57 protein-coding genes and 1 riboswitch (1 of these 58 running past the window's edge) are annotated in these 57,671 nt (G+C 40.9%); of the genes, 34 read left to right on the top strand and 23 right to left on the bottom strand.

Annotated elements, in window-relative coordinates; translation table 11 throughout:
* The 7 genes from R1T16_RS11340 to tsf all read left to right on the top strand — a co-directional run.
* Positions 1 to 1,015, top strand: partial view of an alpha-amylase family glycosyl hydrolase gene (locus tag R1T16_RS11340; RefSeq protein ID WP_317501223.1) — the 3' end only. It extends 1,847 nt beyond the left edge of the window; 1,015 of the gene's 2,862 nt are visible here — the last part of the coding sequence; its start codon lies beyond the left edge, outside the window; its stop codon occupies positions 1,013 to 1,015.
* A 158-nt stretch (positions 1,016 to 1,173) separates the two neighbouring features.
* Positions 1,174 to 1,641: a hypothetical protein gene (locus tag R1T16_RS11335; protein ID WP_317501222.1), complete on the top strand. Its 468-nt coding sequence runs from the start codon at positions 1,174 to 1,176 to the stop codon at positions 1,639 to 1,641.
* A 42-nt stretch (positions 1,642 to 1,683) separates the two neighbouring features.
* Positions 1,684 to 2,139, top strand: coding sequence for a hypothetical protein (locus tag R1T16_RS11330; RefSeq protein WP_317501221.1), 456 nt, complete (start codon positions 1,684 to 1,686; stop codon positions 2,137 to 2,139).
* 202 nt (positions 2,140 to 2,341) lie between these two features.
* Positions 2,342 to 2,797 (top strand): 50S ribosomal protein L13, encoded by a 456-nt coding sequence (gene rplM, locus R1T16_RS11325; protein WP_317501220.1) that lies wholly within the window; start codon positions 2,342 to 2,344, stop codon positions 2,795 to 2,797.
* A 3-nt stretch (positions 2,798 to 2,800) separates the two neighbouring features.
* Positions 2,801 to 3,187: a 30S ribosomal protein S9 gene (rpsI, locus tag R1T16_RS11320; protein WP_317501219.1), complete on the top strand. Its 387-nt coding sequence runs from the start codon at positions 2,801 to 2,803 to the stop codon at positions 3,185 to 3,187.
* Between the two features lie 175 nt (positions 3,188 to 3,362).
* Entirely contained in the window at positions 3,363 to 4,175 is an 813-nt protein-coding gene (gene rpsB, locus R1T16_RS11315) for a 30S ribosomal protein S2 (protein ID WP_317501218.1), read from the top strand.
* Positions 4,176 to 4,276: 101 nt separating this feature from the next.
* Positions 4,277 to 5,101 carry a translation elongation factor Ts gene (gene tsf, locus R1T16_RS11310; protein ID WP_317501217.1) on the top strand — a complete coding sequence of 275 codons (825 nt, stop codon included), beginning with the start codon at positions 4,277 to 4,279 and terminating at the stop codon, positions 5,099 to 5,101.
* Positions 5,102 to 5,252: 151 nt separating this feature from the next.
* Here the strand turns inward: tsf and ald are convergent, their stop codons facing one another.
* Positions 5,253 to 6,356, bottom strand: coding sequence for an alanine dehydrogenase (ald, locus tag R1T16_RS11305; RefSeq protein WP_317501216.1), 1,104 nt, complete (start codon positions 6,354 to 6,356; stop codon positions 5,253 to 5,255).
* A gap of 189 nt (positions 6,357 to 6,545) precedes the next feature.
* On the opposite strand from ald, the gene R1T16_RS11300 reads away from it, so the two are divergent.
* From R1T16_RS11300 to R1T16_RS11290, 3 genes are read left to right on the top strand one after another with little or no spacing between them, the layout of a single operon-like run.
* On the top strand, positions 6,546 to 7,133 hold the full coding sequence (locus tag R1T16_RS11300) for a hypothetical protein (RefSeq protein ID WP_317501215.1): 588 nt from the start codon (positions 6,546 to 6,548) through the stop codon (positions 7,131 to 7,133).
* A 46-nt stretch (positions 7,134 to 7,179) separates the two neighbouring features.
* Positions 7,180 to 7,863 (top strand): queuosine precursor transporter, encoded by a 684-nt coding sequence (locus R1T16_RS11295; protein WP_317501214.1) that lies wholly within the window; start codon positions 7,180 to 7,182, stop codon positions 7,861 to 7,863.
* Positions 7,841 to 8,398 carry a DNA-3-methyladenine glycosylase I gene (locus R1T16_RS11290; RefSeq protein ID WP_317501213.1) on the top strand — a complete coding sequence of 186 codons (558 nt, stop codon included), beginning with the start codon at positions 7,841 to 7,843 and terminating at the stop codon, positions 8,396 to 8,398. Before R1T16_RS11295 ends, R1T16_RS11290 begins: the two co-directional genes overlap by 23 nt.
* Positions 8,399 to 8,548: 150 nt before the next feature.
* On the opposite strand, the gene ahcY is transcribed toward R1T16_RS11290, so the two are convergent.
* Positions 8,549 to 9,865 (bottom strand): adenosylhomocysteinase, encoded by a 1,317-nt coding sequence (gene ahcY / locus R1T16_RS11285; protein WP_317501212.1) that lies wholly within the window; start codon positions 9,863 to 9,865, stop codon positions 8,549 to 8,551.
* A gap of 152 nt (positions 9,866 to 10,017) precedes the next feature.
* Between ahcY and R1T16_RS11280 the strand changes: the two genes are divergently transcribed.
* The 6 genes from R1T16_RS11280 (at position 10,018) to R1T16_RS11255 (ending at position 18,415) form a co-directional block, all read left to right on the top strand.
* Positions 10,018 to 10,662, top strand: a complete 645-nt coding sequence (locus R1T16_RS11280) for a 4'-phosphopantetheinyl transferase family protein (RefSeq protein ID WP_317501211.1) — start codon at positions 10,018 to 10,020, stop codon at positions 10,660 to 10,662.
* Positions 10,662 to 11,294 carry a nicotinamide riboside transporter PnuC gene (gene pnuC, locus R1T16_RS11275; protein ID WP_317501210.1) on the top strand — a complete coding sequence of 211 codons (633 nt, stop codon included), beginning with the start codon at positions 10,662 to 10,664 and terminating at the stop codon, positions 11,292 to 11,294. The genes R1T16_RS11280 and pnuC overlap by 1 nt, the downstream gene beginning before the upstream one ends.
* On the top strand, positions 11,258 to 13,162 hold the full coding sequence (locus R1T16_RS11270; RefSeq protein ID WP_317501209.1) for a DUF4301 family protein: 1,905 nt from the start codon (positions 11,258 to 11,260) through the stop codon (positions 13,160 to 13,162). Before pnuC ends, R1T16_RS11270 begins: the two co-directional genes overlap by 37 nt.
* A 4-nt stretch (positions 13,163 to 13,166) precedes the next feature.
* Positions 13,167 to 13,568: an alternative ribosome rescue aminoacyl-tRNA hydrolase ArfB gene (arfB, locus tag R1T16_RS11265; RefSeq protein ID WP_317501208.1), complete on the top strand. Its 402-nt coding sequence runs from the start codon at positions 13,167 to 13,169 to the stop codon at positions 13,566 to 13,568.
* 99 nt (positions 13,569 to 13,667) lie between these two features.
* Positions 13,668 to 13,761, top strand: a riboswitch (TPP riboswitch).
* 83 nt (positions 13,762 to 13,844) lie between these two features.
* On the top strand, positions 13,845 to 16,010 hold the full coding sequence (locus R1T16_RS11260) for a TonB-dependent receptor (protein WP_317501207.1): 2,166 nt from the start codon (positions 13,845 to 13,847) through the stop codon (positions 16,008 to 16,010).
* A gap of 110 nt (positions 16,011 to 16,120) precedes the next feature.
* A complete protein-coding gene (locus tag R1T16_RS11255; protein ID WP_317501206.1) occupies positions 16,121 to 18,415 on the top strand; it encodes a GH92 family glycosyl hydrolase in 2,295 nt (764 codons plus the stop codon).
* A 38-nt stretch (positions 18,416 to 18,453) separates the two neighbouring features.
* Here R1T16_RS11255 and R1T16_RS11250 read toward each other — a convergent pair whose 3' ends face one another.
* Complete coding sequence (locus tag R1T16_RS11250) at positions 18,454 to 18,927, bottom strand: SRPBCC family protein (protein ID WP_317501205.1); 474 nt, start codon at positions 18,925 to 18,927, stop codon at positions 18,454 to 18,456.
* On the bottom strand, positions 18,927 to 19,355 hold the full coding sequence (locus R1T16_RS11245) for a hypothetical protein (RefSeq protein WP_317501204.1): 429 nt from the start codon (positions 19,353 to 19,355) through the stop codon (positions 18,927 to 18,929). The genes R1T16_RS11250 and R1T16_RS11245 overlap by 1 nt, the downstream gene beginning before the upstream one ends.
* Before the next feature lie 164 nt (positions 19,356 to 19,519).
* Between R1T16_RS11245 and greA the strand changes: the two genes are divergently transcribed.
* The 4 genes from greA (at position 19,520) to R1T16_RS11225 (ending at position 21,375) form a co-directional block, all read left to right on the top strand.
* Positions 19,520 to 19,996, top strand: coding sequence for a transcription elongation factor GreA (greA, locus tag R1T16_RS11240; protein ID WP_317501203.1), 477 nt, complete (start codon positions 19,520 to 19,522; stop codon positions 19,994 to 19,996).
* A gap of 2 nt (positions 19,997 to 19,998) precedes the next feature.
* Positions 19,999 to 20,388: an HIT family protein gene (locus R1T16_RS11235; protein WP_317501202.1), complete on the top strand. Its 390-nt coding sequence runs from the start codon at positions 19,999 to 20,001 to the stop codon at positions 20,386 to 20,388.
* A 110-nt stretch (positions 20,389 to 20,498) separates the two neighbouring features.
* Positions 20,499 to 20,918, top strand: a complete 420-nt coding sequence (locus tag R1T16_RS11230) for a lipocalin family protein (protein ID WP_317501201.1) — start codon at positions 20,499 to 20,501, stop codon at positions 20,916 to 20,918.
* A gap of 46 nt (positions 20,919 to 20,964) precedes the next feature.
* Positions 20,965 to 21,375: a hypothetical protein gene (locus R1T16_RS11225; protein ID WP_317501200.1), complete on the top strand. Its 411-nt coding sequence runs from the start codon at positions 20,965 to 20,967 to the stop codon at positions 21,373 to 21,375.
* 165 nt (positions 21,376 to 21,540) lie between these two features.
* Here R1T16_RS11225 and folK read toward each other — a convergent pair whose 3' ends face one another.
* Complete coding sequence (gene folK, locus R1T16_RS11220; RefSeq protein WP_317501199.1) at positions 21,541 to 22,686, bottom strand: 2-amino-4-hydroxy-6-hydroxymethyldihydropteridine diphosphokinase; 1,146 nt, start codon at positions 22,684 to 22,686, stop codon at positions 21,541 to 21,543.
* 153 nt (positions 22,687 to 22,839) lie between these two features.
* Between folK and sppA the strand changes: the two genes are divergently transcribed.
* Positions 22,840 to 24,666, top strand: coding sequence for a signal peptide peptidase SppA (sppA, locus tag R1T16_RS11215; protein WP_317501198.1), 1,827 nt, complete (start codon positions 22,840 to 22,842; stop codon positions 24,664 to 24,666).
* Between the two features lie 50 nt (positions 24,667 to 24,716).
* Positions 24,717 to 27,383 carry an AsmA-like C-terminal region-containing protein gene (locus R1T16_RS11210; protein ID WP_317501197.1) on the top strand — a complete coding sequence of 889 codons (2,667 nt, stop codon included), beginning with the start codon at positions 24,717 to 24,719 and terminating at the stop codon, positions 27,381 to 27,383.
* Positions 27,384 to 27,623: 240 nt separating this feature from the next.
* On the opposite strand, the gene R1T16_RS11205 is transcribed toward R1T16_RS11210, so the two are convergent.
* Positions 27,624 to 28,421, bottom strand: a complete 798-nt coding sequence (locus tag R1T16_RS11205) for a DUF2797 domain-containing protein (RefSeq protein ID WP_317501196.1) — start codon at positions 28,419 to 28,421, stop codon at positions 27,624 to 27,626.
* A gap of 40 nt (positions 28,422 to 28,461) precedes the next feature.
* Between R1T16_RS11205 and R1T16_RS11200 the strand changes: the two genes are divergently transcribed.
* Complete coding sequence (locus tag R1T16_RS11200) at positions 28,462 to 29,997, top strand: GH3 auxin-responsive promoter family protein (protein ID WP_317501195.1); 1,536 nt, start codon at positions 28,462 to 28,464, stop codon at positions 29,995 to 29,997.
* Between the two features lie 74 nt (positions 29,998 to 30,071).
* Positions 30,072 to 30,248 carry a hypothetical protein gene (locus R1T16_RS11195; protein ID WP_317501194.1) on the top strand — a complete coding sequence of 59 codons (177 nt, stop codon included), beginning with the start codon at positions 30,072 to 30,074 and terminating at the stop codon, positions 30,246 to 30,248.
* Positions 30,249 to 30,531: 283 nt separating this feature from the next.
* Here R1T16_RS11195 and R1T16_RS11190 read toward each other — a convergent pair whose 3' ends face one another.
* The 4 genes from R1T16_RS11190 to R1T16_RS11175 form a co-directional block, all read right to left on the bottom strand.
* Positions 30,532 to 30,822 carry a hypothetical protein gene (locus R1T16_RS11190; protein ID WP_317501193.1) on the bottom strand — a complete coding sequence of 97 codons (291 nt, stop codon included), beginning with the start codon at positions 30,820 to 30,822 and terminating at the stop codon, positions 30,532 to 30,534.
* Positions 30,823 to 30,907: 85 nt separating this feature from the next.
* Positions 30,908 to 31,495, bottom strand: a complete 588-nt coding sequence (locus R1T16_RS11185; RefSeq protein ID WP_317501192.1) for a hypothetical protein — start codon at positions 31,493 to 31,495, stop codon at positions 30,908 to 30,910.
* A gap of 25 nt (positions 31,496 to 31,520) precedes the next feature.
* Complete coding sequence (locus tag R1T16_RS11180) at positions 31,521 to 31,916, bottom strand: hypothetical protein (RefSeq protein WP_317501191.1); 396 nt, start codon at positions 31,914 to 31,916, stop codon at positions 31,521 to 31,523.
* A 48-nt stretch (positions 31,917 to 31,964) separates the two neighbouring features.
* Positions 31,965 to 32,804: a DUF5694 domain-containing protein gene (locus R1T16_RS11175; RefSeq protein ID WP_317501190.1), complete on the bottom strand. Its 840-nt coding sequence runs from the start codon at positions 32,802 to 32,804 to the stop codon at positions 31,965 to 31,967.
* A 160-nt stretch (positions 32,805 to 32,964) separates the two neighbouring features.
* On the opposite strand from R1T16_RS11175, the gene R1T16_RS11170 reads away from it, so the two are divergent.
* A complete protein-coding gene (locus R1T16_RS11170; RefSeq protein WP_317501189.1) occupies positions 32,965 to 33,330 on the top strand; it encodes a hypothetical protein in 366 nt (121 codons plus the stop codon).
* 66 nt (positions 33,331 to 33,396) lie between these two features.
* On the opposite strand, the gene R1T16_RS11165 is transcribed toward R1T16_RS11170, so the two are convergent.
* From R1T16_RS11165 to R1T16_RS11125, 9 genes are all read right to left on the bottom strand, one after another.
* Positions 33,397 to 33,537 carry a hypothetical protein gene (locus tag R1T16_RS11165; protein ID WP_317501188.1) on the bottom strand — a complete coding sequence of 47 codons (141 nt, stop codon included), beginning with the start codon at positions 33,535 to 33,537 and terminating at the stop codon, positions 33,397 to 33,399.
* A 5-nt stretch (positions 33,538 to 33,542) separates the two neighbouring features.
* On the bottom strand, positions 33,543 to 34,208 hold the full coding sequence (locus tag R1T16_RS11160; protein ID WP_317501187.1) for a hypothetical protein: 666 nt from the start codon (positions 34,206 to 34,208) through the stop codon (positions 33,543 to 33,545).
* Positions 34,209 to 34,351: 143 nt separating this feature from the next.
* Entirely contained in the window at positions 34,352 to 36,463 is a 2,112-nt protein-coding gene (locus tag R1T16_RS11155) for a glycoside hydrolase family 97 protein (RefSeq protein WP_317501186.1), read from the bottom strand.
* Positions 36,464 to 36,920: 457 nt separating this feature from the next.
* Positions 36,921 to 38,153 carry an ATP-dependent Clp protease ATP-binding subunit ClpX gene (gene clpX, locus R1T16_RS11150; RefSeq protein ID WP_317501185.1) on the bottom strand — a complete coding sequence of 411 codons (1,233 nt, stop codon included), beginning with the start codon at positions 38,151 to 38,153 and terminating at the stop codon, positions 36,921 to 36,923.
* Between the two features lie 73 nt (positions 38,154 to 38,226).
* Entirely contained in the window at positions 38,227 to 38,901 is a 675-nt protein-coding gene (clpP, locus tag R1T16_RS11145; protein ID WP_317501184.1) for an ATP-dependent Clp endopeptidase proteolytic subunit ClpP, read from the bottom strand.
* Positions 38,902 to 38,993: 92 nt separating this feature from the next.
* Positions 38,994 to 40,319, bottom strand: a complete 1,326-nt coding sequence (gene tig / locus R1T16_RS11140; RefSeq protein ID WP_317501183.1) for a trigger factor — start codon at positions 40,317 to 40,319, stop codon at positions 38,994 to 38,996.
* 121 nt (positions 40,320 to 40,440) lie between these two features.
* Positions 40,441 to 40,785, bottom strand: coding sequence for a phage holin family protein (locus tag R1T16_RS11135; RefSeq protein WP_317501182.1), 345 nt, complete (start codon positions 40,783 to 40,785; stop codon positions 40,441 to 40,443).
* A 76-nt stretch (positions 40,786 to 40,861) separates the two neighbouring features.
* Positions 40,862 to 42,442, bottom strand: coding sequence for a G-D-S-L family lipolytic protein (locus tag R1T16_RS11130; RefSeq protein ID WP_317501181.1), 1,581 nt, complete (start codon positions 42,440 to 42,442; stop codon positions 40,862 to 40,864).
* Positions 42,443 to 42,454: 12 nt separating this feature from the next.
* Positions 42,455 to 43,738, bottom strand: a complete 1,284-nt coding sequence (locus tag R1T16_RS11125) for an OmpP1/FadL family transporter (protein WP_317501180.1) — start codon at positions 43,736 to 43,738, stop codon at positions 42,455 to 42,457.
* Positions 43,739 to 44,052: 314 nt separating this feature from the next.
* On the opposite strand from R1T16_RS11125, the gene R1T16_RS11120 reads away from it, so the two are divergent.
* A complete protein-coding gene (locus R1T16_RS11120; RefSeq protein WP_317501179.1) occupies positions 44,053 to 45,702 on the top strand; it encodes a hypothetical protein in 1,650 nt (549 codons plus the stop codon).
* 85 nt (positions 45,703 to 45,787) lie between these two features.
* Here the strand turns inward: R1T16_RS11120 and R1T16_RS11115 are convergent, their stop codons facing one another.
* Together R1T16_RS11115 and R1T16_RS11110 are read right to left on the bottom strand one after the other, a co-directional pair.
* The gene (locus tag R1T16_RS11115; protein ID WP_317501364.1) at positions 45,788 to 46,555 is read right to left on the bottom strand and encodes an alpha/beta fold hydrolase; all 768 of its coding nucleotides are present in this window, start codon (positions 46,553 to 46,555) and stop codon (positions 45,788 to 45,790) included.
* A gap of 4 nt (positions 46,556 to 46,559) precedes the next feature.
* Positions 46,560 to 47,273 carry a pyridoxine 5'-phosphate synthase gene (locus R1T16_RS11110; protein ID WP_317501178.1) on the bottom strand — a complete coding sequence of 238 codons (714 nt, stop codon included), beginning with the start codon at positions 47,271 to 47,273 and terminating at the stop codon, positions 46,560 to 46,562.
* Between the two features lie 98 nt (positions 47,274 to 47,371).
* Here R1T16_RS11110 and R1T16_RS11105 point away from each other — a divergent pair, with 98 nt between their 5' ends.
* The 8 genes from R1T16_RS11105 (at position 47,372) to murI (ending at position 55,772) form a co-directional block, all read left to right on the top strand.
* Positions 47,372 to 48,031, top strand: a complete 660-nt coding sequence (locus tag R1T16_RS11105) for a CBS domain-containing protein (protein WP_317501177.1) — start codon at positions 47,372 to 47,374, stop codon at positions 48,029 to 48,031.
* A gap of 15 nt (positions 48,032 to 48,046) precedes the next feature.
* On the top strand, positions 48,047 to 48,931 hold the full coding sequence (locus R1T16_RS11100) for an NAD kinase (protein WP_317501176.1): 885 nt from the start codon (positions 48,047 to 48,049) through the stop codon (positions 48,929 to 48,931).
* Between the two features lie 155 nt (positions 48,932 to 49,086).
* On the top strand, positions 49,087 to 49,764 hold the full coding sequence (locus tag R1T16_RS11095) for a DUF6089 family protein (protein WP_317501175.1): 678 nt from the start codon (positions 49,087 to 49,089) through the stop codon (positions 49,762 to 49,764).
* Complete coding sequence (locus tag R1T16_RS11090) at positions 49,765 to 50,505, top strand: isoprenyl transferase (RefSeq protein WP_317501174.1); 741 nt, start codon at positions 49,765 to 49,767, stop codon at positions 50,503 to 50,505.
* Positions 50,438 to 53,188, top strand: coding sequence for an outer membrane protein assembly factor (locus R1T16_RS11085; protein WP_317501173.1), 2,751 nt, complete (start codon positions 50,438 to 50,440; stop codon positions 53,186 to 53,188). The genes R1T16_RS11090 and R1T16_RS11085 overlap by 68 nt, the downstream gene beginning before the upstream one ends.
* Before the next feature lie 37 nt (positions 53,189 to 53,225).
* Positions 53,226 to 54,374: an OmpH family outer membrane protein gene (locus tag R1T16_RS11080; protein WP_317501172.1), complete on the top strand. Its 1,149-nt coding sequence runs from the start codon at positions 53,226 to 53,228 to the stop codon at positions 54,372 to 54,374.
* A gap of 43 nt (positions 54,375 to 54,417) precedes the next feature.
* Complete coding sequence (locus R1T16_RS11075) at positions 54,418 to 54,930, top strand: OmpH family outer membrane protein (protein ID WP_317501363.1); 513 nt, start codon at positions 54,418 to 54,420, stop codon at positions 54,928 to 54,930.
* A gap of 59 nt (positions 54,931 to 54,989) precedes the next feature.
* Complete coding sequence (gene murI, locus R1T16_RS11070) at positions 54,990 to 55,772, top strand: glutamate racemase (RefSeq protein WP_317501171.1); 783 nt, start codon at positions 54,990 to 54,992, stop codon at positions 55,770 to 55,772.
* Positions 55,773 to 55,784: 12 nt separating this feature from the next.
* Here murI and R1T16_RS11065 read toward each other — a convergent pair whose 3' ends face one another.
* Entirely contained in the window at positions 55,785 to 56,303 is a 519-nt protein-coding gene (locus R1T16_RS11065; protein ID WP_317501170.1) for a gamma carbonic anhydrase family protein, read from the bottom strand.
* A gap of 64 nt (positions 56,304 to 56,367) precedes the next feature.
* Entirely contained in the window at positions 56,368 to 57,360 is a 993-nt protein-coding gene (locus tag R1T16_RS11060) for a type IX secretion system membrane protein PorP/SprF (RefSeq protein ID WP_317501169.1), read from the bottom strand.
* Between the last annotated feature and the right edge of the window lie 311 nt (positions 57,361 to 57,671).

Below are 57,671 nucleotides of genomic sequence, written 5' to 3'. Positions count from 1 at the left end.
TAAGGGCGTTATGCTTTGGGGCAACATCAACAATGCTTATAACCAGCTTACAATGGGTTATGCCGACCAGTCTAATATTGCACGTGTGGGCCACAAAGCACACGCTGATTTCTTAGGAAAAAGGGTGGTAGGCTACGCAGAAAGCCATGATGAAGAAAGGCTGATGTACAAGAATCTTCAGTACGGCAGCGGCTCAAACCCTGCGCATGACGTAAAGAACCTCAATGTAGCACTTTCAAGAATGAGTGCACAGGGAGCGGTATTCTTTATGGTACCAGGGCCTAAAATGATATGGCAATTTGGCGAGCTTGGATGGGATCTTTCTATATTTACCTGCAACAACGGCACTGTAAACCCAACAGGAGGTACAGATGGCGATTGTAAACTTGACACTAAGCCACAGCCGCAATGGGCAGACAACTGGCTTACAACTGCACAGCGTGCTAAAATATACTACGACTGGAAAAGGATGATACAGCTTAAGAAAGATGAAGCCGTATTTGAAGGAGACTACACAATGGCGTCGGCTAGCACGCTGACTCCAAAGGTATACATATCTGACGCTACGCTTCCTGCAACATCACTAAACAGCGTTGTAGTATTAAGCAACTTTAATGTGACTGCACAAAACATAACGCCGGATTTCCCATCGACAGGAACATGGTATAACCTTATGGACAACTCTCCGCTTGAAGTAACAAGCACTGCTGCACCAATAAGCCTTGCAGCGGGAGAATTCAGGATCTATGGTAACCAGACTGTTGTTTTAGGAACAGATGAGCAGGCTATAGAAAAAGCAGCGCTTTACCCTAACCCTACAACTGATGTATTTGCACTGAATGTAGCAGCAGCTAAAATTGAAGTGTATGCATTAACAGGCCAGCTTGTAAAAACGTTTGGCGCATCGGCAGCGTTTACTATATATGATGTGAGCAGCCTTAACACAGGTTTGTACCTTGTAAATGTTACAGATTCTGATAACCGCCAGAGCACATTAAAGCTTATAAGAAATTAAGTTGAGTTAGTTTTTTACATATTTAAATTTCGCGAAGGCCCCTGTTTAATAACGGGGGTCTTTTGTTATATATATCTTAAAGGGTTATGTGTAAATGCCCTTAAATCCTAAATTTATAAATCTGCTTACGCCTAATGCAGGAAAATTAAACCAGATTTATGAAAAAAGCCATCATTATTATATGCTCAGCATTATTGTTTACCATGTGCAGCACTTCTAAAACAGGAAAGACTAATGCAAAACCAACCGTCCAGTATAAAGATGACTTTAGGTCGGCAGAGAACAAAGAAAAAACCGCACTGCTAAAAAAGCTGAATGCATCGGGCAAAGGATTTTCGGTACTCATATTTACCAAGAATTATAAGGGTGAAGAGATAACGGCTTCAAACGAAAAAAAGACCTTATATAAAGGATACCCAATTTCCAACTTAAAATCGGGCATAGCCGAAGAGATACGCATAGATAATACGGTAGACACTAAAGTATATGACAACCTTACTAAAAAAGAAGCCATCATCTCTGCCAAAGAAGCCCAAAAGCATAAATATATTTACGTAATGAAAGAACCGGGGGCAGAAAATCCTTTTGTGATAACGTATAGCAATACGCTAAGGCCGTTGGAGTAAAACTAAAATTTTACTCTATATTAGCTTCTATAAATCAATTCAATGTCTGTAACCGAAGAATTAGCCAGTTTATTTACAATCTTCCACGATGGTTGTATTGAAAATTACAAAAAAGAAGGTGTCAAACTAATATTAATAATTAGCTGTAAATATTTAGCAGAACTAATAGATCCGGAGTTTGAGTATTTTTATCTTGAGCTCACAGAAATAACTTTAATAGAATTAGAGACATTTAAAAACATTCCCAACTCTGAAAAAACACCAATAATCCTAACTGAACCAACTGAAATTTTCAGAGAAGAAATTGACATCTATAGAGCAGCAATTAACAATGGAAATATCGAGGTAAATTGTTGGCAGGTAAATGAAGGATTAAATTATATAGCAAATTGTCTTCGCTTAAATTGTAAAACATATACAATATGTGACCATAATACCAATGTAATCGATTTAGAATTACTTGAAAATCTAAGCGCGAAATACTGGAGCAGATTTTAGGCAATACTTTTGGCGCATCACTCTCGTTCTTGACGCACTAACTCAATTGATACATTAAATAATTGCCTTATCTTTACCGTCTTCACTATCAAAAAATTAGTCTTAAAAGAATAATTTTTCTATCTATTTGAATTTCTAAGAAATAATTGTACTTTTGCATCCCCTTTATTGGGGATGGAATGTTTAATTAAAATAATTTATTGTGAACACATTAAGCTACAAGACAGTATCGGCTAACAAAGCTACTGCTCAGAAAGAGTGGATCGTTGTTGACGCTGAGGGTCATAATTTGGGCCGATTTGCTTCTAAAGTTGCGATGCTTTTAAGAGGTAAATACAAAACAAATTACACACCGCACGTGGACTGTGGAGATAACGTAATCGTTATCAATGCAGAAAAGATCAACCTAACAGGTAACAAACTGGATGACAAGACTTACATCCGTCACACAGGTTACCCAGGTGGACAAAGAATTTTAACTGCTAAAGTATTACAGGCTAAGAACCCTGCAATCTTAGTAGAGAAAGCAGTAAAAGGTATGCTTCCTAAAAACAAATTAGGCGCAGAACTTTTCCGCAACCTGAATGTATATGTAGGCGCTGAGCACAAACATGATGCACAGACTCCTAAAACCGTTAATTTAAACGATTTAAAGTAAAAAATGGCAACAATTCACAAAATTGGCAGGAGAAAAACTGCTGTTGCCCGTATTTACCTTTCTGAAGGAACAGGTAAAATCACGGTTAACAAAAGAGAATTTGCAACGTATTTCCCAACTCCAACTTTACAGTACAAAGTACTACAGCCTCTTACCCTAACAGGTACTGCTGATAACTTTGACGTAAAAGTAAATGTTTATGGCGGTGGTTCAACTGGCCAGGCAGAAGCTGTGAGAATGGCAATTGCAAGAGCTATGTGCGAAGTTGATGCTGAAAACAGAAGCATCCTTAAACCAGAAGGACTATTAACAAGGGATCCAAGAATGGTAGAGCGTAAGAAATTCGGTCAGAAGAAAGCTCGTAAAAGATTCCAGTTCTCTAAACGTTAATATGTCACTATTGGATTTTATTATCCAATACTGTTCATTTTTATTATTGAATTTAAAAACAAATGTTGTTGTTGCCCCACTGAGGTGAAGGGTTAGTTTAGCATCTAAATGGTTAAGGCCGAAAAAATCGCCACTTAATCATTGCTTACTCAACAGAACGTAAACTATTACAAAAATGGCAAATAAAGTAGAAGTTAAAGACTTACTGGAAGCAGGTGTACACTTTGGACACATGACCAGAAAATGGGATCCAAACATGGCTCCTTACATATACATGGAGCGTAATGGTATACACATTATCAACCTGTATAAAACTGCAGCTAAAATTGAAGAGGCTAATGAAGCCCTTAAAAAAATTGCTGCATCAGGCAGAAAAATCCTTTTTGTTGCTACAAAAAAACAAGCTAAGGACATCGTTGCTGAAAAAGCAGCTGCTGCAAACATGCCGTACATCACTGAAAGGTGGCCTGGTGGTATGCTAACAAACTTCGTTACTATCCGTAAAGCTGTTAAAAAAATGGCTTCTATTGATAAAATGAAGAAAGACGGTACATTCATGACACTTTCTAAGAAAGAGCGTCTGCAAGTTGATCGTCTACGTGCAAAACTTGAGAAAAACTTAGGTTCTATAGCTGACATGACAAGGCTTCCTGCTGCGTTATTCGTTGTAGATATCAAAGCTGAACACATCGCAGTAAAAGAAGCTCAAAAATTAAACATTCCGGTTTTCGCAATGGTAGATACTAACTCTGACCCACGTCAGGTTGAGTACGTTATCCCTGCAAATGATGATGCTTCTAAATCTATAGACAAAATCTTATCTCTTGTAACAGGCGCTGTTATCGAAGGTCTTTCTGATAGAAAATCAGACAAAGATGACTTCCAGGATGACGCTGCTCCGGCTACAGAAGCTGCACCAGTTGCTGCTGCACCGGTTGCTACTGAAGCTCCTGCTCAGACAGAAGCTCCAACTGCTACTGAAGAGTAAAGATAACATTACAATAAAGCCGTTGTGCTGGTAGATGTTTACTTTTGTAGCATATTATCATCATAACGGCTTATTTTTTTAACTAAAAACAATTATTCAAAATGGCAAATATAACTGCTGCAGACGTAAATAAACTAAGAACAATTACAGGTGCAGGTATGATGGACTGCAAAAAAGCACTTGTTGAAGCTGATGGAGATTTTGACAAAGCAATTGAAAACCTTCGTAAGAAAGGTCAGAAAGTAGCCGCTAACAGAGCTGACCGTGAGTCTACTGAAGGTGCTGTTATTGCTGTTGTTAACGCTGACAAAACTGCTGGTGTTGTTATCTCTCTTAACTGTGAGACTGACTTCGTTGCTAAAAACGAAACTTTCGTTAAGCTTGCTAACGACCTTGCTGCACTTGCACTTAACTTTACATCTAAAGAAGATTTCCTTGCTGCTGACTTTAACGGTATCACTGTTGAAGAAAAACTTATCGAGCAAACTGGTGTTATTGGTGAAAAAATCGAGATCGGTTCTTTCGAAACACTTACAGGTGCATTCGTAGGTTCTTACATCCACGCTGGTAACAGGATCGCTACTCTTGTTAGTTTTTCTGGTAATGTTGCGGGTGGCGAAGAAGCTGCACGTAACGTTGCTATGCAGGCTGCTGCTATGGCACCTATTGCTCTTAACGAGGAAGGTGTTGATGCTGCAACTGTTGAGAAAGAAATCGAGATCGCTAAAGATCTTCTACGTCAGGAAGGTAAACCGGAAGCTATGCTTGAAAACATCGCTAAAGGTAAACTTGGCCGTTTCTTTAAAGACAACACTCTTGTCAACCAGGATTACATTAAAGACAGCAAACTTAGCGTAAGCGAGTATGTGAAGTCTGTTGATGCTTCTCTTGTTGTTACAGGTTTCAAAAGGGTTGCGCTTGCATAAGTTCAAAACCTTATAAATACAAAGAACCCCGAACTCTCATTCGGGGTTTTTTTATGGCCGGACTCCTCCAGCCGCAAACAACAAACAAACAATAACGAAAACTATTTTCTTATGATAAGACCTGGTGAAAGCCGGTAACCTATAACCGAAATTACCGAACAACCAGATCCACTTCTTTGAACGCTTTTTTAATTTCTTCAATCACAACCTCGCCTTTTACAATATTCAGTCCGCGGCCTAGGTCGGGATACTTAGAGCAGGCTTCTTCCCACCCCAGATTAGCCAGTTTTAAAACATACGGCAGTGTTACATTAGTAAGCGCCAGTGTAGACGTATATGGCACCGCTCCCGGCATATTAGCCACACAGTAATGCACAATATCATCAATAATAAAAGTAGGCTCTTCGTGTGTCGTAGGACGGGTAGTTTCGAAACAGCCTCCCTGGTCTACTGCTACATCTACCAATACCGTCCCCGGACGCATCTCTTTAAGCATTTCGCGGGTAATAAGATTCGGTGCTTTAGCACCCGGTATAAGTACTGCACCTATTATAAGATCGTGGTCTTTTATATGTTTCTTTATATTGTAAACACTGCTAAACTCAGTCACCACATGAGGTGGCATTACATCGTTCACATAGCGAAGGCGCTTCATATTTATATCAAGGATGGTAACGTGTGCTCCCAGCCCTGCAGCCATCTTAGCCGCCTGGATACCTACAACTCCCGCCCCAAGCACAAGCACCCTGCCCGGAGGAACACCCGGCACACCGCCAAGCAATACACCCCTGCCTTTAATAGGCTTCTCAAGATATTTAGCACCCTGCTGAATTGCCATACGCCCGGCAACTTCGCTCATAGGCGTTAGTAGTGGCAGGAAACCATCGTCATCACTTACGGTTTCATACGCGATGCAAACCGCTTTACTTGCCATCATAGCTTTAGTAAGCACTTCACTTGATGCAAAATGGAAATAGGTAAATATTACCTGGTTCCTTTTGATCAGCGGATACTCCGACGCTACAGGCTCCTTAACTTTAACGATCATATCTGCCATGGCATAAACAGCCTCGGCAGTAGGCATAAGCACAGCTCCCGCATCGCGATAGTCTTCATCAGAAAAACCGCTGCTTTCGCCTGCACTTTCCTGCACGTAAACCTGATGTCTGTACGTGGCCAATTCAAACACCCCCGCCGGTGTAAGGGCTACCCGGCTTTCATTATTCTTTATTTCCTTTGGCACCCCTATCTTCATGGCGTATGATTTAATAATTAATACAAATATAAACGCATACCCCCTTAAAATATTGCACAAATCGAATTTATTTTGAAATTTTTAACCTACACCCCTATAAAAAGCATACACCAAACCCAAAAAAACATTACAAATAACCCTACACCCCTGAAAAAGCTTTTTCTTATATTTACTAATCAAAAAGATTTTATGAGAAAAATATTTTGCTTTTGCCTGTTCACGCTTTTTGCCTGCAAAAAAGAAAACACGACAGGAACGGTTAAGCCGACACCAAAGGATTCTACGCAAACAGTAATAGAAGATATACAGCCGGAGAAAACTATTCCCAATAATAGCGCTGATTATAATGGGGATGAAACAGAAGAGACAGCCAATATAATATTGACCAAAAAAGGAAAAAGTAATCCTATAGAAGATGGAACACCTGACGAATACTCGGTAAAATTTTCAGGTGAAAAATTACCTGATCTGCCGATAGAATGCTGCGAGGCGATCATAATAAATGAAGGTGACCTCGACGGTGACGGTGCAGATGAATTCTCGGTATTTCAGGCACCCATGAATGGATGCGTTTACCACTTCACTACCTATGCTTTTAAAAAAGGCAAGTGGATAAAACTGATAGAGCCCTCTCTTATCCCGACAGCCTGTGAAGAAATCACGATTACAGAATTAGAGGACAGGGTCTTTAACGATGGCGGAAAAATCTACATTATGGAAACCGACGTGAACGATGAAAACTTTGCCACAATACGAAAAGAAGCTAAAATGCTGTAACATCCCGTAAAACATAATTCTTTACCTTTACGGTTTACTCTTTTTTATGTTCAAGACCCGTAAAGACACCATTTATGTAATCCTGGCAGGGATTTTTATTACCAATGCCGTTGTAGCCGAACTTATTGGCGGAAAACTAATCAATGTAGCATCCGTACCCATGAGCGTAGGCATATTGCCATGGCCTGTCGTATTTATAACAACCGACCTTATCAACGAATATTTTGGCGAAAAGGGCGTTCGCCGACTGTCTTACATAACCGCAGGGTTGATAGCCTACTGTTTTTTTATGCTTTGGCTGGCGCTAAGCATTCCGGCAGTTAAGGGCATAGGCGTTCAGGATACGCAGTTTGATGCTGTGTTTGGCCAGGGAATGTGGATCATCGTAGGCAGCATTACTGCATTTTTGGTATCGCAGCTTATAGATGTGACGCTGTTCCATTGGGTAAAGCGCAAAACCGGTAACAAATACATCTGGCTGCGCAGTACGGGTTCTACGGTCATATCGCAGTTTTTTGACAGTTTCATAGTGCTGGGCATCGCTTTTTGGGCAACAGGCCAAATGGATACTAAAACCTACATTGCTTCGGGCTTTACAGGATATTTTGTGAAACTGATCATTGCAATAGTATTGACCCCGCTTATTTATCTCGGCCATTTATTAATTGATAAATACATTCATAACGACAAGTCAAACACTTTACCCCATGAGCAACAAGACACGCTGTAAATGGTGCGTAGGCGACGCACTTTATGAAGACTACCACGATAATGAATGGGGCAAACCCGTTTATGACGACCATAAACTCTTTGAGTTCCTGCTACTGGAAACTTTTCAGGCTGGACTGAGCTGGATTACCATTCTGCGCAAGCGCGAAAACTTCCGAAACGCATTTGATAATTTTGACTACCTAAAGATTGCTAAATATGATGACGCAAAGATTGAGGGACTATTACAGGACGCCGGAATCATCCGTAACAGGTTAAAAGTACTGGCCGCAGTAAGCAACGCACAGGCTTTCATTAAAATTCAGGAAGAGTTTGGCAGCTTCTCCGATTACTACTGGGCATTCAGCAGCAACCAGCCTGTAGACAACAAATTTGAATCTATGGCACAGGTTCCTGCCATTACGCCACTGTCTGACAAGATAAGCAAAGACATGAAAAAGAGAGGGTTTAAGTTTGTGGGCTCAACAGTTATTTACGCTAATATGCAGGCAACAGGAATGGTTAATGACCATATATTGGAATGCGATTTTAGATAATAGTATTGAGATGCGAGTATTTAGAAAGCTTCACTCAACCATATATAAAGATAAACCCCGCAGTTGCGGGGTTTGTCTTTATATCTAAGTGACATTAAAATTTCAAACTAAAAATCTAAAATCCCAATACTCACTTCTCAACACTACATATTAGTATCTGTAGTACTCAGGTTTAAATGGCCCCTGAACCTCAACACCAATGTAAGCAGCCTGCTCATCGTTAAGTGTTTCAAGCTCTACACCAAGTTTAGCAAGGTGAAGTGAAGCCACTTTTTCGTCAAGGTGCTTAGGCAGCATATACACTTCGTTTCCATAAGCAGCACTGTTTGTCCAAAGTTCAATTTGGGCGAGTGTCTGGTTTGTGAACGAGTTACTCATTACAAAACTTGGGTGGCCTGTAGCACAACCAAGGTTAACAAGGCGGCCTTCTGCAAGAATGATGACATCTTTACCTGCAATAGTATATTTATCTACTTGTGGTTTGATCTCAATTTTAGACGCACCGTGGTTTTTGTTTAACCATGCCATGTCGATTTCGTTATCAAAGTGTCCGATGTTACAAACAACAGTCTTATCTTTCATTTGCTCAAAGTGGCGGCCCACAACGATATCTTTGTTACCTGTAGTCGTGATGATGATGTCTGCATTAGAAATTACCGTATCCAGTTTTTTAACCTCAAAACCATCCATAGCAGCCTGAAGCGCACAGATAGGGTCAATTTCGGTAACCGTAACGATAGAACCTGCTCCACGGAAAGAAGCTGCACTACCTTTACCTACGTCTCCGTAACCACATACAATTACCCTTTTACCTGCAAGCATAAGGTCTGTTGCACGGCGTACCGCATCAACGGCACTTTCTTTACAGCCGTATTTGTTATCAAATTTAGATTTAGTAACAGAATCGTTAACGTTGATCGCCGGCATAACAAGCGTACCGTTTTTCATTCTTTCGTAAAGACGGTGAACACCTGTAGTCGTTTCTTCCGAAAGTCCTTTTATTGCAGCTGTAAGCTCAGGGAAACGGTCAAAAACCATATTTGTAAGATCACCACCATCATCAAGTATCATGTTAAGCGGCTCACGTTCTTCACCAAAGAAAAGCGTTTGCTCTATACACCAGTCAAACTCCTCCTCGTTAAGGCCTTTCCATGCATATACCTGGATACCTGCAGCGGCAATTGCAGCAGCAGCGTGGTCCTGGGTAGAAAAAATGTTGCATGAGCTCCATGTAACCTGTGCACCAAGAGCAACAAGCGTTTCTATAAGAACAGCTGTCTGGATCGTCATGTGAAGGCATCCTGCAATACGCGCACCCTTAAGCGGCTGAGAAGCGCCATACTCTGCACGAAGTGCCATTAGGCCAGGCATTTCAGCTTCAGCAAGACCAATCTCTTTTCTTCCCCATTCCGCAAGCGAAATATCCTTTACTTTGTATGCCACAAAGGGCAGCGTTGTAGTACTCATGAATATTGTATATTTGTATTAGCAAAAAAATTTTTGCAAATTTAGTGAATGAATTTTTAATTCACCCGCTTTAACAATAAAATATAAAAACTTGCCGTAGCCTTAATTGTTTGGTAAACAACAACATGAATTTCGGCCATTAACTATATCCAATGCCTTTATACAAATCTATAACCATAAACAACGACACCCGACTGCTTATCTGGAAAAACACCGAAAGCCTGGAGGAGTTTTTTGAACAGGTAAAACTTAAAGATACCTGCAGTGCAAGGATAGATGGCATGAAAAGCGAGCTGCACAAAAAAGGATTTCTTGGCGTGCGCATGCTGCTTCAGGAAATAGGCTACACTGATTTTGACCTTTTTTATGACAATGACGGAAAGCCGCACCTTACCGATGGTATGAATATCTCCATTACGCATTCTTATGCTTTTTCGGCAATTATTATCAGTAAGAATGATATTGGTATTGACATGGAGTTGCAGCGCGAAAAGGTAATTACGATTGCCGATAAATTCATTGAGCCCGAATTTGCCTATCTTGACCCAACGCAGTTAAGCGATTACATGCACAAGCTTATCGTGATATGGGGCGTTAAGGAGGCAGTCTACAAAATGATTTCGCGCGCGGGGCTTAGCTTTAAGCAGAACATCTATGTTTTCCCCTTTGACCTTCCTGAAAAACGAGGCATGGCGTCAGTAAAATATGAAGAAATAAACGAGAGCTACCCTTTCTTTTTTGAAGAGATAGAAGACTTTATCCTTGTATACTGCCTGGGCAGCAAAACGCTTATATAATGGGCGAAATTTTTGATTTTCTCTTTGCCCAGTACAAAGATTACAGCACGCTTCATATTACACTTGAAGCCATAGCGACCATTTTTGCCGTATTCAGTGTTATATACTCCTGGAAAAACAATGTATTGGTATACCCTACCGGGCTTATAAGCACAGGCATCTTTGTTTACCTCCTCTTGCAATGGAACCTGTATGGCGAAATGATTATTAACGCCTATTACTTTTACATGAGTATTTACGGCTGGACGCTTTGGAGCAAAAAAGACAGTACCAACCATGATGTATTAAAAATATCTGCAATGAATGCTGACGACAGGGTGAAGTCTGTCATTATATTTACATTATCTGTAATTGGGATTTCGGCGGTTTATATTTATTTTGATAAATTTACCAGCAGGCTGTCTTATATAGATACCTTTATTACAGGCCTCTTCTTTGTAGGGATGTGGCTTATGGCCAAACGAAAAATTGAAAACTGGCTGTTTTTGATTGTTGGAGATATCATAGCAATACCACTGTTCTTTATAAAAGGATACACCCTTACCAGCCTGCTGAATGTAATTTTAACTGTAATTGCCATTTTTGGCTACATGTCATGGAAGAAAACATTACTAAGCGAAAAACAAGCGTAAACATTACCATCTACGGCAATGGACTGAATGGCAGGACTGTTGCAGAAGAGTTAAAAAACTTTGTTCCCGGAGATAAAAGCAGCATATTTGATTATACGCTTCGCATTATAAGCATTGACAAAGCCCTAAATGAAAATGACAGGGCCGCACAGTTATTTTTAATTCTTAACGCAACCAATGGCACCGAAGATGCATCTATAAAAAAACTAAGCCAAAGACTAACCAACAACCACCAGCCAAATATAATGATCAACTCATCACCGGCAGAATTTACAGCAATCGCAAAGGAGACCCTTACCGAGCTTGAAAAAGCACTGGCAATGGGATTCTCTGCCGCTGATTTTGCCGACATTAATAACCGCGGCATTGCAATTGAAACCATACAACACCAGCTGCATATTTTTAAGAATGGCATAACAAAGGCGACTTTAAAGAAACCTGCGCTTATAGGCGATGGCATCTTTAAACTCCCTGAAGAGAAAGCTTCAGAGTATGCCGCAATCTTTGACAGCAAAAAAGACAGCCTTAAGCTTACCAAATTTGTACCGGCATCTGGTGCTGCTACGAGGATGTTTAAATTTCTTAATGAATTTGTAGGCGATTTTAATCCCGATAAAGAAACGATAAACGCTTACAGAAACCGTAAAAAAGATTCTGACCTTTCTGTATTTATGGTGGGACTTGAAAAATTTCCGTTCTATAAACAGGTTATGGACTCTTTAAAGCTGGATGAAGGCTTTACTGCACTGCCTAAAGACAAAAAAATACTTGCCTTTATAAACACCATGCTGAGCAGCAATGCTTTTGATTTTGCCAATAAACCTAAAGGCATACTGCCTTTTCACCACTACGGCAATTTTATAGCCACCCCAATATACGAGCACTTAAAAGAAAGTGTAGAATATGCAGCATCTCAGGGCAATGCAAACATCGAATTTACAATTTCTGAAGACCACCTTGACGGGTTTCTTGACAGCATAAGGGAGGTTATTGATGAAGTAGAAGCAGATGCGCAGACAAAAATAAACTTTAGCTTTTCGTACCAGCACAAAAACACCGATACACTCGCTGTAAACATAGACAATACGCCGTTTCGGGACATTGACGGACGTTTGCTTTTCAGGCCTGGGGGACATGGTGCACTGATTGAAAATCTGGGTAAACTGGATGCAGACATTGTTTTCATCAAAAACATAGATAACGTAGGCCACAATAATTTGCAAACGATTGCCCTTTATAAAAAGGCGCTTGCAGGTATATTAATAGAACTTCAAAATGAAATCTTCAGGTATCTTAACCTCATAGACAACAATGAGCTCAGTGACGATGATATAAATAAAGTACTGGCATTTGCACAAAATAAGCTTTCGCTGCATATTCCGCAGGTTATCAATAAATATACTCCTGAACATAAAAAAGAATATGTAAAAGAGCTGCTTAATAAGCCTATCCGCGTATGCGGAATGGTTAAAAATGAAGGTGAGCCAGGCGGAGGGCCTTTCTGGATTGAGTGCGATAAAGGAAATCTTTCGCTGCAAATTGTAGAAAGCTCTCAGATAGACCTTGACAGCAGATCGCAAAAAGCTATTTTTGCCAACGCCTCTCATTTCAACCCGGTAGACCTTGTATGTGGTATAAAGAACTACAAAGGAGAGTTTTTTAACCTTAACGAATTTGTAGATACTGCATCGGGCTTTATAGTGCATAAGAACAGGCTAGGCAAAGAAGTAAAATCGTATGAGCTTCCCGGCTTATGGAACGGCTCTATGGCGGGATGGATAACCATTTTTGCAGAAGTTCCCCTTGATACCTTTAACCCCGTTAAAACGGTAAACGACCTCTTAAAACCGGCGCACCAGCCCTGGTAACACAATGAATACAGGACAAATACTACAGGAATTAGATTATAAAGCGGTAAGAAGCAGCGGTGCCGGCGGACAAAACGTAAATAAAGTTTCGTCTAAAGTCGTGCTGAGCTTTAACCTTATGGCAAGCAACGCGCTTACCGACGAAGAAAAACTGCTTGCAGAAACAAGGCTTGCCCCGCGTTTAACAAACGATGGCATACTCATCCTTCAATGTGACGAAGACCGCAGCCAGTTACGCAACAAAGATATTGTTACCAAACGGTTCATCACTGTAATGGACGCTGCACTGAAAGAGGAAAAGCCAAGGAAACCTACGCGCATTCCACGGTCGGTGATCAAGAAACGCATAGAAGGAAAACGCAGGCAGGCCGAGAAAAAACAATCGAGGAGAAGGCCGGATTTTTAATTTGAGTATTGAGATTTTAGACATGAGACCTAAGTACACATTTATACAGTTAATTTCAAAATCTCAATACTAATATCTCAATACTTTTTGTACTTTTGCCCCGTCTCAAAGGGGTGCTCTAAATAACGAGCTGAGATTATACCCAAAGAACCTGGGCAGGTAATGCTGCCAAGGGAACAGGCAAACGGAACGGAGTGCACGCCTTACCTATGCCAAACAATCATTTTTTAACTAACAGTAGAATAATTGCCCCTTTTATTCGTAAATATTTTACGAATGAAAACTTTATTCATTTTTCCTGAAAGCTGTAAAGCTTTTAAAAAACTTCCTTTATTAATTCTCGGCCTTGGAGGCTTTGCCTATGCACAGCAGCCTGTAGTAAAAGATTCAGTCAATAAACTGGACGAAGTATTGGTACAGGCGGTACGTGCCAACAGCAACACTCCTGTAACTTTTACCAACGTAACCAAAGCAGAGCTTGCCCCGCGTAACCTGGGCCAGGATATTCCTGTACTTCTTAACTACCTGCCGTCTGTCGTAACAACTACCGATGCCGGTAACGGATTTGGCTACACCGGCATACGTGTAAGGGGTGCCGACGCTACACGTGTTAACGTGACCCTGAACGGAATTCCATTTAACGATGCCGAATCGCATGGGTCATTCTGGGTTAATATGCCCGATTTTGCATCATCTGCCGAAAGCATTCAGCTTCAGCGCGGCGTTGGTACGTCTACCAATGGTGCAGGTGCTTTTGGCGCCAGCCTTAATGTTCTTACTGATACCTATAAAAACGATTCGAGTGGTGAGATATCTAATTCTTTTGGCAGCTACGGGTCAAGAAAGCACACGGTAAAATTCAGCACCGGGCTTATGAACGATAAGTTTGAGATTGCAGGGCGTCTTTCAAGCCTTGCTTCAGACGGATATATCGACAGGGCGTCGTCTGACCTTAAGTCGTACTTCCTTCAGGGAACCTATGTAGGTAATACTACCCTTATTAAGGCATTGGTCTTTGGCGGAAAAGAAAAAACATACCAGGCATGGAATGGTATTGATGCTGCTACACTGGTTAGCAACAGGCGTTTTAATCCGTCAGGAATGTATACTGATGAAAATGGCGATACCCGTTTTTACAATAACGAAACCGACAATTACCAGCAGGATAACTACCAGCTGCACTGGAATGAAAGGTGGAGCGACCGATGGAGTACGAACGCCGCGTTGCACTACACGCGTGGTAAAGGTTATTATGAGAACTACCGCGATGATGCAGGGTTTGCTAAATACGGATTACTGCCTGTAACGATAGAAGGTACAGAAATTACCGCAGCCGACCTGATCACCCAAAAATGGCTTGACAACGATTTTTATGGTTATACACTATCTGCAAATTATAAAGACGATAAATTAAATATCGTTATGGGCGGTGCGTGGAACAAATACAAAGGTGCACATTACGGCAACGTGATATGGGCACAGTATTCGGCCAGTGTACGTCCTGGCGACAGGTATTATGACAATGATGCCGATAAGCAGGATTCAAACATCTATGCAAAGGCAAACTACCAGATAACAAGCAAACTGAACCTTTTTGGAGACCTGCAGGTGCGCCATGTGGAGTATGAAGCGAGCAACGTTCTTGAAAGCAATGATACACCGCAGCCGGTAAACGACACCTTTAACTTCTTTAATCCTAAAGCAGGTCTTACTTATACTGTAAACGACAAGAATAACATTTACTTCTCTTATGCCCGCGCTAACAAAGAGCCACGCCGCAGCGATTATGAGAACGGAAGCTCTAAACCGGAAAGCCTTAACGATTTTGAGTTAGGCTGGCGATTTAAATCGGGGCAAAGCACTGTAAACATTAACGGTTATTATATGAGGTACAAAGACCAGCTGGTACTTACAGGACAGCTTAACGATGTGGGCGGTTACATTTATACAAATAGCGGCGACAGTTACCGTATGGGTATAGAAGCCGATGCAACGCTTGTACTTACCGACAAATGGATACTAAGGCCTAACATTGCCGTGAGCGACAACAAAAACGTTGATTTCAATATAGAAACAGAAGCGGGCACGCAAAACCTTGGCGATACGGAAATTGCTTTCTCACCAAGTGTGATAGCAGGCAACCAGCTTATTTATGTACCTGTAAAAGGTTTTCAGATAGCGTTTTTATCTAAATACGTGGGTGAGCAGTTTATGGATAACTACGAAACACCAAGCGCTAAACTAAAAAGCTATTTTACCAGCGACCTGAACATCAGCTATGAGTGGAACATTAACAAGGTGTTCAAATCGATAGTATTTAACGGATTGGTAAATAACATCTTTGACAAAGAATATGTTTCTAACGGGGCGATGTATGGCGATCCATACTATTATCCGCAGGCAGGCATTAACTTTCTTGTGGGCGCTACGCTTAAATTTTAAAAATCCACCTAAAAAATTGCTTTATATTAAGCGGAAGCCTTTGGTTTCCGCTTTTTTTATTTCACTAACTTTTAGGTAAAATAATTACTTTTACCCTACAACTATCAGTCATGAAATTAAAATTTGTCTTCACTTTCCTACTGCTTTCGGTAATGGCGTTAGCCCAAAAACCAGAAAAGAAAAACTATCAATACATAAACCCTATTATTGGCACGCAGCGCATGGGGCACACCTATCTGGGTGCAACAGTACCTTTTGGATCGGTGCAGTTAAGTCCCGATACCGATACGATTTCGTATGAGCTCAATAAAAAATACAACGGTAAAGTGTATGAATACTGTTCCGGCTACCAATATGAAGACAAAACAATTGTAGGCTTTAGCCATACCCATTTTAGCGGAACAGGCCACAGCGACCTGGGCGATTTTCTTATCATGCCCACGACAGGCAAATTGCAGTTGAATCCCGGAACGGCAGACAAACCGCTGTCAGGCTACCGCTCTGCATTTTCTCATGCTAATGAAACGGCACAGGCCAATTACTACAAAGTAAAACTGGATGACAATAACATCATTGCCGAGCTGACAACAAGCCAGCGCGTAGGTTTCCATCGCTATACTTTTCCTAAAGCTAACGAGGCCCATATTATTTTTGACCTGATGCACGGCATTTACAACCATAACGAAAAAAACGTATGGACGTTTGTGCGCATTGAGAACGATACGCTCATAACCGGTTACCGACAGACTAATGGATGGGCAAGGACACGAACTGTTTACTTTGCCATGTCGTTCTCTAAACCCATAAAGCAATATGGCACACGTAAATATGATGAGAACAATATTTACAAAGGCTTTTGGCGCAAGTTTGACGAAAGCAAAAACTTTCCGGAGGCGGCAGGCAAAAACCTGAGGATGTATTTTGACTTTGATGTAAAAGCAGGCGAACAGGTAATGATAAAAATGGCATTGTCTCCTGTAAGTACCGCAGGGGCACTAGCCAATATTAAAGCCGAGATTCCACATTGGGATTTTGACAAGACCAGAAAAGAAGGCGAACAGCTTTGGGAAAAGGAACTCAATAAAATTAAAGTTGAAACCCTGACCGAAGATGACAAGGTAAACTTTTATACCGCCATGTACCATGCGTTTATAAATCCTACCGTTTACATGGATGCCGATGGCAGTTACAAAGGCCTTGATCAGAACATTCATAATGCAGATGGCTTTACCAATTACACTACTTTCTCACTTTGGGATACATATCGCGCGCTGCATCCGCTGTTTAATATCGTTCAGCCGAAGCGCAATACAGATATGATAAAAAGCATGCTGGCACATTATGAACAGAGCGTACACAAGATGCTGCCGGTGTGGTCGCATTATGCCAATGAGAACTGGTGTATGATAGGGTATCACTCCGTATCGGTAATTGCCGATGCCATTGCAAAAGGCAATGACAATTTTGACACCAAAAAAGCATTGGAAGCCTGCATTAATTCCTCAAACCTGAAATATTTTGACGGAATTGATTACTACATCAACAAAGGCTATGTGCCGGAAGATAAAAATGGAGCATCAGTTTCTAAAACTTTAGAATATGCGTATGACGACTGGTGCATTGCACAAATAGCTAAAAAACTGGGTAACCAATCGGCCGTAGCTGAATACACTAAACGCTCGCAGCATTATAAAAATGTATTTGATTCAAAATCAGGTTTTATGAGACCTAAGCTTGATGACGGCACTTTTAAAAAGGAGTTCGATCCGCTTGATACCCACGGACAGGGCTTTATAGAGGGCAACGCATGGAATTATAGTTTGTATGTTCCTCACTATCCTGAAGAACTTGTTAAGATGAATGGCGGAAAAGAAAAATTCACCCAGCATCTTGATTCACTGTTCACCATGACCCTGCCGGATAAATACTTTGAAAATACCGAAGATATTACCAGAGACGGTATCATAGGCAACTATGTACACGGTAACGAGCCTTCACACCATGTGGCTTATCTTTACAACTGGACCGGCCACCCTGAAAAAACACAGCAAAGGGTGCGCATGATACTTGACGCCATGTACAAACCAAAACCTGATGGCTTGGGCGGTAATGACGATACGGGACAAATGAGTGCCTGGTACATTTTCAGCAGCCTTGGGTTTTATCCTGTGGCGCCGGGTAGTGACAAGTATGCCATTGGGTCGCCAAAAGTAAAAGAGGCGGTGCTTAACCTGGAAAACGGAAAAACATTTACCATTACGGCAAAGAACCAGTCGGCTAAAAATGTATATATCATTAAAATGGCACTTAACGGAAAACCGCTTGACAGAACCTACATTACCCATAAAGAAATTACAGATGGCGGGCAGCTGGTATTTTACATGGGTAGCAAACCGCGAAAATAGACTAAGGTATTTTTAAACTCTTAGCTCTTTGGAATATCCTATAATAGTCCGGTATGCTTGCTGTTATCTTCAGCGAATGCCTTAACGATCCTGTTCCTTTCTGTAAGCAGTTCGGTCATATATCTTTTGAGGAAAAGATAATCGGCTATACGCCCAAAGATACCATAGGGACTGGTATAATCGAAAATATCGGTCATAAGCACGATGCCATTTTCCTCTGAAAATTTATGATCGTGCTTAAAGCGCTTAAAAGCACCCGAAACCATTTCATCAGTAAATGAATTCGGCCTGCTGAAAGCGGTTATTTTTGATGAAAGCAGTTGGGTTACCCCAAAATGCCTCGCTTTCCAGGTAACGCTTTCGCCCATACCTATAAGCCCTGTTGTCTTTCCCGCAACAGCCTGCTCATTGGTGTGGGCGGTGGAAATTGTATGAAGATCTATACTTCTTGAAAGATCAAACACCACATCTATAGGTGCATTAACAACCGTTTGCAGTCTTATTACGGGCATTAATTAGAAACCCTGATAATATTAGAACCAATAAGAGACACCCTGTAAGGCTTTAGCGGATATTGTACCGCTGAAGTGGCAAGCCCCGTAAACAGGCTGTACTCTACGCCATCGCACGGGCATTTTACTAATATACCGTTAAGAGTAAGCACAGAACACGATGACATGGCCTGGTTAGGGCACGTGGCCTCATAAGCAGTATAACCACTGCCTGTATTCATCACGATTACACCATTAATACCTATACCCGCCTGGTTGATGCGCACGGGGTTAGACGGGAACTGGAGCTGGTTGTATAACGGCAGTGTCATGTCTATATCTATAGAAAAGCTGTAGTTAGGCAGGAATTTATTAGTGTAGTTATAGTCATCTTTACTGCAGTTAACCAAAAAGGGAACAATAAGCAGCAGTAAAATATATTTTTTCATCTTGATAAAATTTAGGCGTTATAATTATGAAACAAATTTAATTTAATTAACTTTGACCTATGCTATAGCATATAATAAAAATTGAAATACTAAAAATATATTATCTTTACAGATAGAAATCCCGTCCTGATGGGATTTTTTCTATTTATATAAACGACGAAGTTATGAGTACAGTATCTTACTACACCGCAGAAGGATTAAAAAAGCTGAGAGATGAGCTTGACCAGCTAAAAAGCATTGAAAGGCCAAAGGCATCTGCTGCTATAGCCGAAGCAAGGGATAAAGGAGATCTATCTGAAAATGCAGAGTACGATGCTGCAAAAGAAGCTCAGGGACTGCTTGAGCTTAAAATTTCTAAAATGGAAGAGCTTGTTTCTAACGCCCGCCTTATAGACGAGTCGCAGCTTGATCTTACAAAAGCACTTGTGCTTAGCACCGTGAAAATAAAGAACCAGGCTAACGGCATGGAAATGACTTATACACTTGTTGCTGAAAGCGAAGCCGACCTTAAAACCGGAAAAATTTCTGTTACCTCTCCTATCGGGAAAGGCCTTCTTGGCAAATCTGTAGGTGAAACTGCCGAAATTAACGTACCAAACGGCACGCTTAAATTTGAGGTTCTTGAAATAACAAGAGACTAATTATGAGCTCTATATTCACAAAAATAATAAACGGCGAAATTCCGGCTTATAAAATAGCGGAAGATGACAACTACCTTGCTTTCCTGGATGTAAATCCTAACGCTAAAGGCCATACCCTTTGCATACCGAAACAGGAAATTGACAAGATCTTTGACATGGACGAGGAAAACTACCTTGGCCTGATGAAGTTTTCGGGCAAGATTGCCATTGCCTTAGAAAAAACCGTTCCCTGCAAACGCGTGGGTGTAGCTGTTGTAGGCCTTGAAGTGCCTCACGCGCACGTACACCTTATCCCATTAAACGAAATGGATGAGATGCGTTTTGTGAACAAGGTAAAACTTGAAAAAGAAGAATTTGAAGCTTTAGCAAAGGCTATTGCCGCAAACGTATAGTTTGCCCACATGAGCAGACACCTTAAAACCACGCCACAGCGTGGTTTTATTTTATAGTTGAATTTATATTATTTGCTTATTATTGCAGTGAGAAAACCTGCACAGCAGCCATGAAGAAATTTTTGCCATTATCGTTACTGTTTTTACTTGCCGCCTGCTCAAGTGATGATGACGCGACCGTTAACCCTGCCTACATCGTGAACAAATGGTATATTACAGGAACTACATTCAGTCAGGATAACACTAATTATGATGAAGGATACATTCCCTGCGAAACAGATTACTATGAATTCTCTGCCGATTATAAATTCAGGGAAATTGGAGTCAGCCAATGCAGTGAAACTGTATATTCAGAATCAGAATACAGCATTAATGGCAATCAGGTAACGAGAAACAATTACAGTACAGAGATTGTTGCGCTTTCTAAAAACCAAATGAAGATAAAGGAGCAGATAAGGTATTTTGTTACACCTGTAGACCCGGTAATAGAAACCGTGATTGTGACCTACAAACCGGTGTCTTTACAATAGTTAACCATAAATAAACGTTTAATAGTAATAAAATAAAACACGAACCATGAAAAAAATATTGGGATTAGCACTGGCATTGATATGCCTTGCAGGCTGTTCAGACGACGATTCACCAAAAAACACGGTAAACCTTAATCAGCTTAATAAAAGATGGTATTATGTTGCAACATGGGTAAACGGCAAAAAAACCGACCACGTAAATGAAGCATGCGGTAAAGATTATCTTGAATTTCTTGAAGGCGGTGTAGCTAAAAATGTAGACATCTATAACTGCCAGCTTGATCCGGAGATAACTAATGGCACATATACTATCGATGCCAACACCAACAAACTTACTACTGTTCTTGACGGCGAAACAATAATCTATACCGTTAACAAACTTAATTCTAAAGAGCTGGAAGCCGAAACTACTTTTAATGGCCTGAAAATAGGATACGTATTTACAAGTACACCATAAAAAATAAAGCGCTGTCTCAGGACGGTTTTATATAAAAAAGGAAGCCTTTGTGCTTCTTTTTTTATGCCTCTTATCGCTGGTGTGAGCGTCTCGCTCGTGCTGTACTTATTTTTAAGGACAGGAGCGGGACTCTCGCGCCACCGGTGGGCACAATGCTTCCTTTTTTTATTTTTGATCATTACTTACTATCCTCTCAATCTCTCCCAATACCCAGAGGTAATCCTCCTGATTGTGTACAAAGTCGCGGTTAGACACATCGAGCACTAAAACATTAAGCCCGCTATGGGTTTTGATGTAGTCAAGATAGCCCTCGTTAATTTTGTCAAGGTATCCGGCTTCAATCTGCTGTTCGTAGCTGCGTCCGCGCAGTTTTATGTGTGCCAATAACGTTTCAGTCGTTTGATAGAGATACACATATAATCCCGGCCTGCGCATTTCGCCATACATGATATCAAACAGTTTTTTGTATAACGCATATTCATCACCGCCTAACGTAACCTTAGAGAAAATAAGCGATTTGATGATATGATAATCGGCTACGACAAAATCGTTTACCGGATGTATCTGTGCAATATCATCGGTAAGCTGCTGGTACCTGTCAGCCAGAAAAGACATCTCAAGCGAAAAGGCATACCGCTGCGGATCTTTGTAAAATTGCGGCAGGAAAGGGTTATCGGCAAAACGTTCTAACACTATCTTTCCGCCAAAGTCTTCTGCCAGTTTTCCGGCAAGGCTGGTTTTGCCTGCACCTATATTACCTTCAATAGCAATGTAATTGTGGCGCTGCACTTTAAATTCGTCTACCGGAGACGGCAGCTGCAGTACAAATTCGCACGCGCTTGTATCTTTTGATTCGGTTATCAGATGGTTGATATCCCTCTTTAGAACAGGGTGCAGCCAATCCTGTGCAACATCCCTTAACGGTACCATAACAAAGTTACGCTCCTGCATCCGCGGATGCGGTATCGTAAGTTCGGCTTCGCCTATCACTTCGTTATTAAAGGTAATAATGTCAACATCAATAGTACGCGATATGTAACCACCGTCAGGATTGCGTACCCTACCCCCCTCCAGTTCGGCTTTCAGTAATTCGTCCAATAGCTGCAATGCAGGTTTTTGGGTATGCACCAGCAGGCAGCAGTTGTAAAAATCGGCACCATCAAACCCTATCGAAGGGTTCTCATAAATGCCGGAAACCTTTGCCACGGTTGCCACGTGGTTATGTATATAGCTGATGCACCATTGCAGGTTTTCCAATCGGTTACCCATATTGCTGCCCAGCGAAAGTATTGCCTTGTTTTGAAATCTCATACCTGCAAAGTAAGCAAAACAATGCGTGCTTTTTTATACTGTTAATAATTTTAAAAGGCATTTTAACCTATGGTTTGTAAAATTCTATCTTCGCAAACTGTAACATATTTAGTATATGTGCGACTATTATATAAATAAAATATCCATTTCAAGATGAACGAGATTCCAAAACACCCTCAGCGCCAGCCGTCTGCATCGGCTGTTTTCTTTAAGAATGTACTTTCTACCGTAGTAGGAATATTTGTATTCTGCTTTTTATTTTTTTTCCTTATCATCATTTTTGGTGTAATTGCGGCTGCAGCAGGCAGCAGTAATAAAGAAGGCGTTGTAACAGTAGAAGACAACAGTGTTATTGAGCTTGACCTTAGCGAAGTGACCAACGACTACTCAGGAAAGTTTAAATATAAAGATTTTGCCATGTTTGACTCTGAGCCTAAAGAAGGGCTTGTGGATGTTATAAGGGCAATTGACGCTGCAAAAACAGACGATAAGATAAAAGGTATAACCATTACCAACAGCAATATAGCGCTGGGTATGGCACAAAGCAAAGCGCTTCGTGACGAGCTTGATGCATTTAAGAAATCGGGTAAATTTATCGTTGCCTATTCTGAAGGTTACTCGCAAAAAGATTACTACCTGAACTCGGTTGCCGATACTATTTACCTTAACCCTGTAGGTGAGGTTGATTTTAAAGGTTTATCATCTGAAGTGATGTTCTACAAAGACCTTCAGGACAAGACAGGCGTTAAGATGGAGGTTATCCGCCATGGTAAATACAAAAGTGCCGTTGAGCCTTTTCTTAGCAACGAGATGAGCCCTGCTAACAGGGAACAGCTTACAGTACTGCTTAATTCGGTTTGGAGTTCTATCGTGACCGATATATCTAAAAGCCGCAAGATACCTGTAGACAGCCTTAACAGCATTGCTGACAGGCTTGGCGCACGTACTCCGGAACTGGCTAAGAGCGCTAAGCTTATCGATAAGATAGCGTACCAGGACCAATATGAATCGGCTATTAAAAAAGCGCTTAAGCTTAAAAAAGACGAAGAGATAACTACAGTATCTATACTTGACTATGTACAATCGGCTTCTTTAAAAGCAGAAAACGCAGGTGCGGCAGATGAGATTGCCATTATATATGCACAAGGCGAAATAAGAAGCGGTGAAGGCGATGTTAACGTAGTTACAGAAGAAGGAATGCGCAAAGCGCTAAAAGAAGCAAGGGAAGATGAAAGCGTTAAGGCTATCGTGCTACGCGTAGACTCTCCGGGAGGAAGCGCATTGACATCTGAACTTATATGGAGGGATATCGAGCTGACTAAAAAAGTAAAGCCGGTGGTAGTTTCTATGGGTAACGTAGCAGCATCAGGCGGTTACTACATTGCGTGTAACGCCAGCCGTATTTTTGCCGAAGAAGGTACCATTACAGGATCTATAGGCGTATTTGGCATGCTGCCAAACTTTACTGAACTTTCTAACAGGATAGGAATACATACCGAAGAGGTTAGCACACATAAAAATGCATCGGGATACAGTGTGTTCTCGCCGCTTAAAAACGAAACGAGGGCATTTATACAGGAAGGCGTAGAAAAAACATACGGTACGTTTATAAGCCGTGTAGCTGCCGGAAGAAAACTTACTACTGCACAGGTTGACTCTATTGGGCAGGGCCGTGTATGGAGTGGACGCGAAGCGATAAAAATTGGTCTTGTAGATGAGATAGGCGGACTTGACGCTGCCATAAAACACGCTGCAAAACTGGGTAAAACTACAGATTATGCCGTACACGACTATCCTGAGTTTGAAAAAGACTTCAGCAAGATATTCGGAGCCCTGGGATTACCGTTTGCACAAAGCAAAGAGGAGTTTATTAAAGAAGAGGTGGGTGCAGAAAACTACCGTGTTATTGAGCGCATTCGCAGGACAACCCAAATGAAGGGTACACAAGTGTTAATGCCGTACGAAATAAACATAAGATAATTTTCGTTAAAGCTTATATTCCTTACCTTTAAGGTCAAAATAAAGTTATCATGGTTAAGAAGATTTTAAAATGGACCGGTATTGTACTTCTGGTCATTATTATTGCACTGGCGGCAGCGCCGTTCTTATTTAAAGACAAGATCAAAGAACTTGTCCTGAAAACGATTAACGAAAATGTAGATGCTACTGTTTCGGTTGAGGATGTAAGCCTGAGCCTTTTCAGGAGTTTCCCTAAAGCTAACGTTACCATAGAAAAACTGAGCGTTATAAACAAAGCACCATTTGCCGGCGATACGCTTGTGTACATGGGCGAAGTTGATCTTGATATATCGGTTAAAGAACTGTTTAAGAGCGATGGCGAACCAATGAATATTGAGTACATAGGCACGAAGAACGGTATCGTGAACATACTTTTTAATAAAGATGGCATAGGTAACTTTGATATTGCAATTAAAAGCAAAGAAGAAAAACCAGCCGAAGCTAAAGAAAGCAAACCTTTTGCGCTTAATATGCAAAAGTATAAAGTGGAGAACCTTCGCTTTAAATATGCCGATGCCCGTTCAGGAATAAGTATGGTTATAGACAGCCTTAACCACGAAGGTAAAGGAAACATGGCTGCTAACAAGCTTGACCTTGACACCAAAACCACAGCAAAGCTTTCGCTTAGCATGGGCAAAGCCAACTACATGAAAAATGTTGCGCTTAGCCTTGATGCGGTATTGGGCCTTGACCTTGATAAAAGCATTTACACGTTTAAAAACAATAAGGCACTCATCAACCAGCTGCCGCTTGAGTTTGACGGTACGTTTGCCATGGTAGAACAGGGACAGCAGATAGACATTACGTTTAAAACACCAACCTCATCGTTCAAGAACTTCTTAGGATTGGTTCCGGAAGCTTATTCAGGTAACCTGGCATCGGTTAAGACCGAAGGCGATTTTACCATAAACGGTAAGGTAAACGGACTGAATGGCGATAATTCGATTCCGAAATTCAACGTTGCGATAGCGTCTAACAATGCATCGTTTAAATATCCTGACCTGCCAAAATCGGTTCAGAATATTGTTATTGATACCAAGATCATCAATGAGACCGGAGTACTTAACGATACTTATGTTAACCTTGATAAATTGTCGTTCAGGATAGACCAGGATACATTTGATGCAAGCGCTACAATAAAGAACATTATAGAAAATGCACTTGTAGATGCCAAGATAAAAGGTACAGTTAACCTTGCTAACGTATCTAAAGCCTATCCTGTAAAACTGGATATGCCGCTTTCTGGAATCCTGAAAGCTGATGTTGAAACGAAATTCGACATGAAATCGGTAGAGACAAGCCAGTACGAGAAAATACAGAACAACGGTACCATAAGCCTTAGCGGATTTACATACGCAGGCGAAGGATTGGCTAAGCCGATAAAAATAAACATGGCAAGCGTTCAGTTTAATCCAAGCCGCATTACGCTGAGCCAGTTTAATGCTGTAACGGGAGGATCTGACATTGCTGTTACCGGTACGCTTGATAATTTCTATGGTTTCGTTTTCAGGGACCAGACGCTTAAAGGTAACTTTAACATGAATTCTAACAGGCTGCTTGTTGCTGATTTCATGGCTCCTGAAGCGCCTAAAACGACAACGACAAAAACGACAGAGCAGGGTTCTGAAAAAACAGAAACCAAAAAGACAACAACAGCGTCTGACGCAGTTAAGATCCCGGCTTTCCTTGACTGTACCATTACGGCTAAAGCCGGTACTGTGGTGTATGACAACCTTCAGCTTAGTGATGTATCAGGAAAAATGATCATTAAAGATGAAGCGGTAACGCTGCAGAATGTTAAGACTTCGATCTTTGGCGGACAGATAGGAATGAACGGTACTGTATCTACCAAGGCGAAAACGCCTACGTTTGACATGGACCTTAACCTTAACAATATAGATATCACCCAGTCGTTTAACCAGCTGGAAATGCTTAAGGCCATTGCACCTATTGCGGGTGTGGTAACGGGCAAAATTAATACGGCCATTAAAGTGAATGGTAACCTTGACTCTAAAGAAATGACACCTGACCTGAATTCGCTTTCGGGAGACCTTGCAGGAAGCCTGGCGCAAACAGCGATAAATCCTGAGAATTCGAAATTGCTTTCGGCACTTACCTCTAACGTGAAGTTCTTAGACCCAAAAAAGATTGACCTGAACAAAAAGATCAACCTTACATTTGATAAAGGCAAAGTGATCATCAAGCCAATTGATCTTAAATACCAGGATATTGATATAAAGATTGACGGTACACACGGTTTTGACCAGAATATGGCTTATAACGTAGCATTTGATGTGCCTGCGAAATACCTGGGCAATGATGTAAACAAACTGCTTACCTCTATAAAATCTGACCCAAGTAAGATAAGCGTTCCGGTAAATGCCATCATCTCGGGTAACTTTAAAAACCCTAAAGTAAGCACCGACCTTGGCAAGGCTGTAACCAACCTTACTACGCAGCTTGTAAAACAACAAAAAGACAAGTATGTAGACGAGGCTAAAACAAAAGGTGCCGATGCCCTGAACAAACTGCTTGGCGGTAACAAAACAAGCACAGATACAACCAAGACTGCACCTAAAACCAACGCCGAAACCCAGAAACAACTGGAAGAAAAAGGCAAGGAAGCAGCCGGTAAAGTACTGCAGGGACTGTTCAAGAAGAAAGAGAAGAAAGAGTAAACAGTCGCAGTTTTCAGTACAACATGTCATTCTGAACGCAGCAAAGCGGAGTGGAAAATCTCATATAATATAAAACGCCTGATGAAATTTCATCAGGCGTTTTATATTATAGTTTGTCATTTCCACCGAAGCGATAGCGCAGTGGAGACCCAAGGGCTATGCCCGACCGGCGAAGCAAATCTCAATCGGGATTTTTCGACTCCGTTGCACTTCGCTAAAAATGACAGAAGCGTAAACTATTTACACATTTATCTGCACCACAAAGCCCTCATACGAGCGCACGTTGAAAACAGTGCCGTCTACAAACAAAAGGTACTGCCCTTTTATACCTGCCAGTTTGCCTGCATAGTTGGGTGTAGTGGTAAGGTTAAGGCTTGCGCTTACTTTTTTTGGATATTGCAGTACAGGGTAATCTAACGTGTATAATTTTTCGGGAGTGGTGTCAAAGTATTGCTGCACCTCTTCAGGAAGCAGCGATCGTATCTCATTTCGTTTTGATAGGAGGTCAATCTCGTTTACCTCATTTAAAAGCATTTTTTTCCAGTTGATCTTATCCGAGAAATGGCCTTTAAGTGCAACCTCTGTTATACCGGCAAGGTAACGGTTAGGTACTTCTACTAATGGCGCTGCCCATGATGCCCCCTGATCTATCCAGCGGGTAGGCACCTGTGTTTTTCGTGTCACCCCTACCTTCATGTCGCTTGCAGCAGCAAGGTAAACAACATGGGGCTGCAATTGTACCTTTGTTTCGTACTCCAGGTCACGGTCGGCAATGCCAAGGTGGGCTGTGCTCAGCTCAGGGCGCATGATCCAGTCGCCCGCCGAAGCAGAACTGTAGAAACAATCATAACAAAATCCCTGGCGGTAAATTTTCTTTTTTTTATTGCAGTTAAGGCACTGAAATCCCATGAAGTTTATATCTATATCCTTGCCCAACAGCTGGTTCATATTTAAGAAACTGTTTTCAAAAACAAGGTAATATTGTATAGGGCTTCCCGCCTCTGTTTGCATTTTTGTTAAAACCCCTTCGTATTGCATGGAAAATTTAGTATTTTTATGGGCATAAAGATACTAAAATATGGCATTGCCAATTATCAATTCCATTGCTTCGTGGATACTTAAAAAGCGCATTCACCAGATAGAATTGTTCCTGAAATACCCTAACGAGGTTCAGGAAGAGTTGCTTATGAGCCTGATACGCACCGCTGAGGGTACATCCATAGGCAGAAAATACGATTTTGCATCGGCAAAAAACTACAGGGCATTCGCCGAAAGGGTACCCGTTTCTACCTATGAGGACCTCGAACCGATAATAGAACTTACCCGCAAAGGTGAGCAGAATGTCTTTTGGCCCACGCCAATAAAATGGTTCGCCAAATCGAGCGGGACGACCAATGCCAAAAGCAAATTTATTCCCGTTAGTGCTGATGCATTGGAGGACTGCCACTACAAAGCCGCGAAAGACCTTTTATGCCTGTATCTTAACAACAACGAAGAATCGCAGCTCTTTACAGGTAAGTCGCTTCGCCTTGGGGGCAGTAAACAGCTCTATGCAGACAATAACTCTTTCTTTGGCGACCTTTCTGCTATCCTTATAGATAACATGCCTATATGGGCAGAATTCAGCAGTACACCCAGCAATAAGGTATCGCTTATGAGCGAATGGGAAACCAAACTGCCTGCCATCGTAAAAGAGACCATCAATGAGAATGTAACCAGCTTTGCCGGTGTACCGTCGTGGATGCTCGTGCTTATGAACCGCGCCCTTGAGGAAACCGGTAAAACCAATCTTATGGAGATATGGCCTAACCTGGAGGTATACTTTCACGGCGGCGTAAGCTTTGAACCGTACCGCGACCAGTACAAAAAGATACTGCCTAAAGCCGACTTTAAATATTACGAGATATACAACGCTTCCGAAGGGTTCTTTGCCATACAGGATTCTAACGACAGCAACGAACTGCTGCTGATGCTGGATTACGGCATCTTTTACGAATTTATCCCGATGGATACGTTCGGTACGCTGAACCAAAGGGTAATTCCGCTGGCAGAAGTACAGGTGGATAAGAATTATGCCATTGTGATCACGACCAACTCCGGCCTGTGGCGCTACATGATAGGCGATACCGTTAGGTTTACATCTGTTAATCCGTACCGTATCAAAGTAACCGGAAGGACCAAGCACCATATCAATGTTTTTGGTGAGGAACTGATGGTAGAAAATACCGACAGTGCTATTGCCAAAGCCTGCAAGATTACCGGGCATGAAGTGATAGACTATACTGTTGCCCCTGTGTTTATGGAAGGCCGCGAAAAAGGCGCCCATGAGTGGATCATTGAGTTTAAGGAAGCCCCGGCGGACGCCGACCATTTCCGTACCGTACTGGACGAAACATTACAGACGTTAAATTCTGATTATGAAGCAAAACGCTACAATAATATGACCCTTAACCCGTTAGTACTGAATGTAGCCCGCCCTAAATTATTTTATGACTGGCTTAAGGAGCAGGACAAACTGGGAGGACAGCATAAGATACCGCGCCTAAGCAATGAACGCCATTATCTGGAACAGCTTAAGTCGATGCAGGATAGTTTTACCACCGACCTCGCTTAGACTTTAACAACTACTGTATCAGTAGTTTGGCATTATGTTTGCATATATGTACACGCAAAATGAAAACGATGATAATGAAGAGGAAGTACTTTTTTACACTTGGAGCCGCTACACTATTACTATTAGGTTCATGCGGACCGAAACTGCACCGCTACGGATGCGGGGGAACACGCCGCTGCATAAGCCATGTGGAAACCGCAAAAAATACAGCAGAGAGAATAAAGCAACAGTCTCAGACTAAAGACGTATAATGAAAGCCTCACGGAAAGTGGGGCTTTTTGTTTGACCTCACCCCTATCTCCTCTCCAAAAAAGAGGGGAACCAGGACTGGACTATATTACTCACATCACAGCTGAGTGAAGCTAAGGCCTTAAACTTTGTGGCGTTAAGCAAATTAATCGAATTAGCGTTAAGAAGCATTCGCTGTTTGAGCGAAGCGAGTTCGAATGGTTTAGCTGATTTGGGCAATTTGTAGCCTAAGAAGTTGCAGCCTTGAACTTTTGGTTCTTTGTTTCAAGACAAAAGAACAATCAATTACTTATTACTCAGCAACGAAATATCAACAGTCTTTACGATGGCATCAAAATCGGAGGCAAGGGAGGTGCGTATGGTTATGCTCTTTGGGTTCTCAATATACCTGTCGCTGTTGTAATTCCATAAATACATAGATTCTTCGGTGGCATTCCTGTCGTTAGACGACATAGGCAGTTTGTTGATCTCCTTATAGATATCGTTGCGAAGGTTCGTGAGCAGTTCTTTATCGGTTGCTTTCAGAAATTCAGCAATCAGCTTATTGAGCTGTATTTTTTTTTCGGCTTTTGTCATAATAAATCATTTAGCTAAGTAAGGTACGACATTAAAAAGCGGAACGGGAATAAATAAAAGAAAATGAGAGGGTTGCATTTAAACATCAGCTTAAATAACTATACAATGGTTTCCCAACAACCCACCTGCCATTTACCTTGTTGAAAATGCAAACGTAGCCACTACTGGAAGAGCCAAACCGACAATGTTCTATAGCAACCAACATCTTTGTCCCATCGGCAGAAAATAGCGGAAAGGAAATATCGTAAAATCCTGTTTTGCCATACCTGCTCTCGTACTCTTTCCAAAATGCATTTCGATTTTGTATTAGTTTGTCAAGTTCATTATGCGAAATTATCTTTTTAGCCGTAATTTTATTTTTATCATATACCATATTCTTATATTTCAGAGCCTGTTGCTTAAATGCTTCTATATCTTCTTTTGAAAAATACTTTCGTATTGTTTCCTCCGAAAGAAACGTATCCAGCTTGTCCTCATCGGTTATAGGTATCATAGAAGCCGCAGACGACCTGTCTACCAGGTAACCATACGACGGGCTGCCTTCTGCTTCCCAACCTTTACCTTCCATTTCCCCGATAATCTGATTTACCGCATCGTGCATAACATCCTCCTGTACCGGTTTACTGCAACCAACGAATGCGAAAAGCACTAAAAAAAACAGTACATATTTCATAGTTATTATTTAAGATAGCATGGAATTATTCTTCCACCAACACCACTTTCCAAACATCATTCTTATTTGACAGGAAAATCCTCGTTTCATAAATAGTTGCATCAGGATAAGTTATCTTTTTGTTGATCACATAAATGATTTCGCTTACTTTTTGTAAACCATAAAGTTCAGATTTCAAATATGAAAAATCAGGGAATCCATTTTCCTGAAGACTTTGTGTTAGTCCTAGTTGTAAAAGTTTGGCTGTCTCCTCAAGAAGTAATTCATCTGATGTATCATACTCATATTTTGCCTGATCCAGTATCACTTTAGCTTCCTCCATAAAATCTTTAGAATTGATAATACCTTCCAAGTCGTTATTGGTGTAGGCGCTTTCTAATGAGGCAATCGCTTCTTCGGGTGTGTTATAGGAATAGTTCAATGTTGTAATTTGTTTGATTCAAATATAGAAATTAGGTAAGCCAAAAAACTATTTTAAATACTTAAATATATTTTCGGGCTTGTATTTTGGGCTTCTTTTCAGAAAATCATTAAAAAACGCGGTATGCGTTCCTCCCATTAAAATCAGGATCCTGTCATTTTTATTAACCTGAATCTGGTTCAGGTTCGAGAACATAACCAGGTTCCTGTGATAAAATTTTGCCGCTTCGTTGGCCCCTTCCGATTTTCCTTTGCTCGAAATATAGGTCAGCAAATCAGCGTTGATATTGATAAGGCTCTCTAAATATTGAGGATGATTATTCAGCCTGAAAAGATCGTAAAACGGAATCCCTTTCTCCGGATTCTTTTTCTCGTTCTCATCTATCAACTGCCAGTATTTTGTCGTTGTAGTCTTATCAACCTTGCTTATTACCTGTTCGCCAATATCATAATCGTATCCTTCCTTAAAATCGATGCCGTATAGCTTTTGTGCGCCGCTTAATCTCCCAATCTCGTAAGCAAGAAGCTCTCTTTCGTCAGGGTCTTTAAACTTTTTATCCGGGTGCTGCAGGTAATCCAGATAATCTGCCCTTCTAATTGAATCTCTTTCCGGCAGGCTTTCAATTACAATTATTGTTGGCTTAAATTCGGCCAGCAGTATTGCAACCCTTTTTACGTCCTGCTGGTTCTTTTTATCATTTTCATCAAATTCTGTTGAGTTTGCATCGGTGGTTTCGCCCATGTGGAATGTCGCCACGTTAAGCACCGGCACTGCATCGTCAAATTTATCTTTATATATAGCCTGTTGGTTGTAAGGCAGTTTGGCTGCGCATGAGGCAAGTACCAGAGCTGGCAAAAGCATGGAGAGTCTAAAATAGCTATTCTTCATTGTACGATGAGGTAATTAAAATTGGAATTGGTTAACCAAATATATAAAATTATACCTACAAGATTGTATCGTAGTTCATCTATAGGACGATAAAAAGAACCTATAAAACTGCTATTTTCAAAAAGTATTAAATATGTAACTTAGCACAAAATTACATTACATGCCAAATTACAAAGCCATATTTCGCCTTCCCGGTGGAACCGAACTAAAAGCCGAAAGAGGATATGTTCCTGATGATTTTTTTACTGCCATCCAAAAAATTACCGTTGATGACATCGTAGCTATATTTGACGGCGGGTTTGTCCTTTCTACCGAAATGCACGAAAAACTCAGCGTTCCCGATACCTTTGCAAGTTATGCCATTACCGGACTGAATGCTGCCGAAGGAAAAGATAAAGATCCTGAATTCCACCAGCAACTGCTGGATCATTTAAAAACAGCCAACCATGCACGCCCCATAGAAATTCATTACAACTACCAGATTTTTGTAATGGAGTTTATCGAAGAATCAATTGATGATGATTGATTACAGAAATACAGATAAGACTATGATACCATTGTCTACAAAAGGATTTCGGTTAGATCTTACTATTTATGAACGTTTCTTAAGATCATCTATTCTTTCAATAATAAGCTTTGACAACGTAACACCCGATTTCATTATAAATTCATTATTTAAACCAAGCCCTAATTGCACGTCCATTACTTCAGGATCTTCTGAAATGTCATCCAAAAAAATTAACGAAAATTGATTGCCAAATTGATTGAAACCAAAAAAAGGTTTATTAATAGAATTATTACATAAATAATTGCATCCCTAATTTCCATTTGATAAGCAAATGGATCGCTCCCCAAATCTATTACTGAGCAATAGTTTCCAGCAATATATAACAACTCTCTTAGGGACTTAGGAAAAGGGGTTCCACTATTATAAAGCATCTCCATCTTTACAATATCCCCCATCGCTAATGGCAGATTTGAAAACACATTGAACAACTTCATAGCATTTAAGTCTTCGAGTTCTTTAAGGTATTGAATCACCATCGAAACATTCGCTTCTTCTTTTAAATAACTAACCCAAGCTTCTACAATTTCTTTAAGATGAGTTGTTGGCAACTCAAAGTCAAGCTGCAATGATTCATTAACATATTCCGGAACTTCCATTGACAACTTTGTTACGCCCGATTCTGTAATTACTGAAATCATTCCTTGAGTTGTACCGCATCCTTTTTGATCACTAGCTAACAAATTATTTATACTATTTAGCAACTGACTTGCTCTACTATAGGAATTAAATTCTGTAACATAAGCTGACAGGAGTTCATTAACTGAATGCATCACCCTAAATGACCCATATACATCAATGGTATCAAACCTTATTTCATAATTATTTAGTATATTCATAAAAAATCAAGTTCGTTAAAATTGATCTATTCCAAATATATAAAATTATACCTACAAGGTTATAAAAACCTTGCAAGATAAAAAACTCCGGACGCCATTATTGACCTCCGGAGTTTTACATTTAATCCTTATATAATAAGAAACTATTTTTTCACTTCTTCTTTAATACTAATTGCCGCACCACCGCCCGGAGCCAGTTTCTGGTCAAGCTTGGTTTTGCTGTTTACCTTAATAGTCTTGATGGTATAGCTTTGCGGATTTTTCTCGTAATGTGCATCAGGTCCGTCTGCATAAATGGTCGCTGTATAGGTTTTGCCTTTAGGCAGGTATTCAAACGTAATTTTAGCCGTACGTGCATTTTCATCGTTAATAGCGCCTACATACCACTCCTCTTTTCCTTTTGCCTTACGGGCTATTGTAATATAATCTCCCGGCTCTGCCTCAAGGATATACGACGCATCCCAGTCTACAGCCACATCTTTAATAAATTGGAAAGCATCCAGGTATTTGTTGTAGGTTTCAGGAAGGTCGGCTGCCATTTGCAGCGGGCTGTACATCGTTACATATAGTGCTAACTGCTTAACAAGCGTAGTGTGTACAAATGAAGTATTCTCAGGATTGTAAGCGCTAACTTTTGTTTGGAAGATACCCGGGGTGTAATCCATCGGCCCACCCATTAATCGTGTAAAAGGAAGGATGGTAGTATGGTCTGGGTTGTTTCCCCCAAAGGCTTCGTACTCTGTACCGCGTGCTGCTTCGTTACCTATTAAGTTAGGATACGTACGGCTCAGGCCTGTAGGTCGCACTGCCTCGTGGGCATTCACCATAATTTTATATTCAGCTGCCTTAGTGATAGCGAAGTTGTAGTGGTTGATCATGCTCTGGCTGTAATGGAACTCTCCCCTAGGGATGATATCGCCCACGTAACCGCTTTTTACAGCATCATAGCCATATTGATTCATCAATTGGTAGGCTTTATCCATATGGCGCTCATAGTTAGCCGCTGCACCCGATGTTTCATGGTGCATGATAATCTTAACGCCTTTCGAGTGCGCGTAGTCGTTCAGTTCTTTAATATTAAAGTCTGGGTATGGTGATACAAAGTCAAAAACATACTCTTTAGATTTGCCAAACCAGTCTTCCCAGCCTTCATTCCAGCCTTCTACCAGAACAGCGTCAAATCCGTGTTTTGCTGCGAAGTCTATGTACTCCTTTACATGGGCATTATTAGCACCATGCTTGCCGTTAGGCTTGGTTTTAGAGTAGTCTAGTTCGCCAAGTTTCACGCTTGTAAGGTCGTTATACGCCCATGTGCTTTTGCCTGTAATCATTTCCCACCATACACCTACATATTTTACCGGTTTGATCCATGAGACGTCTTTGTATTTGGTAGGTTCATTAAGGTTAAGTATCAGTTTAGAAGCCAGGATATCAGCAGCTTTATCGCTCACAACCACCGTTCTCCAAGGCGATTGTGCAAATGCCTGCATATAACCTTTATCGCCAATGGCATCGGGTGTAAGCCATGATTCAAGTACCATGTTCTTATCATCAAGGTTAAGCGACATACAAGAGTAGTCAATAAGTCCTGCCTCGTGAATGTTGATATACAGTCCGTCAGGGCTTTTCATCATCAGCGGTGTCTGCAGGCCGGTGTCTGAGAATGGGTGCTGCGAAGCGTTTGGCGTTACTGCCGTTTTCATAAGTCCGCGAACCTCAGACAGTTTAGAGGTCATTGTGCTGTACTCCTGGGTATCATAATCGCCCGGAAGCCAGAATGCTTTGTGGTCTCCCGAAAGGGCAAATTGTGTTTTTTCCTCCTTAATTACAAAGTAGTCAAGGTTTTTTTGTTCCGGGAACTCATAACGGAAACCAAGCCCGTCATTAAACACCCTGAAACGGATATTGATATACCTGCCCTTTTCGGCAGCCTGTGCAAGGGTTACAAGTAATTCATTATAGTTGTTGCGTATTGATTTCTGTTCTCCCCAAACCGGGCTCCAGGTTTCGTCAAAAGTGGCTTGTTTAGTTCCCGATACAGTAAAACCCTCAAGCAGGTCGGTACCTTTTTTAAGGTCAAGCCCTAATTTACTGGTCTTTATGACCGGTTTATTCTTGTAAGTAAGTTGGTAAGTAGGCTCTCCTTTTGCGCTCAGGCCAAAGGTTAGCGAAAGGTTTTTGTCGGGTGATGGGACAGTTTGTGCTCCCGCCAACGCCGCTGCCAATAGTAAAACGGCAGAAAACAAGTTCTTCATAGTATATAGTTTGTCTTTTGAAATGCTAAAGTACCCAATTTCAGCAGATAATACTATAAACACATGACCGAAACCGTTTTCGTGTTGACAACTTTATTTTATATTATCCGGTTTTCGGACTTTTAGATAATTCGGTTTAAAAAATGATTCCCTGATTTTGGTATGGTAAATTTAGCGACTTTAATTACCAAAAAATCACGCCAATTTTGAAAAACCAAATGCGTAACATTAATTTTCAAACCTCTTATTTACAACTAATTATAAATTTTAATTTTACGCAGTAAAACCGCATTTTGAGAACCAAATGCGTAACATTAGGCCATTTTTAGACCATTTCTGTAAGAATTATTTTAAATAAAAATCCTCCGCCGGGGCGAAGGATTATGAAAATTTTATGTTTTAAGATATGCAATATAACACACCCCTAACCCCTCTCAAGAGGGGAACACTCAAACCCTTAAGAAGCCGTTTTTAAACGTTTCAAAAGTGTCCTGTTCAGGTGGTGTTCTACATACTCACTGTCGATATGCAGTTCCTTTTCATCAGAACCCGGCAGTTCATACATTGCTTCGGTTAGGATAGCTTCGCAAAGTGAACGTAACCCTCTGGCACCCAGCTTGTATTCCAATGCCTTTTCTACAATATAATCCAGTGCACTGTCTTCTACGGTAAGGGCAACCTCATCCATAGCAAAAAGCTTAACATACTGTTTTACAAGAGCATTCTTAGGCTCAGTAAGGATAGCGCGAAGCGTTTCCCTGTCAAGCGGATCCATATGTGTAAGTACCGGCATACGCCCGATGATCTCAGGGATAAGCCCAAAATCCTTCACATCTTTAGGGATAATATACTGCAACAAGTTGTCTTTGTCTATGTTATCGGCATTTTTAGACGTGCTGTAACCTACTGCCTGGCGGTTAAGCCTCTTAGAGATAACACGTTCTATACCGTCAAAAGCACCGCCGGCAATAAACAGGATATCCTGTGTATTTACCTCAATAAACTTCTGGTCAGGGTGTTTCCTTCCCCCTTTCGGCGGAACGTTAACCACAGTGCCCTCCAGCAGTTTAAGCAATGCCTGCTGCACGCCCTCACCCGAAACATCTCGGGTAATAGATGGGTTATCGCTTTTACGGGCAATCTTGTCTATCTCATCAATAAACACGATACCGCGCTCTGCTTTAGCCACATCATAATCGGCAGCCTGTAATAGGCGGGTAAGTATGCTTTCCACATCCTCCCCTACGTAGCCTGCCTCGGTAAGTACCGTAGCATCTACAATAGTAAGCGGCACATTAAGCATACGGGCTATGGTTTTAGCAACCAGCGTTTTACCTGTACCTGTCTGCCCCACCATAAGGATATTGCTCTTTTCAATCTCAACACCATCTTCGCCTTGTGCCTGCATAAGCCTCTTGTAGTGGTTGTACACCGCTACAGAAAGCACTTTTTTAGTCTGGTCCTGACCAATAACATACTGGTCAAGGAACGCGCGTATCTCTTTAGGTTTTTTAAGCTCAAGCTCTGCAGATAGCGCCGTTGTGCCCGACTGCTTTAATTCTTCAAGCACAATACCATGCGCCTGCTCAATGCAGCGGTCGCAAATGTGCGCACTAATGCCCGCTATAAGCAGGTTTGTTTCCGGCTTCTTCCTACCACAAAAAGAACACTCTAATACTTCTTTAGCCATTTTAATTATTTTGGTTACGCACCAATAAGACTGGAAACCAGCCTTATTGTTACATAACGCGTAATTTTATTGTTTATTCTCTGATAAGCACTTCATCAATCATTCCGTACTCTTTAGCCTCAGGGGCTTTCATCCAGTAATCCCTTTCGCTGTCTTTGTGCACTTTGTCAAATGTTTGTCCTGAGTGCTTAGAGATGATCTCATAAAGCTCTTCTTTAAGCTTAAGCATTTCACGAAGGTTGATCTCCATATCTGTAGCTACACCCTGTGCACCTCCTGATGGCTGGTGGATCATAACCCTTGCATGCGGCAGTGCCGAACGTTTTCCTGCTGCTCCTGCACATAAAAGCACTGCACCCATAGATGCTGCCATACCTGTACAGATCGTAGCCACGTCAGGCCTGATGTACTGCATGGTATCATACATGCCTAAACCTGCATATACGCTTCCGCCCGGAGAGTTGATATAGATCTGGATATCCTTAGAGGCATCTGTGCTTTCAAGGAACAATAACTGTGCCTGAACGATATTTGCAATCTGGTCGTCTATACCTGTGCCAAGAAAGATGATCCTGTCCATCATAAGACGTGAAAACACGTCAAGCTGGGCAACGTTCATCGTGCGCTCTTCCATGATGTATGGTGTCATGCCTGTAGGCGTAACGCGGCTGATTAGTTTATCGTAGTATAAGTTATTTACGCCATGATGTTTCGTGGCATAGTTTTTAAATTCTTTACCGTAGTTCATAGTTGTTTTTAAAATTTTTGATTGTTTGCATTAAAGAACGAAACGCCAGCCTAAAAAGACTGACGTTCAAATATACTTATTTTTTACGAGAATTATTCTCCGTACATTTCTTTGATAAACTCCTGATAAGTAACATCTTTAGCTTTTACCGCCACTTTTTCTTTAAAAAGGTTCAGCATTTTTTCGCTCATTACCTGCTCAGATAATCTCTTAACCTCGTCTTTGTTAGAAAGCACTCTTGCAACAATACCTTCCACATCCTCATCGGTTGGGTTAAGCTGGCCAAATTGCGCCATTTGCTTTTTGATAACCTCTGCAGTATATGCTTTAAGGTCATCAAAAGTGATCTGAAGGCCGTTTTCAGCGATAACTTTACCTTCAATAAGCTGGTAACGAAGACCACTTTCTGATTTTTTGAATTCAGCCTCAGCTTCTTCCTGAGTTAGAGGAGATTCGCCAGCTGTCTGAAGCCATTTCACAAGGAATTCATTAGGAAGGTCAAATTTAGTGTTCTCTATAAGCGACTCAGTAACATCGTTAAGAAACTTCTGGTCTGCCTGAGAAGCAAATTGCTGCTCTGCATCTTCTTTGATCTTTTCTTTAAGCTGCGCCTCAGATGTCACAACACCTTCGCCAAACAGTTTATCAAAAAGCTCCTGGTTAAGCTCAGCTAACTCAGATGTGTTGATCTCTTCTATGGTAAAGTTTACCTCTACATCAAGACCGTGGACATCATCATGCCCTACTTTAAGGTAATCCATAAGTTTGTGGTCGTCATCAAAAAGCCCTTTAGTAGAAACAGTAACTACATCTCCTACTTTTTTGCCTAAGAATTTCTTACCTGTAGTTTTAGTTTTGAAAATATCAGAAGTTATTGTAGCCTCTGCATCAATACCTTTCTCCTCGTTTGTAAACCTTCCGCGGATATCATCTCCTTCTTCTGATTTCTCTTTAGAGATAAGCTTACCAAACTGCTTCTGGATGCGCTCTACCTGCTCAGTAAGCATAGTTTCGTCTGCAGTGATGTTATATTTAACCACTTTGTTTTTAGCACCAAGGTCTACTGAAAATTCAGGAGCAAGGCCAAGTTCAAACTCAAAAGAGAAATCGTCTGCATCCCAGTTAAAATCTTCCGTTACCTTAGGTAGTGGGTTACCTAATATGTCTAGTTTTTCTGCAACAAGATAATCGTTAAGAGAACCCTGAAGTATTTTGTTTACCTCTTCTAAAAGAACAGCTTTACCATATTGTTTTTCGATAAGACTCATAGGTACTGCACCTTTCCTGAAACCAGGAATACTTGCATTTTTCCTGTAGTCCTGTAAAACTTTATCAACTTTTTGTTTGTAATCTTCTTTGGTTACAGCTACTGTTACAACAGCATTTAATGCATCTACCTGCTCTCTTGTAATATTCATTATCTAAATTTGTTTTATATCATAATATATGGGTTGCAAAATTAAAGTTTTTTTGCAACCCATACAAGTTTTTAAAATATTGTATACCAATATCCTGAAAAAGAATATCAATTTTTCCTGCTTACTTTTTTTTCTCTGAAAGGCTAGACACCAGCGACTGGCAGAATGAAAGGATAAGGCTGAACAGCAACGCCTTTAAAAAGCCGTCTACATGAAATCCTTTTACAAGCTCCTGGCATATCAAAATTATAATTGCGTTGATAACAAGCAGGAACAACCCAAGTGTAAAAATCGTTGCCGGCAGCGTAAACAGCACCAGTATAGGCTTTACAAAGATATTAAGCAGTCCAAGCACGGCTGCCACTATTACCGCCGTAAAAAAGCTGTCTACATGCACACCCGGCATAAAATGTGCCAGCAGCAGTACAAATACTGCCGTAAAAAAGATGTTGATAAGTGTATTCATTGTGTTTTGGTTTTAAGCAAAAATAAGAAAAGCATCCGCCGCAGCGAATGCTTTTAATAAAATATTAGATACAGTCTTAGTTAGACGTAAGTACCGTTGCACCTGGAAAATAGCCCGGAATAACAAGCGGAAGGTGCGCCTTATAATAACTGTTTATTACTTTTATGTATTCGTTTGCTACAAAAGCATAACCTCTTGCATTAGGGTGGATACCATCAAGAGAGAATACTACAGTATTTGCCGTAGCCGAGCTAAAGTAACCCGCTTTATAAATCTGTCCGTCTGCCGATGGTAAGCCTGTTACCAGCTGGCCAAGCACTGCGTGCATATCTGCAACCGGAATGTTTTTTGAAGCCGCGATAGCCTTGATCGTATTGTTATACGTTTCAGTTACGCCAACTATCTCTGTAACCTCTGTAGCTGTTAGCAGGTGCTGATCCTGTAACGGGAAAGTAAGCCCATATTTATTAAGAGGATCTATTGCGTTTGGCGCATTTGTACCAATTACAGTTCTCGTAGTAAGGAGTACAAGATCCTGAGCCGTAGCCTGTCTTACCTGGCCGTAGTTAGCACCTAAATAAGGAGCAAGCGCTATAAGCTGAGGGTTTCCGCTGCCAGCCGCAGCCGCCGTAATCTGGGCTCCAAGATCTGTAAGCGACTCATCTTTTATCAACAGTGGATTAGCTTCTGTAGCTGAAAGCAGGTTAAGCCTTGCCCCCTGGCCGAAAGCCGTAAGTATCTGCTTAAGCGGACCGTATAACTGAGTATTAAGCGCAGTAATTGTTGCCTGGCCTACCTGCTCATTACCAGAACCTATAACCGAAGCTGTAAGCGGGTTATATGGTACTGTCGTGAAATATGGTATAGATGTAACATCCGGAATAGTTGCACAAACACCTTTTGCACCGTTAGATGTAAGCGTATTCATAATAGTAGAATAGGCACTTGCAAAAACCTGAGGATCGGTAATATCATTACCTCCATAAGTAGCAGGATTAAGGTTACCTGTCTGGTTAACACCCGTACCACCAGATATTGCATAGAACAACACATCGTTGTTACCTATCCAGTTAGTAAAGAACGTTGGGTTCTTAGTCATTGCATCTCCAAGCACTGTGGCTGTAGGCGACGTGGCATGGCGCACAAAATAAGGGTTAGCCTGCCCTGTAGCAACACCGGCAAGGTTACCATAACCGGCAGCCAGAAGGTGGAATGTCTTTGCACCCGGCACTCCCATATTATTATAAGCCGTAGCCTGTAACGTGCCTACATTAGCTGTTGGCGTGCCGGCAATTGGCTGAGGGCCTCCTATAGAAGCATTGATAATAAGACGGGTAGCTGTAATTTGGGTAGTACCCAATAAAAAACCTCCTGTATTATTTATGTCGTCTGCATACGAAGGCTGCGTAAATGCACCGCCACCTACAAGGGCAAACTGCTGCGAAAGGATATTAGGGTACGAATACTGCTGTCCACTTCTAAAAACAGTACCATCCATATAACCGGCAGTAAGCGAGTTACCTATCGCCACATACGAACTGAAATCAGCTTCACCGGCGCTGTAGCTGCCGTTAGTAACTTCGTTATCAAACTCTGGTTCGCAGCCTGCAAATACTGCTGCAAGAACCGCTAAGTATATAATTTTAGTATTTTTCATTTTCATGTAAGATTAAAAGCGATAAGATAGGCCAACTCCGGGAGAGAAAACAACGTTTTTGTATGTTCCGCCAAACGAAACGTTAGCGTTTCCGTCTTCTATGTAATGGTTGTACGAAGCGTCGATCTCTTTAAAGTGAAGGTATAAGAATGATACATCAACACCAAGGTTGTTTGTAATCATGTAGGTTAAACCACCTGTAAGACCAACAGAGTCATTTCTTGGTGTTTCAGGAGCAAAATATCCTGCCTGAACCGGGCTTTCATCAAAGTAAGCACCCGCACGGAAAGAGAATTTTTCATTTGGCTTAAACTGGGTACCTACCCTGTAGGTACTTGAATCTTTGTAGTTACGCGGGTTAACCGATTGCGGCACCTGAGATGTTGGGCTAGCCTTAAAGTCTACGATAAGCGCATCGTATACATTCCAGAAAGTCCTGTTATAATCAAAAGCTACAAGCCATTTATCTGAAAGCTGTACCGAGAAACCGGCAGTAAGTTCTGCAGGAAGGGGCAGATTAGCATTAAATGTAGTATTGCCTAACTGTATATCCTGTGGCGATGTAGGAGCATCGGCAAGGTAAGCAGGCACCTGGTTAAAGGTAGCAGCACCATCGCGTGCTTTCATTGTGATTTCTGAACGGTAGTTAAAACCTATCCTTACTTTGTCTGTTGGGTTTACCATAAAACCTGCACTCCATCCCCATGCAGTTACACCGCTCTGGTCTATGGTTACATCTGTTTTATTGCCCATTTCGTCAGTAACGCTTCTTCCTACGTTCCTGTTAAAGTTTACACTTCCTGTAACAAAGATAGGCCCTCCACCAACACTAAACTGTTCGCTAACTTTTACCGAAACAATTGGCTGCACATAGATAGCCTGCAAATCGATATCATTAACAAGGTGTGCGCCATCCCAGTCTTTGTCCCACTCTACGGCACTACCATAAGGAGTGTATACTGCTAAGCCCACAGAAAGATAGTCGGTAGCCTTATATGCGATGTACGCACTAAAAGGAGTACCTACATTCTCGGTAGAATTTCTCAGGTTATTTTCCAGATTCTGGAATTTTGTTCTTGCAAAAAGCGCATTGGCACCTACAGATACGCTAAAGCGATCCTTAAGGTATACCGCACCTGCCGGATTAAAGAACAATACCTCGGCACTGTTCACAACGCCCACACCGGTGTGTCCCATGGCTAATTGTTTCTGACCCTGAAGACTCACACGGTATCCACCCGCAAAAGCAGTAGATGTTGCAAGAGCCATCATTGTTAAAGATAATAGTTTTCTCATAGTTAAAGAAGTGTTAGTTTCCCGTTATTAAAAATCTTATATCAAATTTATAATATTTTACGAATTACACAATAGTAATCGCAAAAATATTATGCATTCATAATAATTATATTGTCAAAAATTACGCATACATTTTAAAAATTATCATAAATAATATTTAAAATTGAGACTATACCGCAAAATTTAACCCTCAGCATACAATACCACAAAACACGTGAATGTGAATTGCATCAGTTTTACCCAATATTAATTAAAACATAAATTATTATTTATACCGCTAAAAACGCAGTACATTTCCTTATAAAAACCACTATATGAAGGTTCTGAAAAAAATATTTATTATTATCGGCAGCATTTTAGTACTTCTTATACTATTGAGCTTTGGCCTTAGTTATTATGTAACTAAAAAACTGCCTACGATCATCAAGGACCAAAAAGATTTTCCCTACAATGTAAGTTACAAAAACCTGGACATTAACCTTATAAGCGGAAGCTTTGCCATACAAAACGCATACCTGGCACCTAAAGATAGTCTTCAGGCTGCCATGAAGCAGGGTGCGTTTGCCCGGGTAGAATCTATAGAAGTGAATAACTTTAGTGTATGGGCAGTGTTATTCAACAACCATATTAAGGTAAATGAAGTCATTATTACCAAGCCGGAAATAATTCTTTACCACCGAAAAGAAAAATATGACACTCAAAAAGACTTCGTTAAGCCCTTTGAAAATACAATAACCACAAAATCACTCACCATTAAGCAGGGGTCTTTTAAAATGGTAGATTCGCTGCTTAACCCTAAACTTACTGCGGGCAACATTAATTTCACACTTACCAATATAAAGATAGACAGCACTTCGCTTAAAAAAGATGTGCCCATCCGCTATCGCGATTACAGCCTTAGCTGCGACAGCCTTTTTTATGATGCCGGTAAATTTTACACGATTGCAGTTAATAAGCTATCAACTACCGACAGCAACCTTTCACTGAAGGATTTTGCCATGAAGCCAAAACAAAACAGGGTGCAGTTTACAAAAATGCAGGCAAAGGAACTGGATCAGTTTAACCTGAGGACAGGCAGCGTGAGCATTCCTAACCTGGATTGGGGCTATATACGCGACACGCTATATGTGCACACTCCTGAGATGACACTTGATAAAGTATATGCCAATATTTATCGAAGCAAAGTACCCGCCGACGATTACTCCCGTAAGAAGCTGTACAGCGAAATGCTGCGTACAATGAAGTTTGATATTGATGTAAAAAAATTAAATATCATAAACACGACCATAGAATATGAGGAGCAGTTAAGCTTTGCAAAACCCGCAGCAAAGGTTACGTTTACAAAGTTTGACGCTAAAATAGCTAACGTTTACAGCCCTATAGGAAAACCTAAAAGCGTAAAACTTCCTTCAACGGTACTAGACGTGAAATGTATTTTCATGAAGTCGTCGCCACTGCGTGTAACATGGTCATTTAACACGTTAGATGAAAGCGATGCCTTTAGTATTATGGGGCATCTGCAAAACATAGACAGCGAAAGAGTAGATCCTGTCACCACTCCGCTTATGAACGCCAAAACAAACGGAACCATAAAAGAGGTAAAATTCAACATGAATGGAAACGCCTACAAAGGCAAGGGAACTTTTGCAATAAACTACGACGATCTTACAGTTGACCTTTTAAAGAAAGACGGTAAAAAGGAAAACAAACTTATGAGCACCGTTGCCAATATGGTTGTGAAAAATGATACCGACGGCAAACTGAAACAAACCAATGTGGAAGTAGACCGTATAAGGCATAAATCGGTATTTAATTTCCTGTGGCGTTTTGTTGAACAGGGATTAAAACAAAGCGTACTGCCAAAAGTCGTGGTAAATATCGCCGACAATAAAAAGGAAAAGAAAGATAAAGAAGAGAAATCGAAGACTACAAAAGCGAAGGGCGCTAAGAATAAAAAGAAGTGATTTGATTAGTCGCGATTAACCATAAAATATAAAAGCCGGCAATTTAGAGTTAGCCGGCTTTTATATACTTGTATTAGTTAATCGCCTAAGCTTTTAGAAACTCAAGCGTTTCAGCTAAGAAATCTTTTGGGTTTTCGGCGTGAAGCCAGTGCCCCGAGTTTTTGATCTCTTTTATCTCAGCTTTTGGGAAATACACTTTAATTTGTGCAAAATCCTCATCTTTTATATAGCTGGATTTGTCACCTCTCAGAAAAAGGGTTTCGCCGTTGTACGTTACGCCATCAGGAAGTGCTTCGCCTATATTTTCGATATTTTTGTTAAGCGATTCAAGATTGAACCGAAAGCCCAGCTGTTTGCCTGGCTCTACCCAGTACACACTTTTCAGGAGGAATTGGCGCGTACCTAAATCAGGTAATGATGGTTCCATAGCTGCTTCTACTGCGGCCCTGTCGGTATGCGCCGAAAAATCAACCGCGTTAAGGGCAGCCAGTACATCCTGGTGGTGGGGTTTATAATATTTTGGGCCAATGTCTGCCACTACAAGCTTATCAAGCAAGTTAGGATGCTTCACCGCAAAAAACATTGCAGCTTTACCGCCCATTGAGTGCCCTATGACATCTACCTTTCCTAAATTATAATGATTGATGTATTCCTCAAGATCGTTAACCATGGCCTCATAGGTAAATTCATCCGAATGAAAGCTTTTTCCGTGGTTGCGCATATCTATGGCATGCGTTTGGAAACCTGCCGCAACATACTGTCCCGCCAGTGTTTTCCAGTTATCGCTCATACCCAGAAACCCATGAATAATAAGGAGCGGTTTGCCCTCCCCTTGTATAACAGAATGTAACAGCATATTATTTAAGTCTTTGAAGGTACATATTTACAACATTCTCCAGGCCCAGGTATAGCGACTCGGCGATAAGCGCATGCCCTATTGAGACCTCAAGCAGCCCGGGGATATTCTCGTTAAAGAATTTTATGTTGTCAAGGCTCAGGTCATGTCCGGCATTAATGCCAAGGCCAAGCTGGTTTGACAATTCAGCTGCCGCAATGTAGGGCTTAATACCATCGTGGTTACCAAGTCCGTACTCGTGGGCAAAAGCCTCAGTATACAATTCTATCCTGTCGGCGCCGGTTTCCTTTGCTCCTTCGATCATGCTTAAAACCGGATCTACAAATATTGACGTACGTATGTTATTACGTTTAAACTCGGCAATGACATCAACTAAAAAATCTTTATGTTTTATGGTGTCCCATCCTGCGTTAGATGTAATGGCATCATCGGCATCGGGAACAAGGGTTACCTGTGTGGGTTTTGTCTCGAGCACAAGGTCTATGAACTTTGTAACCGGGTTGCCCTCAATGTTATACTCGGTATAGACAACGGGTACAAGATCGCGCGCATCCTGGTAACGGATGTGCCTTTCGTCCGGCCTTGGATGAATGGTTACACCCTCCGCCCCGAATTTCTGTACATCGGCAGCGACTTTAAGAAGATTAGGTACATCGCCCCCTCTTGAATTCCTCAGGGTGGCTATTTTATTTATGTTTACGCTTAATTTTGCCATATCTTTGTAAGTGTGCATTTTCAGACAAAAATACAAAGTTAAAAAGGCACAATATGCTATTTTTTGATTATTTTGCATAATATATTTATGATTCCCGCATGACAGACATCACAGATTTTATCAATAACGACATCAAGGCCTTACGGATTAGCGACAGTGTTGCAGATGCCCAGGACCTGTTTGCAGATTATCCTTTTTCTCACTTCCCGGTACTAGAGGAAGGTGTTTACATAGGTTCGGCAAGATCTGAAGACATAGAGCTGATGGACATAGAAAAAACCATGGCCGACCTGCGTTTTAGCTTTGACCGCTTTTATGTGAGGGACAGTGCCCTATGGCTGGATGTACTTGAGGTATTCGCTAAAAATGAAACCAATCTACTCCCTGTACTGGATAAAGACAATAAATACTTGGGATACTACGAGATAACAGACATCATTACCTTTTTTCACGAAACCCCATTCTTAAAAGAAACGGGCGGAATTATTGTTGTAGAAAAAGGAATTGACGACTATAGCATGAGCCAGGCTGCACAAATTGTAGAAAGCAACAACGGCAGGCTTTTAGGTCTTTTCATCTCTGAAGCTAACCTTGAAAAAGTACAGATCACCATCAAGATAAGCCTTGGTGGCATGAGCGAGATACTGCAGACATTCAGGCGATACAATTATGATATAATCACCGAGCACCAGGAGGACGTGTACCTGAATACCCTTAAAGACCGCTCAGACTACCTTGACAAATACCTGAACATCTAAAAAAACAGCACCCCTATGAAAATAGCCGTGTACGGTCAATACTATAAGGACAATACCGAAGATATCATCCAGAAAATGATTTCTGTTTTTGATAAGTATAATCCTGAGGTAGTTTTTGAATCTAAATTTTATGGTGTACTTAATGAGTACAAACTCCTTACTAAATCATACAGCGTTTTTGCAAGCCACGAAGACCTTGAAGACGGCTTTAGCCTGCTTATAAGCATAGGCGGAGACGGCACTATGCTGCGTGCTGCTACGTATGTGCGCAATAAAGGAATACCTATTTTAGGTATAAATGCCGGACGCCTTGGCTTTCTTGCCACAGTACAGCAGGAAAGCATAGAACAGCTGCTGCCGCTTATTTTTGAACGTAAGTACAAAGTATCGCCACGTTCGCTGCTTACCCTCGACTATGAAGGCAAAGACCCTGAACTTGCAGAACTTGACTTTGCGCTTAACGAGATAACCGTAAGCCGAAAAGACACCACATCCATGATTACCATAGAAGTGAGGCTTAACGGAGATTACCTGAACTCGTATTGGGCAGACGGACTCATTATCTCTACCCCTACCGGATCTACAGGTTACTCGCTTAGCTGTGGCGGCCCTATTTTAATGCCCGAGGTTAATGGATTCCTAATAACCCCTATTGCCCCGCACAACCTTAATGCTAGGCCGCTTATGATACCGGACGATACAGAGATTGAACTCATAGTAAGCAGCAGGGAGAGCCAGCACCTTATCTCACTGGACTCCAGGATTATTACAGTAGACGTGGAAACAAGCCTTAAGCTTAAAAAAGCATCGTTTAAAATTAATCTTGTAGAGTTTCCTCAGGAAAAATTCCTGGGTACGCTGCGCAAAAAACTTCTTTGGGGAGAAGACAAGAGAAATTAAAATTTCACATTTTTAATTCGTTTACATACTACACTGCATGTTCTTTCGTTTTCAAGACTGTATTTAATGCTAATTATGCAATTGTAGGTGTAAAATATCCCTTCTTACAATAATTAGAATTCTATATTGTTATATTTGCACCCAATTTGAACGGAATGAACAGGATATTATATCTTTTAGTACTAACACTTATGTCGCTAAGCGCCCATGCACAAATCAATGAGCTGGGTATATTTGCCGGCGGTGCTAACTATATTGGTGATGTAGGGCCTACAAATTACGTATCGCCTAACGAACCTGCACTGGGCATTATCTACAAATGGAACAGGAGCCCGCGCCACTCGTGGAGAGCCTCCTTTACCTATGCTGACATCAAATCTAAAGATGTTGATTCTGACATGAGCGGAAGGCAGGAACGCGGTTTTGAATTCAAGAATACCGTAAAAGAGTTATCTTTAGGCCTTGAATTTAACTTTTTTGACTTTAACCTTCACGAACCTGACTTTAAGATCACCCCTTATTTATACAGCGGGATAAGCTATTTTTGGTCTGACGAGCAGTATATCCAGAACGGAGAGACAAGAAGGCTGGACTCAAAAGGAAACCTCGCAATACCAATGACTTTAGGTATAAAAAGTAATATATTTGAAAATTTTGTGCTTGGCTTTGAAGTAGGCGCACGCTATACCTTTACCGATAATCTTGACGGCAGCAACCATAAAGATTATCCTCAGCTGGCATTTGGTAACCTTAATAACAACGACTGGTATGTATTTACCGGATTTACACTAACTTATACCTTTGGTGTACAACCTTGTTACTGCGTAGAATAAATGAGTGAAACAATTACCATAAATACAGATAACCTGCCTAAACACCTTGCCATAATTATGGACGGCAACGGCCGTTGGGCTAAAAAACAGGGATTCTTACGTACCATAGGGCATGAAAACGGCACAAAAGCAGTGAAAGAAACCGTAGAAAGCTGTGCAAAGCTGGGTATAGAATACCTTACGCTTTATGCATTTTCTACCGAAAACTGGAACAGGCCTAAACTTGAGGTAGATGCCCTTATGAATATCCTGGTTAATTCTCTTAAAAAAGAACTCCCTACCTTCATAAAAAACAATATCAGGCTTAATACAATAGGCAATGTGGACCTTTTGCCATCAAGGGCGCGCAGGCAGCTGCTTGACGTTATTGAGCAGACCAAAGATAACAAAAGGATGACGCTTACCTTGGCACTGAGCTATGGCTCAAGGGAAGAGATGATTTCTGCCTTTAAAAAAATTACCGAAAAAATAAACACAAATCAGCTTACAGCAGCTGATATAAATGAAGCCACCATAAGTGAACATCTGTACACTTACGATATGCCTGATGTAGACCTTGTTATAAGAACAAGCGGCGAACACAGGATAAGCAACTTCCTGCTTTGGCAGATAGCCTATGCAGAGTTGTATTTTACAGATATATTATGGCCCGATTTCAGGGAAAAAGACTTACATGAAGCAATTATCAGTTACCAAAAAAGAGAACGTAGATTTGGAAAGACCAGTGAACAAGTTAAATAAAAAAATAATGTTTCAAAGAAGCGTTAAATTACTTTTTAGCATCGTATTATTAGCAGCAGGCAGCAATGCCGTTGCTCAGGAGGAAGACGGAGCCCACCTTGACCCGGGTAAACAGCACATCCTGGCCGATGTTATTATTACAGGTAAGACAACCTACAATGAGCAGACTATTGTAACGTACTCTGAACTTGAAAAAGGCCAGGCCATACAAATCCCCGGAGAAGAGATAAGCAACGCCATAAAAAAACTATGGAAGCTTAACCTTTTTAGCGATGTTAACTTTTATGTAAGCAAACAGCAAAACGACAGTATATGGCTGGAACTTGCCATTACCGAGCTTCCTAAACTGAGCGAGGCTAAAATTCAGGGTATCCGTAAAGGAAAACGTGAAGCACTGCTTAAAGACCTGCAGCTTACAAAAGAAAAAGTAGTTAACGAAAACCTGCTTACCACTACAAAAAACTACGTAGCAAACAAGTATAAAAAAGACGGTTTCTACAATACTAAAGTTGCCATTAATGTAATCCCTGACAGCCTTAACAAGGTTAAGATGGTTATTAATGTAGACAAAGGTGACAAGGTTAAGGTAAAAACCATCAAATTTACGGGCAACACCCAGCTTACCAGCGGAAAGCTGAAGAGAGCCATGAAGAACACTAAGGTTAAGGCTTTCCCTAACCCGCTGCGTATCTTTAAATCATCTAAGTTTGTTGAAGACAAATACAAAGAAGACCTTACCAGCATAGTAGACAAATACAAAGAAAAAGGATACCGTGATGCGAGGGTAACAGAAGATACTGTAATATACGACCCTAAAAGAAACCTTGTTTCTATTTCCATGAACATAGAAGAAGGCCACAAATATTACTTTGGCAACATAAAATACATCGGTAACACAGTGTATAACAACCAGCAGCTTAACCAGGTGCTTGGTATCAAAAAAGGCGACGTTTACAACGGTATCATGCTTCAGAAAAGGATTGCAGACCCTTCTAAACCTGATGGGCTTGACCTTACTAACCTATACCAGAACAACGGTTACCTTTTCTCTAATATAAACCCAGTAGAGGTTAAAACCGCTAACGATACTATTGATTTTGAAATCAGGATCGTAGAAGGCCCTATTGCTTACTTTAACAACATAACTGTTGTAGGTAACGACAAAACAAATGATAAAGTAATATACCGTGAGCTTAGAACGAGGCCGGGTATGCGCTGGAACAAAGAAGAGGTAATTGGTACCATCCGTGAGCTTGGTGCACTTGGCTTCTTTGATGCAGAAACGATACGCCCTGACGTTAAGAACCCGGATCCTGCATCAGGAACCGTAGACGTGGAATGGAACGTAACCGAAAAAGGTTCGAGCCAGATAGAGCTGCAGGGTGGTTACGGAGGCGGTGGTTTCATCGGTACACTTGGTTTATCGTTCAACAACTTCTCTATACGAAATATATTCAATAAGAAAGCCTACACCCCGCTTCCTATGGGAGACGGACAAAAGATGGCGCTTAGATTACAGGGAAGTACCTATTTCCAAACATACAGCTTATCATTTACTGAGCCTTGGTTTGGAGGTAAAAAACCAATACAATTATTTACAACCCTGTCTCACAGTAAACAGTTTTTATATAACTTTAGCAGCAGGGACGTAGACAGGTCTAAAAGTTTTACAATATCGTCTATTACATTAGGTCTTTCTAAGAGGTTAAGCCAGCCTGACTTCTATATGAGGTTGTCGCACTCTTTAACATTCCAGTATTACGACCTTAACAATTATAACACAGGATTATTTACCTTTGGTAACGGTACATCAAGAAACGTTAACTATACGGTAGAGCTAAGCAGGGACAACAGGGGTCGTAACCCTATCTATCCGTCGTCTGGTTCTTTATTTAGTGTAAGTGCCAAGCTAACGCCTCCGTACTCGTTATTTAACGGTGTAGATTATAAAAACCTTGGTAACCAGCAGGAATACAAACTTAGAAATAATACTACAGCGAGTGTTGCAGGTACTAACGGTATAGGTATAGACCCCGGGGATTATATTGATGCAGACGGTAACAGGGTCGCTCCTGAAAACTGGCAAAATGCAGCAGCAGACCAGAGTAAGGTTGACCAGAAAAAATTCAACTGGCTGGAGTACTATAAAATTAAGTTCAAGGCAGATGTTTATACAAAACTTGCCGGATCACAATCGCATGAGCTTGTACTGCGTTCGTTAGCAGAATTTGGTTTCATGGGAGCATATAACAATAACAGGGGCCTTGTACCGTTTGAAAGATTCTTCCTTGGTGGAGATGGTCTTGCAAACTATGCCCTTGATGGCAGGGAGGTTATACAGTTAAGAGGTTATCCTAACCAGTCACTTGCACCGCTTGTAAACGGAACGCAGGTAGGTGGAACGATATATAACAAGTTCTCGCTGGAGCTTAGGTATCCTATAACACTGAAACAGCAGGCGTCTATATATGCGCTTACATTTGCCGAGGCAGGTAGATCGTTTGACACGTTTAAATCTTTTGATCCGTTTGCACTTAAACGTTCAACAGGTTTTGGTCTTAGGGTGTTTATGCCGGCATTTGGATTGCTTGGTATAGACTTTGGTTACGGATTTGACCCTGTAGAAGGCGGTACCCAGAAAAATGGATGGGAAACCCACTTCATCATTGGACAACAGTTTTAAAAAATTGGCATGATATTTTCTAATACGTAAGAAGGTTATGAAAAAATGTTTTTTTACAGTACTATTTGCTTTAGCTGCCTTAACGGCTAACGCACAAGGGCGAGGCATAAAAATTGCTTATCTTGACATGAATTATATTCTTGACAAGGTGCCGGATTATGCCGAAGCAAAAAGCCAGCTTGAGCAAAAAGCCAGCAAATGGAAACAGGAGCTGGAAGTAAAACGCAACGAGATAAGCAAGCTAAAGGAAAGCCTTCAGCAGGAAAGAGCGTTGCTTACAAAAGAACTTATTGAAGAGAGGGAAGAAGAAATTCTTTTCCAGGAAAAAGAACTGCTGGACTACCAGGAAAAGCGTTTTGGCCCAATGGGCGATTTTGTTACCCAGAAAGCAGTGCTTATCAAACCGATACAGGATCAGGTGTTTACTATCGCACAAGATCTTGCTGCGCTTAGGAACTACGACTTTGTGTTTGATAAATCGTCTGACCTGACAATTATAATGGCTGCTAAAAAGCATGACATCAGTGATTTTATCATCAAAAAAATGTCAAGGGCTGCCAAACAGGAGAAATTAAGTTCAAAAGAGCTTAAGAACTTTGAAAAACAGGAAGCTAAAGAAGAGCTTGAGTCTAATCCGGATTATGCCGACAGACAAAAACTTCTTGATGAAAGAAAATCAGCGCGCGATAAGAAGATCGAAGAGCGGAAGGCTATCCAGGAAGAAAAGAAACGCGCTTACGAAGAGAAGCGTGAGCAGATGAAAGCTGAAAGAGAAGCTAAACGTACGGGAACTACTGTACCCGTAAAAGAGGACCCTGAAGCTACCGCTACAGATAAAACAGCAGTAGCACCAAAAAGCAATAAGGATAATACAGCCGACACAAAAGCACCTGCTGCAAAATCTGCCGCAGCGTCTAAAACAAGTGATGCCGCTGCTGACAAAACCGAAGCTGCTAAAGCTGCTGCCGAGGAACGTAAAAAAACCGTAGAAGCCGCTAAAGAAGATCGCGATAATAAAGCTGCCCAAAAGAACAGCTCTCTTGAAGAAAGAAAGCAAAAAATAAAAGAACAAAGAGAAGCAGCCATCAAAGCGCGTGAGGAAAAGCTGAAAAAGAATAAAGAAAACAAAGAAAATAAGGGGACTGAAACCGCACCTGCGGAAACGAAACCCACTACTACCCCATAATTAAATAGCACAAAAACTAAAATTAATAATAAATACTTAAATGATGAAACAAATGAAATCTTTATTAATCGCTGCATTACTTTTTGTTGGAGCAAGTCAGACTGTTTCTGCTCAGGCAAAGGTTGCACACATTAATGTAAGTGAACTTATGACTAACATGCCGGAAATGAAAGCTGCAAATACACAGCTTCAGAAATTAGGCGACACTTACGATAAAGAATATAACACGATGGTTGACGAATTTAAAACCAAAGTAACAAAATATGACCAGGAGCAGTCTACAGTGTCTGCAGCTGTAAACGAAACACGCGGTGCCGAGGTTCAGGATATGCGTACAAGAATTGAGCAGTACCAGCAAACAGCTTCAAAAGAGCTTCAGACAAAACAAGAACAAATCGTTAAGCCAATCCTTGAGAAAGCAAGAGGCGCAATACAAAAAGTAGCTAAAGCAAAAGGATTCCAGTATGTACTTGACTCTTCTACAGGAAGCGGAGTACTTCTTGCTGATGGCCCGGACTTATTAGCAGATGTTAAAAAAGAGCTTGGTTTTAAATAAACCGCTTTTCAAAGTATAGGAACGGCCCATTTTATGGGCCTTTTTTTTATATTTGTTTTATGGATAAAACTACAAACCCTATCGGACTATTTGATTCAGGAATCGGAGGTACATCGATATGGAAAGAGATACACGCCTTATTACCCAATGAAGACACAATATATCTCGCTGACAGCAAAAATGCGCCATACGGCCAAAAAACTAAAGAAGAGATCGTAGAATTAAGCTTCAAGAATACAGAATACCTGCTTGAACAAAATGCAAAGATGATTGTGGTTGCATGCAATACGGCTACCACAAATGCCATTAAAGAAATGAGGGCTAAATATGATGTCCCATTCATCGGTATAGAACCGGCACTCAAACCTGCAGCTATCCATACAAAGACTAAGACTATAGGCATACTAGCCACAAAAGGAACCCTTACAAGCGAGTTATTCTACAAAACGGTAGCCAACCTAAAAGATATAACTGTCGTTGAACAGGTGGGCTTTAATTTGGTTAAACTTATAGAGGAAGGAAAGCTGGAATCGGATGAAATAAGAGAGCTTCTAAAAGAATACCTGCAACCGATGATTGAAGCCAATATAGACCATCTGGTACTAGGATGCAGCCACTACCCTTACCTTGTACCCCAAATAAAAGAAATACTCCCTAAAGACGTTAAAATCATTGATTCAGGCGAAGCAGTGGCAAGACAAACAAAACTTGTCCTAAATGAAAACAAACTGCTGAATACTGCTGAACATTCAAGGTCTAACCTATTCTATGTAAATTCAGATTCCACAGTATTAAATTCGATACTGCATAATGAATATACCGTAACAAAAAAGGACTTTTAAAAAGTCCTTTTGTTATTTTTCATTATCAAACCACGAAGAGTACATCACGTAATTATTTGATATTCTTTCTATCTCCCCGGCAAAATCTGAGGCATTGATATCCTTTACTTTTTTTGCCGGTACACCAGCATATATGGTTCCTGATTCCACTATGGTATCCTGTGTAACAACAGCTCCGGCTGCAATAATAGAATTGCTTTCTATTACGCAGTTATCCATTACGATTGCCCCCATACCTATAAGCACGTTATCATGAACTGTACAGCCATGCACAATAGCATTATGTCCTATTGAAACATTGTTGCCTATGGTCGTGGGATGTTTTTGGTAAGTCGCATGGATAACGGCACCATCCTGTATATTGACCTTGTTGCCAACTTTTATAAAATGTACATCCCCCCTAACTACAGCATTAAACCATACGCTGCACTGGGCACCAAATGTTACATCTCCTACGATAGTTGCATTTTCGGCAACGTAGCAATCTTCCGGTATCTGCGGGTATTTCCCGTTAACTTCCTTTATAACCATACTTCTTTAAATAAATCGTCCCGATAGCAGGGCTATCGGGACTGAATTAATAATAACTTTTATATTAGTTAACTGCCGGGCAATTACAATCGTATTTTTCCCTTTTGCAGAATAAGTTAAGACCAAGTGTAATTTGGTGGAATCCGCTGTTATCAAATTTAACAGCACCCGTTAAGTAAGAATAAGTATAAGAGAACATAAAGTTCTTGTAGTTTATACCGATGATAGGCGTAAAGTACTGAAGTGTCTGGTCTGATGTCCCAACACCGTCAATATACTGTGCTGACTCCAATGCTCTTCTATACGAAAGACCTCCCCAAAGCCTACCGAAATCTAATTCTTTGTAAACTTTTAAGTTGATGTCGATAGTTTTTTCTTTTGTTTCTTCAACGATTTTGAAAAGAACTGAAGGCTCCCACTGAAGTGATTCCTGGAAACCGAAAACATAACCTGCACTAATTAAATAAGCTGTTAAGTTGTCACTTTCATAATCTGTATAAAGGTTCCTTTTAGTTTTAACGACGTTTTTAGCTGTAAAGTGAGCATAAAAATCAAGGTAGTGGTATGATGCACCTATATCAACGTTAAAATATGAATCCTTTTGTTTCATACCTCCGTCAACGATAGGATCAAACTCAGGGTCAAATTCAGTCTCGTCAAGGCGGCTTGAGATAAGGCCTGCACTCATACCAAATGACAACTGGTTAAGATCATAATCACTTCTTGAAAAACGTATATGGTGAGCATAAGTTAACTTTGCTCCTGTTTGAGAATGGTAACCATTCTTATCATTAAATGCTATAACACCAATACCCGAAGAAGGCCCAACACTACCATTAAAACTTAACGTTTGCAACTGTGGCGCATCGTCCTGACCAAACCACTGCTGACGTGCAGTCAACCTGATTTTAGCACAATTCGCCGCCCCGGCCATTGATGGGTGAATAAGGTAATAGTTATCCGATAAATAATCTGAATAAACCGCAATACCTTCCTGAGAAAAAGACAGTTGTGTTAATAACAATCCAAAAATTAGATAAATCTTTTTAAAATTCATGTCGACCTTTTCGTTTAATGAGAAATGCGCTTTTTGTTTAGACCTTTAAGGTAATTAGTGTTCAATAATATTCCCATTTAATTACAGTGCTTTAGGCGTCTGCAATCCCTTTATTTCACAGTAATTTTCCATAGCGGTCAAATATATAAATTTTTGTCTTAGGTTGGTAATTTAATACCAATAATATTGTAAAAAATGCTGTCATTGCTGACAGCATTTTAAATTTTAAGATTTTTACTTACTATCTCTTAAGTGAGAAGTGCGCTTTAAATTCTTTTGTTACGGTGTTTACACCGTCAAACTCAGGGTAG

The sequence above is a fragment of the Flavobacterium sp. DG1-102-2 genome (genome assembly GCF_033042555.1).
GTDB lineage: Bacteria > Bacteroidota > Bacteroidia > Flavobacteriales > Flavobacteriaceae > Flavobacterium.
This window is presented reverse-complemented; position numbering and strand designations above follow the sequence as displayed.

Coding starts and splice junctions, on each gene's coding strand:
- R1T16_RS11335 (WP_317501222.1), top strand. CDS start 1,174: ATGAAAAAAGCCATCATTATTATATGCTCAGCATTATTGTTTACCATG.
- R1T16_RS11330 (WP_317501221.1), top strand. CDS start 1,684: ATGTCTGTAACCGAAGAATTAGCCAGTTTATTTACAATCTTCCACGAT.
- rpsI (WP_317501219.1), top strand. CDS start 2,801: ATGGCAACAATTCACAAAATTGGCAGGAGAAAAACTGCTGTTGCCCGT.
- rpsB (WP_317501218.1), top strand. CDS start 3,363: ATGGCAAATAAAGTAGAAGTTAAAGACTTACTGGAAGCAGGTGTACAC.
- tsf (WP_317501217.1), top strand. CDS start 4,277: ATGGCAAATATAACTGCTGCAGACGTAAATAAACTAAGAACAATTACA.
- ald (WP_317501216.1), bottom strand. CDS start 6,356: ATGAAGATAGGGGTGCCAAAGGAAATAAAGAATAATGAAAGCCGGGTA.
- R1T16_RS11300 (WP_317501215.1), top strand. CDS start 6,546: ATGAGAAAAATATTTTGCTTTTGCCTGTTCACGCTTTTTGCCTGCAAA.
- R1T16_RS11295 (WP_317501214.1), top strand. CDS start 7,180: ATGTTCAAGACCCGTAAAGACACCATTTATGTAATCCTGGCAGGGATT.
- R1T16_RS11290 (WP_317501213.1), top strand. CDS start 7,841: ATGAGCAACAAGACACGCTGTAAATGGTGCGTAGGCGACGCACTTTAT.
- ahcY (WP_317501212.1), bottom strand. CDS start 9,865: ATGAGTACTACAACGCTGCCCTTTGTGGCATACAAAGTAAAGGATATT.
- R1T16_RS11280 (WP_317501211.1), top strand. CDS start 10,018: ATGCCTTTATACAAATCTATAACCATAAACAACGACACCCGACTGCTT.
- pnuC (WP_317501210.1), top strand. CDS start 10,662: ATGGGCGAAATTTTTGATTTTCTCTTTGCCCAGTACAAAGATTACAGC.
- R1T16_RS11270 (WP_317501209.1), top strand. CDS start 11,258: ATGGAAGAAAACATTACTAAGCGAAAAACAAGCGTAAACATTACCATC.
- arfB (WP_317501208.1), top strand. CDS start 13,167: ATGAATACAGGACAAATACTACAGGAATTAGATTATAAAGCGGTAAGA.
- R1T16_RS11260 (WP_317501207.1), top strand. CDS start 13,845: ATGAAAACTTTATTCATTTTTCCTGAAAGCTGTAAAGCTTTTAAAAAA.
- R1T16_RS11255 (WP_317501206.1), top strand. CDS start 16,121: ATGAAATTAAAATTTGTCTTCACTTTCCTACTGCTTTCGGTAATGGCG.
- R1T16_RS11250 (WP_317501205.1), bottom strand. CDS start 18,927: ATGCCCGTAATAAGACTGCAAACGGTTGTTAATGCACCTATAGATGTG.
- R1T16_RS11245 (WP_317501204.1), bottom strand. CDS start 19,355: ATGAAAAAATATATTTTACTGCTGCTTATTGTTCCCTTTTTGGTTAAC.
- greA (WP_317501203.1), top strand. CDS start 19,520: ATGAGTACAGTATCTTACTACACCGCAGAAGGATTAAAAAAGCTGAGA.
- R1T16_RS11235 (WP_317501202.1), top strand. CDS start 19,999: ATGAGCTCTATATTCACAAAAATAATAAACGGCGAAATTCCGGCTTAT.
- R1T16_RS11230 (WP_317501201.1), top strand. CDS start 20,499: ATGAAGAAATTTTTGCCATTATCGTTACTGTTTTTACTTGCCGCCTGC.
- R1T16_RS11225 (WP_317501200.1), top strand. CDS start 20,965: ATGAAAAAAATATTGGGATTAGCACTGGCATTGATATGCCTTGCAGGC.
- folK (WP_317501199.1), bottom strand. CDS start 22,686: ATGAGATTTCAAAACAAGGCAATACTTTCGCTGGGCAGCAATATGGGT.
- sppA (WP_317501198.1), top strand. CDS start 22,840: ATGAACGAGATTCCAAAACACCCTCAGCGCCAGCCGTCTGCATCGGCT.
- R1T16_RS11210 (WP_317501197.1), top strand. CDS start 24,717: ATGGTTAAGAAGATTTTAAAATGGACCGGTATTGTACTTCTGGTCATT.
- R1T16_RS11205 (WP_317501196.1), bottom strand. CDS start 28,421: ATGCAATACGAAGGGGTTTTAACAAAAATGCAAACAGAGGCGGGAAGC.
- R1T16_RS11200 (WP_317501195.1), top strand. CDS start 28,462: ATGGCATTGCCAATTATCAATTCCATTGCTTCGTGGATACTTAAAAAG.
- R1T16_RS11195 (WP_317501194.1), top strand. CDS start 30,072: ATGAAGAGGAAGTACTTTTTTACACTTGGAGCCGCTACACTATTACTA.
- R1T16_RS11190 (WP_317501193.1), bottom strand. CDS start 30,822: ATGACAAAAGCCGAAAAAAAAATACAGCTCAATAAGCTGATTGCTGAA.
- R1T16_RS11185 (WP_317501192.1), bottom strand. CDS start 31,495: ATGAAATATGTACTGTTTTTTTTAGTGCTTTTCGCATTCGTTGGTTGC.
- R1T16_RS11175 (WP_317501190.1), bottom strand. CDS start 32,804: ATGAAGAATAGCTATTTTAGACTCTCCATGCTTTTGCCAGCTCTGGTA.
- R1T16_RS11170 (WP_317501189.1), top strand. CDS start 32,965: ATGCCAAATTACAAAGCCATATTTCGCCTTCCCGGTGGAACCGAACTA.
- R1T16_RS11160 (WP_317501187.1), bottom strand. CDS start 34,208: ATGAATATACTAAATAATTATGAAATAAGGTTTGATACCATTGATGTA.
- R1T16_RS11155 (WP_317501186.1), bottom strand. CDS start 36,463: ATGAAGAACTTGTTTTCTGCCGTTTTACTATTGGCAGCGGCGTTGGCG.
- clpX (WP_317501185.1), bottom strand. CDS start 38,153: ATGGCTAAAGAAGTATTAGAGTGTTCTTTTTGTGGTAGGAAGAAGCCG.
- clpP (WP_317501184.1), bottom strand. CDS start 38,901: ATGAACTACGGTAAAGAATTTAAAAACTATGCCACGAAACATCATGGC.
- tig (WP_317501183.1), bottom strand. CDS start 40,319: ATGAATATTACAAGAGAGCAGGTAGATGCATTAAATGCTGTTGTAACA.
- R1T16_RS11135 (WP_317501182.1), bottom strand. CDS start 40,785: ATGAATACACTTATCAACATCTTTTTTACGGCAGTATTTGTACTGCTG.
- R1T16_RS11130 (WP_317501181.1), bottom strand. CDS start 42,442: ATGAAAAATACTAAAATTATATACTTAGCGGTTCTTGCAGCAGTATTT.
- R1T16_RS11125 (WP_317501180.1), bottom strand. CDS start 43,738: ATGAGAAAACTATTATCTTTAACAATGATGGCTCTTGCAACATCTACT.
- R1T16_RS11120 (WP_317501179.1), top strand. CDS start 44,053: ATGAAGGTTCTGAAAAAAATATTTATTATTATCGGCAGCATTTTAGTA.
- R1T16_RS11110 (WP_317501178.1), bottom strand. CDS start 47,273: ATGGCAAAATTAAGCGTAAACATAAATAAAATAGCCACCCTGAGGAAT.
- R1T16_RS11105 (WP_317501177.1), top strand. CDS start 47,372: ATGACAGACATCACAGATTTTATCAATAACGACATCAAGGCCTTACGG.
- R1T16_RS11100 (WP_317501176.1), top strand. CDS start 48,047: ATGAAAATAGCCGTGTACGGTCAATACTATAAGGACAATACCGAAGAT.
- R1T16_RS11095 (WP_317501175.1), top strand. CDS start 49,087: ATGAACAGGATATTATATCTTTTAGTACTAACACTTATGTCGCTAAGC.
- R1T16_RS11090 (WP_317501174.1), top strand. CDS start 49,765: ATGAGTGAAACAATTACCATAAATACAGATAACCTGCCTAAACACCTT.
- R1T16_RS11085 (WP_317501173.1), top strand. CDS start 50,438: ATGAAGCAATTATCAGTTACCAAAAAAGAGAACGTAGATTTGGAAAGA.
- R1T16_RS11080 (WP_317501172.1), top strand. CDS start 53,226: ATGAAAAAATGTTTTTTTACAGTACTATTTGCTTTAGCTGCCTTAACG.
- R1T16_RS11075 (WP_317501363.1), top strand. CDS start 54,418: ATGAAACAAATGAAATCTTTATTAATCGCTGCATTACTTTTTGTTGGA.
- murI (WP_317501171.1), top strand. CDS start 54,990: ATGGATAAAACTACAAACCCTATCGGACTATTTGATTCAGGAATCGGA.
- R1T16_RS11065 (WP_317501170.1), bottom strand. CDS start 56,303: ATGGTTATAAAGGAAGTTAACGGGAAATACCCGCAGATACCGGAAGAT.
- R1T16_RS11060 (WP_317501169.1), bottom strand. CDS start 57,360: ATGAATTTTAAAAAGATTTATCTAATTTTTGGATTGTTATTAACACAA.